We start from the raw sequence: 57,671 nt of genomic DNA, 5'->3' as shown, positions 1-57,671 counted from the left end.
TGACAAGAATATTATGTACAGTTCCAGCAGCAAAGGGAGCGCCATTTTTATTGTTAACAGCTGTTGTTTTCTGAACTTCTGGTTTAAGACCTAATGCTGTTAATTCTTTTAAGATATAGTCACACACCTTTACATGTTCTGGTGAATTAATAGGGTGAGGTTTTTGGGCAATAACTTCAAGGTGTTTCATTGCCCGACCAGCAGAAAACTCTACAAGAGGTGCATTGATGCCCACTGCACGGGGAGGATTTAGCTGATAAATGCCCAAAAATACCAGAGATAAGATAAACAAAAAGGTAATAAATTTAAAATATTTCATCAGCCAGCTAATATTTTTATTTGCTATTTTTAGTTAGATAAACCACGCTGTAAAGACATTAAGTGCAACGCCTTTACAGAGGTTATATCTAAAATGCTTCCTGCATTTTTTGGCGAAGACTAAGGGGTCTCATGTCAGTCCAGACTTGTTTAATGTAGGACAAACATTCCTCTTTAGACCCAGTTTTACCCGCGTACTGCCAACCGGGAGCATTTTCTTGGTTAGCAAGCCATATTGAATACTGTTCTTCGTGATTTACTACGACTTTGTAAATTGTGATGTTTTCTTTTTCAGATATATTCATTGTGATTTCTTGCCTATTTTCAGATAAGTAATTAATCAACTTGATAATTGGTGATTTCAGATTTCTGCTAGTAGATAAGCAGATTAATTTTAGTTAAGTTTGACCGCGCCCTTCCTCTCTACTGATACTATTTACCAAAAATAATGATACAGATCCAAACCCAGGAACCCAAACTAAATCAGACTTTCTTAATTACGAATTACGAATTACGAATTACGAATTGATATGAGCATCAGGTAGTTCTTCTTCTACAAATCGCAAACGTGGATAAAAATAGCCAGCGATCGCTGCAAATACGGTCAGCGTTCCCATAACCACAAATAACAGAGCAATACCATACCCTGGCCCGACACCGATAATCCGGCCGATACTTGCAGCCAATGGCCCGTTCGCAACTAGCAGTGGATTAAACACGCGATCGGCTAACGGCCCGGCTAGCAAATAGGCAAGTGGTAAAGCACCCCAAGCAATCATTCGCCGCACAGCAAACACCCGCCCCTGAATATCAGGTGCAACTTTTTTCTGCCATATTACCTGGCCGGAGGCGTTAATAATTGGCAAACCAAAGAAGTAGAGGAACGCTGTCACAAAAAATACAGGAATAGAGGGGCGCAGTCCAGCAAACATAATGCTCAACCCTCCCAGTAGCGTAAAGCTGAGTACAGCATATATAGGACGCTTGACCCCACCCCAGATGCTCATCAGCAGACTGCCGATGAGCATACCGCTACCGCCAACGGACATGACACTACCAAGCACAGTGACTGGTGCAAAAGCGAGTACTAATGGTGTCACTAATACGTTGACCACTCCTGTGAGAAAATTGACGACAGCAATAAATACTAACAACGCTAATAGCCCCGATCGCCCAGTAATATAAGTCCAGCCAAAGGCAGCCTCCCGCAGCAAAGGCTCTTTCTTTGCTTTACCCTCAGTAATAGTCCTGACTTCGGGAAAGTGGACGCACAACAGAGTGATGACGGAGAAAATAAACGTGGCAAAGTCAATAAAAATGATGCCTTGTATCTTAATAGTTGCAATCAGTACACCAGCGATCGCAGGTGAAAGAATCTCAGCCGCAGCCTCTGCTGCCTCGACCATGCCATTGGCACGCCCCAGAAGTTGCTTGGGAACAAGGAGGGTAGTAGCAGCAGCATAGGCAGGCCATTGGAAAGCACTGAAGGCAGAACTGACCGCACTTGCCAGATAAATATGCCAGATTTCTAGCTTGCCAGTAAATAGTAACAAAGCGATGACGAGGGTACTCAATGCCGCGCCACTGTCACTCAGAATCATACAAAAACGCCTGGGCCAGCGGTCGATGAGTGCGCCTGCTACTGGGGAAAGGAGAATACCTGGCAATGTAGTGAACAGTAAAATCAGCCCAAACTGAGTTACTGAACCAGTGCGTTGATATACCCAAATACCCAAGGCAAAACGAGTCAAACCGGAGCCGATTAAGGAGACAAGTTGTCCAAACCAGATGAGAACAAAAACTGAGAATTTACTGCTGGAAGTTAAGGTTGCCATTTTCTGCCATTCGCTTTGCTTATCAGGACTTACGCACAGGTAACGGAAAATCGAACCACAGAGGACGCAGAGAACACGGAGAAATAGGAGTTTGAGAGATTTCTTGCGTAAGCCCTACTTATGTCCAATGTGGTAGTTCGATAATCTGTTGGTTGGGATTCGCTACCATGCTTGCTAGTAATGTCTGCAAATAGTTGAGTATGCGGGCGATCGCCTCAGTGTCAAAATAGCGGTAATCGTAGGTCATTTCCACGAACATTTCTACACCAGGGGTAACAGCAATGCAGAGTGGGTAAGACCAAAAGTCAGTAGCGCGGAAACCTTCGATTTTCAAACTTGACAAACGCTCTCCCAAGGAATCATCAATTGGGTAATTCTGGAACCGCAAGATACTTTCAAACAAAGGTTGGTTTTTTGGTACTTCGCTCCACTGATGTACCAGCGTCAGGGGACTGTATTCATACTGGCGTAACTCGACTTGTTTGGTTTGGAAATGTTTTAACCAAGGTAGAACAGGCGCATCTGATGAAATTTGTACGCGGGCTGGTAGCAGGTTGGTAAACAGTCCAATCATGGAATCAGCGCCTTTTAAATCCGTGGGACGACCAGAAACGCTAATTCCAAAAGCTACATCGTTGTTGCCGCTAAACTTATTCAAAAATATGCCCCAAGCTCCTTCTATCAGAGTGTTGAGGGTAATCTGAGACTGGCGTGCTAAGGACTGAAGGGCAGTCGTGAGTTCTGCTGACAAACGCAGTGTTTGCAATCCGTACTCTTCTTTAACTTGGAGCCAGTCACTAGCAGGTCGATTTGTACCCAGAAGATTTTGGCTCTTAAAACCCTGTAATGCTTGTCGCCAGAAAGATTCCGCTTTGGACATATCCTGTTGCTGTAACCAAGCAATATAGTTGCGGTAGGGACGAATGCTTTCTAGTTCTAGTTTTTGGTTTTGTCGGAATGCCTCATAAAGAGCAAAGACTTCTTGTAATATCAACGTAAAACACCAGCCATCCATCAATATATGGTGGATGCTCCAAACAAATTGATGCACATCATCAGCCATCTGAATTAACGCCAATCGCATCAAGGGAGCTTGGGTATGGTCAAAACCCCGTTCTCGATCTGCGTTTAAAAAGGCTTCTAGTTGCTGTTGCTGTTGGGTTGGTGACAATTGCCGCCAGTCGTGTCGCTCCCAAGATAAGTTTACATGGGTGCGGACAATTTGTACCTTTTCGGCTAAACCTTCCCATTTAAAGGAGGTACGCAATACTGCATGTCTATCTACTAGCTGCTGCCAAGCTTGTGTAAATGCTTGATAATCGATTTTCCCCCGGAAAGTGCTGTCAAATTGCAGGAAATACAAACCTGCTGTTTGGGCGCGTTGAGACTGGATTAACATCTCCTGTTGCATGGGTGTCAGTGGATACACATCTTCCACATTTGACTCCGTTTCCAGCAAATCCTCTAAACTTTGTCGATCCAATAGAGGTGTGAGCGATACTGGTTCAATTGCTGTTTGTTGAACTAATTCAGCAGAACTGCCAATGACTTCTGCAAGGGAGGCGATCGTTTGATGTTGAAATAGTTGTGGTGGTGAGAGTTGCAATCCTGCTTCGTTAGCTTTGGCGATGATTCTGATAGCTAGAACTGAGTCTCCGCCTAACTCAAAGAAGTTATCGTGAATTCCCATTGGTTCAATGCCAATCACCGCTTGCCAAATTTCTGCTAAGGTTCGTTCTAGCTCACTTCTGGGCGCAACATAGGGAGTTTGTAATTTTGGTCTGGGATGTTTTGTCGTTCCCTGAATTTTTTCGATTTCTTCGCCGATATTTGATTGCATCAACAGAGCAACTTGTTCGATTGAGGCTTGCAAATCGGTTGTAGAAACGAGAATTTGGGGTAGCATATTCCGGCTCAACACCCTTGTAAACACTTCAACTCCCTCATGGGATAAGATGCCTTCTCCCAAAACGTTTTCCTCTGGTAGTTGTTGAGAATCATCGCTGTTAGCTGCAAAATCAAACACGCCTAAATCGGTTACTTTCTTCAATGTAAAACCTTCAATTTGGACGAGTTCAATTCCAGATTCATCCATAATTACGACATCAAAACTTATAGCTTCCTTAGAGGGATCGCGATCGCCTTTGTGCTTGACGTAGCTATAAACCTTGCTAGGTAAGGATGCTTTAATACGAATGCGGTTGTACCAGAAAGGAAAATAATCAGCGCCTCCTTCTTCCTGAGCTAACGTCACGGCAACATCTAATAATGCCGGATGTAAAGCGAACTGTTCTACTTCTGCTGCATACTCTTGTGGCAGTTCGAGCATTGCTACAGCTTCGTTTTTGCCAAAGTGTACCTGTTTTAAACTCTGCCATCGGGGGCCAAATTGCATAGATTGTTGATTGTCAACATCATACTTTTCGGGAGCATTTACAATATCCTGGACATGAGGACATCTGTTAAAAATCTCTTGAATATTATATTGTTTGGGCGGTTCAGGCGCTACACAAACTATTTTGCCTGTGGCGTGTTCTTGCTGTTGCCCATCACCACTGGCAACTGTAAATTCAAAAATGTCTTGGGATTTGTTCAATATTGTATAGACTTCTTGGTTGCCGTTTTCAGGGATAATTAAAGGTTGCAAGAAAGATGTTTCGCGGATTTCCACGATACGGTTATCGGCGTGTTTGGCAAAAGCAGCCCTAGCTATTTCTAAATAAGCTGTACCAGGAAGGATGGCATATCCCACTACCTTATGCTCATTTAAAACCCAATGCTTACTAATGCTAAAGTCAGTTAAAAATACTTCTCGTTCGGGTGATTCTTCCACACATCTATCTAATAGTGGATGAGCCACTTCAAAACCAACAGCACCTTGTCGCAGCTTTTGCATCCACATCGGTATTGCTGTATTGACTTTAATGCCAACATCCTCCCATAAATCCCAGTTAATTGCTGTGGTAAATACGTTATGTTTAGCAGTGTAATATTGAGCAAAAGCGTCCAAAAAGGCATTAGCAGCACAATAATCAACCTGTCCAAACTCACCCATAATTGATTGCAAAGATGAGCAAAGGATCAGGAAATCTAACTGCACATCCTGCAATAATTCACCCAGTATTAAGGTTCCAGTTACTTTTGGTGACAGCACCTTGTTTGCCATCTCTGGAGTTTTCAGTTGAATCATCCCTCCACCAGCAATACCAGCCGCATGGATGACACCGTGCAATTCGCCAAATTGTTCGTAGGTTTGTTGCAGCACTTTCTGCATTTGTTCGTAGTTAACAACGTCAGCGCTAACAACTAAAACCTCTGCTCCCAAGGCTTGCAATGCTTGTATTTTGCGGATTTTGTGACTTGTATCATCATTAAGATCGTGAGTCGCTAGCCAACTTTCCCAATCTTGTGCTTGGGGAAATGCCGAACGTTGAGTTAAAACTAGCCGTGCTTGTACCGTTTTAGCTAGATGTTCTGCCAGTACAAGTCCAATACCGCCCATCCCGCCAGTAATTAGATAAACTCCGCCTTGTCGTAACCGGGAAATAGCTTTGCTTTGATTAGCTAATGGTACTGTTTCAAAGGTTTGTACCCAGCGTTGATTTCCTCGATAAGCAACTACATTCTCAATTGATTCTTGCAGCAATTCTGCTAAGATTTGGTCGCTGAGTTTCTCTTTGTGAGCTTGGGGCAAAGTGATATCAATACTGCGACAATTAATATTGGGAAACTCGCGAGGAATTACCCGACAGGGGCCAAGCACAACCGCTTTTTCTAGAGATGGTACTTCTAAGTCAGTAACATTTTGCAAGTTATTGGACACTACCGCCAGCTGTAACTTATCGCTGAGATTTTGCTGTCCTAGCGCTTGGGCTAAAAATAGCAACTGATAAAAGAATGTGTCGGCTTGCTTTATTACCTGCGTTGTTTGGGCTGGCTCTAAAGGTGCGGTGACACTCCACAAATGTACAATTTGTTGTGGCAGCATTTCTATTGTCTGCAACTCTTTTAACAAGCTGTCATAGTCTGGCCGTTGCGTGGGATTGAGGGTGTAGTGTCCTGTGGCAACTTTGCTAAAGGAGTTACCTGTATGCACGCAAATCACTTGCTGTCCGCCAGCTTGCAGTTGTTGTGCTAGCAATTCGCCAACACCGCATTCGTCAACGAACAATAGCCATCGCTGTGATGTTAACTCCGATAAAGTCGCAGGCAAAGGCGGCATTGTTCGCTTCCAAGAGGGAATGTAGAACCAGTCGGTAATATCCGGCTTTTTGCGTAGGGAAACAACTTCTGGCTGAGTTTGTTGTGAGGTTTGGAGTTGAAAATCTACCCAATACCGTTGGTGTTCAAAAGGATAAGTTGGTAATGGTACGCGATATCGGGTTTCTGCTGCCCTCATCTGCTCCCAGACTACCGACGCGCCGCTTAACCATAGTCTGCCAGCTGTTGTCAGCAAAAATGGCAAATCTGCGATCGCTTCTTTGGGATGGCGCAGTGAGGTCAGTACTATCTGTTCTCCAGCAACGATTTGTTGTCTTGCCAAGGTAGCCAGTGTGTTTCCCGGGCCAATTTCTAACAATATGCGTTTGCTGTCTTGCAGCAATGTTTGCACGCCGTCAGCAAACTGCACCGTTTGACGCAAGTGTTGTACCCAGTAGCGGGGGTTTGTGGCTTCTGCTGCGGTTATCCATTTTCCTGTAACGTTGGATATATAAGGGAGTTGGGGAGCTTTCAGCGCGACTTTTTCAACCTGCGCCTGAAACTCATCTAAAATAGGTTCCATCATTAGCGAATGGAAGGCGTGGGAGGTGTGAAGTTCGCGACACTTTACACCTTGATGTTCGAGCTTTGTTTGCAACTCGACTAAGTGTTCTTTGGCTCCAGCAACTACGCATTGATTGGGAGCGTTAACTACTGCCAAAGATAATTCTTGACCGAGTAATGGCAGTACTTCTGCGGACGGTAGCGCTACTGCCAGCATTGCGCCTGATGGTACACTCTGCATAAGCCGACCGCGAGTTGCCACCAGCTTCAAGGCATCTTCTAAGGAGAAAACTCCTGCCAAGCAAGCCGCTACATATTCGCCAATGCTGTGACCAATCGCGGCTGCTGGGCGAACACCCCAAGACATCCACAGTTTCGCCAAAGCGTACTCAATGACAAATAGTGCTGGTTGAGTAATTGATGTTTGCGTGAGTTGCTGCTGTGCCAGTTGTTCTGCTTCGGGATTGGTAGGATAAATTATCTGACGCAAATCTAATGGCAAATGCGATTTCAGCAAAGTGCAGCATCTATCAACTTCCTTACGGAAAGTAGGCAAGTTTTGGTATAAATCGCGAGCCATCTGTACGTACTGAGCGCCCTGTCCGCTGAACATAAACGCCACTGGGCGATCGCTTGTTTCTGGCACATCATCAAAGACGCGATCGGGCTGTGGGGACTCTAATAAGGAGATAGCTTCTTCAATGTCGCGACAAACTACCATGCGGCGGTATTGCCAAGGGTGGCGACCGACTTGTAGGGTGTAGGCAACATCAGCAAGGTTGAGTGTGGGATTTTGCTTGAGATGCTTTGCCAAATTAGCAGTTGTCGTCTCCAAAGCAGCAGCAGTTTTCGCAGATAACAGCAACACTTGCCAAGGTTGAGTATCGTTGGATGGTTCGAGAACAGGCGCTTCTTCCATCACCACATGCACATTAGTGCTACCAACACCAAAAGAACTCACACCTGCGCGCCGGGGTGTATTTTTCGCCGACCACTCGCTTAACTGGGTATTGACGTAGAAGGGACTGTTGACAAAATCTATTTTGGGATTAGGTTGCTGATAGTGCAGCGTGGGGGGTATTTGTTGATGTTTGAGCGCTAATGCCGTTTTGATTAAGCCAGAAATACCAGCAGCAGCATCAAGATGACCGATATTAGATTTCACCGAACCGATCGCACAGTATTGTTTTACTTGGGTGCTGGTACGAAAAGCTTTGGTTAGCGCTCTAATTTCAATCGGATCGCCTATTTGCGTGCCAGTGCCATGTGCTTCTAAATAGCTAATAGATTCAGGTTCAACCTGAGCGTTCGCCAGCGCCTCTAAAATCACTTTAGTTTGGCCATCGACATTAGGAGCGGTAAAACTGGCTTTTAGAGAACCATCATTATTAATTGCCGAACCTTTAATGACAGCATAGATACTATCGCCATCTGCGATCGCATCCTCTAATCGCTTTAAGACAATAGCACCTAAACCACTGCCAAATACCGTTCCCTGTGCTTGAGCATCAAAAGTCCGCACATATCCATCGGGTGACTCAACGCTTCCAGGTTCGTAAAGGTAACCCGTTCTGTGGGGAACATTAATCGCCACACCGCCAGCTAAAGCCATTTGACACTCATCAAGCAGTAAACTCTGACACGCCAAATGTACTGCTACCAAAGAAGTCGAGCAAGCCGTTTGCACGTTAACACTCGGCCCTTTCAAATTGAATTTGTAAGAAACACGCGTTGAAAGACAGGATAAATCATTTCCCAATCCTACTTGGAAAGGGTCAGTGTACTGAGGATTACCTTGATGAGAAAATAAATTAAACATATAGGTGCTGGTTTTAGCACCTGCAAACACACCGATATTACGCTTATAAGTTTTTGGATCGTATCCAGCGTTTTCAAACGCTTCCCAAGCGCATTCTAGAAATAGGCGTTGTTGTGGATCCATAATTTCGGCTTCAGTCGGAGAGTAGCCGAAAAATCCAGCATCAAATGACTCTACGTCATCTAAAATTGGTTCTGCTTTTACATAATTGGGATTTTTTAATAAATCTGGGTTTACTCCCGCAGTTTGCAAAGTCTCGTCATTTAAAGCAGAAATAGAATGTACGCCATTGCGTAAGTTTTGCCAAAAATCATCAGCATTATTCGCTCCAGGAAAGCGACAAGCGATACCGATAATAGCGATTTCTGAACCAGTCAGATTGTCTAAATTTTCTGAATTATTCACAGTTACCCTTGATTGTTAAGAAATACTTAATTACTAATTGCTAAGTATGTAATTATTGACAAATATTGATAGTTGAAGAGTTAGCGATCGCACTCACCAATATTCCACAAGTCCTTCATCATCAATTCCGCATTTTTCTCACTTTTTGGAACGCTATAACGCGTTAAATCGCACTGTTTAGTAAAGCACAGCGTAAATCAAGCACTAATTCCAAATCCATTATCTCTGTGTACTCTGCGCCTCTGCGGTTTAAAAGTAATTTATTTAACCACAGAGACGCAGAGAAGCCAGTGCGTTGCGGGGGTTCTCCCCGTTGTAGCAACTGGCGCGACACAGAGAGGAAAGTGAAGATTTTTCGAGTCACCTTGAAAGGGCTAGTCCTATTTTCATAGAAGTAAGCAACAAAAATTGATATTACACCTCTACTAGGCTAGTCTCACGTTTTTCTTTGTTGAGTCTTTGGCGTTTTTGATATTGTTGTCGCCGATTTATTCTCTCTTGTTGTTCTTCAATCTTAATAGTTATTTCTTCATCATTTTCGTTTTCATCGCTGTTTAATAATTCAGCAAGCGAGCGGATTGTTAGACCTTCATAAAGACTAACTACTGGGATTTCTTTATTTAGTAACTTTTTCAAGTCAGCAGTAACTTGAACTGCCAACAGAGAATCACCACCCAAATCAAAGAAATTGTCATCAATTCCTATTTTTTCAAAACCAAAAACTTTTTGCCAAACATTGGCTATTTCTTGTTCTAGTTCGTTACTAGGAGCAATATAAGGAGTTGCAAGGTTTGGTCTAGGATAGAATGAATTTGCTTTATCAACCGCTAGAGAATTGATTTGATTTTCTCCAAGTGCAGTTTGCTGTAACTGCTCTAGTCGTAAGTTCAACAGGCTGGAGAAATCCAGCTTTTGTATATTTGCAAACGACTGCATATCTACACTTGGTGTTAGACTCCACAACTGCATAACTGCTTGGGGAATTGTCTCTAATGTTTGCAATTCTTGCAACAAGCTGTCATAGTCTTGACTCTGAGCCGGATTGATAGTGTACGAGCGTTCTCCAACTTTGCTAAATTGTTCGCCAACTCTGACACTAATTACGTCTTGGTTTGCCACCTGCAAAAATTGTATGATTTGATTGCTCAAACTACTTTCATCAACAAATAATAGCCAGTTGAGTTTTTGTTGTGTCAATGCGATATTTACTGCTAAAGCTGTATCTTGCTTGACTGGTGGTAATTTTGATGTTTGCGGTTCAATCCAATACCTTTGGCCTTCAAAAGGATAAGTTGGCAAAGATAGGCGTTGGCGATGTTCGTCAGTGTATAAACCAGACCAATCTATCTGCACGCCTGCTAACCAAAGCTGTCCCAAGGTGTTCTGCAAGCAAGCTACATCTGATTGTTGGTCTTGGGGATGGCGTAAGGAAGCCAGTGTTATTTGCTCGGATTTTTTACTAGGATGACGGAGAATAAAGGTGCTTAATGTGCGACCAGGACCAACTTCTAGGAATAAGCGATCGCTTTCTTGTAATAATTCCTCTATACCTTGAGCAAATTGTACTGTTTGCCTTAAATGTTTGGCCCAGTAATTGGGGTCTGTAGCTTCGGTGTCAGTAATCCAAGTACCACTGACGTTAGAAATGTAGGGAATTTGTGGCGGATTCAAACGACAACCTTTGACTAACTCTGTGAAAGTCAACAGAATTGGTTCCATCATTGCCGAATGAAAAGCATGGGAGGTATGCAGGGGACGACATTCTACACCTTGGCTCGTCAGATGGTTGTGTAAGCTGGTTACAGCGGTTGTTGTCCCTGCAACAACACACATAGATGGTGTGTTGATAGTAGCTAATGAAAGTTCTGAGTTTAAAAAGGGTTGAATTTCTTTTTCTGGTAAGGGTACGGCCAGCATTGACCCTGGTGGTAGTTGCTGCATTAGCCGACCCCGTGCTGCAACCAAAGCTAGGGCATCTTCTAAAGAAAACACTCCCGCCAAGCAAGCGGCTACATACTCACCAATGCTATGACCAATCATCGCTTCTGGCTGAATACCCCAGGACATCCACAGTTTTGCCAAAGCATATTCGATGACGAATATTGCTGGTTGGGTGAGATAAGTTTGATTGAGTTGTTGGGTGGCGACTGCTAAATCTTCAGTTGGGTACAGTACTGTTCGCAAATCCAATCCCAAGTGAGGTTCGAGCAATTCGGCGCATCGGTCTACTTCCTGCTGAAATGTCGGCTCTACTTGGTAAAGTTCTTGCGCCATATTCACATACTGGGAGCCTTGACCGGGGAACAGAAAAGTCACTGGTCGTGTTAGTTCTTGAGAGTGGGTCAGAACTTGTTTTGGTTCCAGGGTTTGCAGTGCAACTACTGCTTCTGCTTGCTCATGACAGACTAACATCCGGCGGTGCTTGTGTGTTCTACGTCCTACTTGCAGGGTATATGCCACATCAGCAAGGTTTAGATTAGGGTGCTGCTGCAAATATTCTGCTAGGTTAGCCGTCATGGTTTCCAAGGCAGAATTAGTCTTGGCTGACAAAAGTAACAATTGCGAAGAACGGCTAGATTCTGAGGTGGCAACATCAGGTGCTTGTTCTAGAATTACGTGGGCGTTAGTACCGCCAATGCCAAAGGAACTAACCCCAGCTCGTCGGAGTGTGCCAGATGTTTTCCACTCAGTTAATTGAGTGTTGACGTAAAAGGGACTGTTATCAAAGTCAATTTTCGGATGCGGCTGCTCAAAGTTTAAGCTGGGCGGCAGCATTTGATGTTTGAGGGCTAAAGCAGTTTTAATTAAACCAGTGACACCGGCGGCTGTATCTAAATGTCCGATGTTGGTTTTGACTGAACCAATAGCGCAGAACTGTTTTTCGTCGGTACTTGTCCGAAAAGCCTGGGTGAGAGCCGCAATTTCAATAGGGTCGCCTAAAGCTGTAGCAGTACCGTGCGCTTCAATATAGGTAATTGTCTCGGCTGCTACCTCAGCCATGACTTGGGCCGCTTGAATTACCTTGGCTTGTCCTTCTACACTAGGAGCAGTGTAGCCAACCTTTAAAGAACCATCATTATTAATTGCCGAACCTTTGATGACAGCATAAATGCGATCGCCATCTGCTAAAGCATTTTCTAGTCGCTTGAGAACAACAATTCCCGCACCAGCACCAACAACCATGCCCTGTGCTTTGGCATCAAAGGCGCGACAATGTCCATCGGGAGATAAAATCCCGCCTTGTTGATAGAGATAACCTGTCTTTTGAGGCAAGGGTATGGAAACACCACCAGCTAAAGCCATCTCGCAATCTCCACTCAGCAAGCTTTGGCAAGCGAGGTGAACGGCAACTAAGGATGAGGAGCAAGTCGTTTGCACGGTAATACTCGGCCCGGTCAAGTTGAGTTTATAAGAAACCAAAGTGCTGAGATGGTCTTTATCATTGGCAGCAATTGCTGATGTTTCTAATAACTCCCGATTGCCATAAAGATTATTTAGCAAGTAATTATTCATGCCCGCACTGGCAAAAACACCAATGGGACTTTCATAAGTTTGGGAGTTATAGCCAGCATTTTCTAACGCTTGCCAAGCACATTCTAAAAAAAGCCGATGTTGGGGGTCTATGATTTCGGCTTCTCTAGGGGTGTAGCCGAAGAAAGCAGCGTCAAACTTCTCTACATCTGTCAACACAGATCCCGCTTTCACATAGTCGGGATTATCCAGTGAAGCTTGGTCTATACCCTCAGATAGTAATTCTTCATCCGAGAACGATGAGATTGACTCGACACCATTAATGAGATTGTGCCAAAACTCATCAGTATCTTTCGCTCCGGGAAAACGCCCAGACAAACCGATAATAGCGACTTCTAAACCAGTGTATTGAGTGGATGTACTGAGATCCATGTTCTACCTTCTTAGTTCTTACTGTTGGGAATTAATTACCGATGAACGCGCTAAACGTTGCTTAAGACGGTTTCTGCCCGCTTTCATGCCTTCTAAGTTGTTTTGTGGCAAAGCAGATGTAGCGTCGCCCTTGTCTAGACTGAGATGTTTTGTTAAAAGGCTGACAGTGGAATATTTAAACATCTCTATTATGGATACATCTTGATTCAGGGTTTTCCGCAAGCGATCGTGAACTTGAATCATTAACAATGAGTGACCGCCAAGGTCAAAGAAGTTATCATGCAAGCCCACCTTTTCAACTTGCAGTACTTCTTGCCAAATATTGGCTATGGTGCGCTCTAATTCTGTTCGTGGAGCGATATATGAGGCGGCTAATTCCGTTTGCAGATGTTCTGGCGCAGGTAAAGAACGACGATTCAGCTTGCCATTTGGTAAAACGGGTAGCGCCTCCAGCAGCACAAATGCCGACGGCAGCATAAAGTTAGGCAAGCGTTCTTGCAGAAAGGCTCGCAGGTCGCTAACACTTGGCTTTTGACCGGGTTGGGGAACTACATAAGCTACCAATCGGCGATCGCCTGGAGCATCTTCCCGCGCCTGTAGCACCACTTCTTTGACAGTGGGATGTTGTAACAGTGCGAGTTCAATCTCGCTTAATTCGATGCGGAAACCGCGAATCTTTACTTGGTCGTCAATCCGACCGAGAAATTCTATTGTTTTGTTGGCACGATAACGCACCAAATCCCCAGTTTTATAGAGGCGTGCGCCTGGTTCAGTACTAAAAGGATTGGGAATAAATTTCTCTGCGGTCAAATCCGGTCGATTGAGATAGCCTCTAGCTAAACCAGCACCACCAATATACAGTTCTCCCCTGACTCCAAGCGGAACGGGTTGTAAAGACTCATCCAAAACATAAGTCTGGACATTGGCAATAGCACATCCAAGCGTAATTTCTGATGTCTCTTTTAATTCGCCCATTGTGGCAACAATAGTTGATTCTGTCGGGCCGTAGGTATTAATTAGAGATACAAGCCCCACAGATTTATGCCATTTCGCCAAACGTTCTGGTATGGCTCGTTCGCCACCGATAATTACTAATCTTACTGAACTGGGAAAACTGGCAGTGCTTGTTTCTAAGTTAGCTGCTAACTCGTGCCAATAAGACGTTGGCAGGTTGAGGATATTAATCTGCCAATTCTGACAAGTTTCTAAGAATGTTGACACAGAAGCCAACATTCTATCAGTTCGCAGTACAAGGGTTGCACCTCTTGTCAGACAAGGATAGATTTCTTCCGCGCTGGTATCGAAACTGATAGAGGCAAATTGCAGAATCCGGTCATTAGCCTCTATTTTGTAAGCCTGACTAGCTGTATTGGTATAACTCACCAAAGACCTGTGTTGTATTGCTACACCTTTAGGACGACCTGTAGAGCCGGAAGTATAAATGATATAAGCAAGATTGTCTGCTGTGACTTTGTTATGGGGGTTTTCTTCGCTATATTCAGCGATCGCCTGCCAATCTGCATCTAAACAAACAACCTTGGTTTGACATTCTGGCAAACTTGTCAGTAGCCGTTCTTGGGTAAGCAACACGGGTACTTGAGCATCTTCTAGCATTAAAGCCAGGCGATCGCTGGGATAAGTCGGGTCTAGAGGCACATACGCCCCACCAGCCTTAAGAATACCTAGCATTCCCACCAACAAATCTAAAGAACGTTCCAGACAAATGCCCACCCGTGTTTCTGGTTGGATACCCCAAGCTAAAAGATAATGAGCTAATTGGTTAACGCGACGATTTAACTCCTGATAACTCAAGGATTCATTTTCTAAACAGACAGCGATCGCATTGGGAGTGACTTCTACCTGCTGCTCAAATAACTGATGGATACATTTATCTTCCCCAACAGCGGTTTTGCTATTGTTCCCATTGAGTAATAACTGCTGACGTTCGCTTACTCTTAATAGCGGTAAATTGATAATCTGCTGGCTACTATTGGCAACGATACTTTCTAGTAAAGTTTGGAAATGCCCTGCCAGGCGATCGATAGTTGTGGCATCAAATAAATCCGTGTTGTATTCCCAAAAGCCAGCGATGCCGTTAGGAGTTTCCTCTAAACTGAGGGTTAAATCAAACATTGACGTTTCACGATCTATCGGCATTGATTGCAATGTCAGCCCCTTCAGTTCCAAAGCGGGTATAGAGACATTCTGAAGCACAAACATGACTTGGAAAAGCGGGTTACGGCTAGTGTCGCGTTCCGATTGCACCACTTCCACCAGTTTTTCAAAGGGCAAATCTTGGTGAGCGTAAGCTCCTAAAGTCACCTCGCGCACTCTTTGCAACAACTCACTAAAGCTGGGATTTCCCCCCAAATCGGTACGCAGCACCAGAGTATTGACAAACATCCCGATTAGTGGTTCGGTTTCCTGGCGGTTGCGGTTAGCGATGGGAGAACCCACAATAATGTCATCTTGTTGACTGTAACGGTATAGCAACACCTTAAATGCTGCCAGTAGTGTCATAAACAGAGTGACACCTTCGCGCCCAGAAAGTACTTTCAATTCGTCAAGTAAAGCTTTAGGAAGTTCTATGGCTTGCTTGTTACCGACGAATGTCTGTACTGCTGGCCGCGGACGGTCTGTGGGTAAATCTAATAAAGAACTACCAGTAAGTTGCTCCTTCCAATAAGTTAGTTGTCGGTCTAGTACTTCTCCCTGCAACCACTGACGTTGCCAAACTGCAAAGTCTGCATACTGAACGGACAACTCAGGTAAAGGTGAGGTTTTGCCTGTGGAATAAGCTTCATAAAGTGCCGCCATTTCCCGAATCATTACACCCATCGACCAGCCGTCAGAGATAATATGGTGCATACTCAACAGTAGTAAATGCTCTGTTTCGCCTAACTGCAAGAGTTTCACCCGTAAAAGCGGCCCTTGAAGCAAGTCAAAGGGTTCTTCAATCTCTTGTTTGACTAACTGTTGAATTTCTTGTTGTTGATTTGTTAACCGACTCAAATCGACTATGGGTAAAGATAAAGTCAAATTGGGGCAAATTACTTGCGATGGTTGTCCTTCTATGGTGGTGAAGGTAGTTCGCAAAGATTCATGACGCTGTACTACTTCATTCAAACTTTGATGCAGTGCCGCCACATTCAGCGAACCAGTCATTTGTACAGCTTCGGTAATGTTATAAGCAGTGGTGAAGATATCCAGTTGGTTTAAGAACCACAACCGCCCTTGGGCAAAGGAAAGGGGTAAATTACGCTCGCGCGAAATCGGCAGGATGGGCAAAGCTTTGACATCGGTTGCTTCGCGGTGAATTTTGGCAATTTCCTCAGCAAGTTCGGCAACAGTAGGCGCTGCAAACAAGCTACGCAAAGGCAATTCCACTTGGAAAGCTTCCCGCAACCGTGAAATTACTTGTGTTGCCAGTAAGGAATGTCCTCCCAAGGTAAAGAAGTTATCTTTGATACCTACTTTCTCCAGCCCCAGAATTTCCGACCAGATAGCCGCTAGTACTTCCTCAACTACAGTTCTAGGGGCTATATACTCGCTTTCTGATTCCCAGATGGTGACTTCTGGGACTGGCAGCGATCGCCGATCTACCTTCCCATTGGGAGTCAGTGGCAAAGTATCAAGGATGACAAAGGCAGCAGGTATCATAAATTCTGGCAGTTTTTCACCCAGGAAAGACCGCAAGGTTTTCACAGGTATCTCTTCTGCTGCCAGATAGGCAACTAAGCGCTTTTCACTCGGTCGGTCTTCTCTAGCAACAACCACAACATCCCGTACACCTGGATATTGGCGTAAAAGTGCCTCAATTTCACCCAATTCGATGCGGAAGCCGCGAATTTTTACTTGATGGTCGAGTCTTCCTAAATATTCCAGATTGCCATCGGGTAGATAACGTACTAAGTCACCAGTTTTATAAAGGCGTTCGGAAGAGGCAGAGGGGCAGAGGGGATGGGGGGCAGAGGGGAAAGACTGCTGCAACTTATCGTCTGTTCCTCTGTTCCCACCCCGATTGGTGTCAGGGATTCCTGCTCCCCTGCTCCCCTGCTCCCCTGCTCCCCTGCTTCTTCGGAATGGATTGTGAATAAATTTTTGTGCGGTTAATTCCGGTCGATTCAGATAGCCACGAGCCAAACCACAACCACCGATATACAATTCGCCAGGAACCCCAATTGGCACAGGTTGGAGGTAAGGGTCTAAAACATAAACTTGGGTGTTGGCAATGGGACGACCGATAGTTACACGGTCTTCCGACTTCACTAGCGTAAATGTAGAATAAGTCGTGTCTTCTGAAGGCCCGTAAAGGTTAAAGACTTGTTGGACGTTTGTTTGCTGATACAGTTGCTTGACAAGCTTTTGCGGTAGGGGTTCGCCTGCGAGGTTGATGGTGCGTATAGAAGCAGGTATGCCGTTAACTCTGAGTAATTCAGCGATTGCAGAGGGAACGGTATTAATCAGAGTTACACCATGAGATGCTGTTAAACTAGGCAATGCCAAGGCATTTTCGACTAAAATTACCTTGCCACCACAACTTAATGGGGCAAACAATTCAAAAACCGACAAATCAAAGCAAACTGAGGTTGCTGCTAATACTCCAGCAAAATCCTCAGCGGTAAATACTTTTGTTGACCAATCTAAAAAGGCAACTGCGCTGCTGTGTTCGATAACAACGGCTTTTGGTTGACCTGTAGAACCGCTGGTGTAGAGAACGTAGGCGTTATTTTCTGGTGAAACTCGAACGTGAAGATTTTCAGTACTTTCTTGGCTAATTGTTTCCCAGTCGGTGTCCAGACAGACTATTTGCGCCTCTGATTGTGTCAATTGGTCGCGCAGTTGGTTTTGGGTGAGTAACACTGGTGCTTGGGCATCTTGCAACATAAAAGCCAAGCGTTCTTGGGGATATTTCGGGTCGAGAGGAATATAAGCGCCACCTGCTTTAAGAATGGCTAAAAGTCCCACCACTAATTCCCAGGAACGTTCTAGACAAATACCTACCCGAACTTCAGGTTTGACACCCAACTTTTGCAAATAATGTGCTAATTGATTGGCACGTTGATTTAATTGTCGGTAGGTAAGTTGTTGGTCTTGAAAAACCAGCGCGATCGCATCGGGAGTTTTTTCTACTTGCGCTTCAAATAATTGATGGATGCATTTATCTTGCGGATAATCAGTCTGGGTATTATTCCACTCCTCCAAAATTTGATGTTTTTCCGGTTCAGTCAGCAAAGGCAAGTCAGCTAACTGCTGCGCTGGGTTAGCAATTATCCCTGCTAACAATGTTTGAAAATGCCCTGCCATTCTTTGAATGGTTTCAGCATCAAACAAATCTGTGTTGTACTCTAACCAACCTTTGATTCCATCTGGTGTTTCTTCTAAATCGAGTGTCAAATCAAACTTCGCCGTGCCATTATCGATCTCTAATGGAGTTAATTGCAAACCGGAAAATTCCAATGCTGGCATCGGAGTGTTTTGCAGAGCAAACATCACCTGAAACAGCGGTGTGTGGCTCATATCACGTTCTGGTTGCAAAGTTTCTACCAATTTTTCAAAAGGCAATTCCTGGTGGTTATACGCTTCTAAAACCACATCCCGCACGGCTGAAAGTAATTCTTTAAAGGTAGGATTTCCTGCTAAATTAGTACGTAGCACTACGGTATTGATGAAAAACCCGATTAAATCTTCAGTTTCTGCGCGATCGCGATTAGCGACGGGAGAACCGACAATTATATCTGCTTGCCCTGTGTAACGGTAGAGTAGGATTTTGAAAGCGGTTAGTAGAGTGATAAACGGGGTAACTCCTGCTTGCTGACTCAAGTTTGCAATTGCCTGCGATAGAGATTTAGACAACTGCAACTTTTGCCTAGCTCCGCAAAAGGTTTGCACAGGAGGGCGCGGTCGGTCGGTGGGTAATTGCAATACAGGTAAGCTACCAGCAAGTTGCTGTTTCCAGTAGTCGAGTTGAGTTTCTAGTAAATCGCCTTGCAGTCTTTGTCGTTGCCAAACAGCGTAGTCTCCATACTGAATCGCCAGCGGGGATAGAGATACTGGTTGATGATTTGAGAAAGCATCGTAAAAATTTGCCAACTCCCGCACCAACACACCAAGAGACCAGCCATCAGAGACAATATGATGCATTGTCAAAAGTAGGATATGCTCCTCGTCTGACAAACGTAGAACCTTAGCGCGTAACAGTGGCAACTGCGACAAATCAAAAGGCTGTTTGGCTTCTTGGGCAGCTAATTGCAGATATTGAGTACGGCGATCGCTTTTTGAATACTCTTCCAGATTTACGATCGGTACTGTCAGAGTTTGGTTCGAGTGAATTATCTGTACTGGCTGGCGATCGACTGTAGTAAATGTAGTTCGCAAAGCTTCATGACGCTGCACAATTTTATTTAAGCTTTGTTGTAACGCAGATATGTTTAAGCGTCCTGTAATGCGTACTACTGCTGGGATGTTGTAGACATCGCTTCCAGGTTGCAACTGGTCGAGGAACCACAGTCTAGCTTGTGGAAAAGAAAGAGGTGCAGTAGCAGGGTTTTCTCTGGGAGAAATCTTTGATGTTTGTTCTAGTTCAATACCTTCTTCAGCTAGCAAGTATGCGAGAAGTTCGCGCTGTTCTGCGGAAAGTCCGGTTTGGTTTGTTAATTGATTTTCTGTCATTTTTACTTTTAAACAAATAGAAATAATTAGATTTGATTCCCAAAAAAATCCTCAAAGCTTTCAACCCCTTTGCATCTATCTTTGTTGACCCAGTTTTCTAAATGTCCTCAGAAAAATTGGGCTTACTCGATTAATTAGTTCTGGAACTAGAGATTTATGCAAAACGAAGAAATTAAGCATCCTAATATGACCAAGCCATCAATGAGAGCTGGTGTCAGAGTATAAGAGGAATGGCACTAAGTACAAAATTTCACAAGTTCGTAACGAATTAACTTCAGAAAGACTTTGCGTTACTCTGCGCTGCCTCCGCGTCCCTCTGCGTTTTTAAACGCTACGAAGCACTCTTTTTGCTTACACCGTTTCTTTGTAAAGCTGCGCCAAATTCTAGCTTTTTTTAACGCAAAGGTACGCGGAGGTTAGCGCAAAGGTACACAGAGGTTTTCTCAGATAATTCACTATGTCCCAAAATAATCAGGCGCATCTTCATAAAGAATTGGTATTACCTTTTTTTTTGCTGAAGTGTTGCTTGCAGTTGTTGAGTTGACATCGCTGCAATCTTTTGGAACACCTGAGCAATCTTTTCTATCTGACCTGGTTTTGTTTCACGAGCAATCAAAAGTTGTGAAAGCTTCGCTATAGTAGTAGCCTCAAACAAGTTATGTACAGGTAGTTCTACATTAAAGATATCTCTGATTCTGGAAATCACTTGGATAGCAAGTAAAGAATGTCCCCCCAACTCAAAGAAATTGTCGTGAATGCCAACGCGCTTAACTTGCAAAATTTCACTCCAGATCCCTGCTAAAACTTCTTCCAACGCGGTGCTGGGGGGAACATAAGTGACATTTTGCTCTAAGCTAGCAGCGTCGAGTGCTGGTAATGCTCGGTAATCTAACTTGCCATTTGGTGTCCGTGGCATTTGCGGAATAGTGACAAAAACACTGGGAATCATGTAGTCGGGTAAATGACGAGATAGATAGGAACGTAAGTTTTTGGCGGATAGTTGCTGATTATCCTCGTGTAGATTATCTTCACCTTGAGAAAAGAGTATTTCGTATAAGGAGTCTTCGCCGACGGAGGAAGAAAATTTCAGTAACTGTTGATGCTCTTTGAGTACAAGGTAAGCGATTAAGCGCTTCTGGGATGCTTCATCATCTGTGTTATTTTGCACCACTACAGCAGCTTCTTCTATTCTTGGATATTGGCGCAAAACCGTTTCAATTTCGCCTAATTCTAAGCGGAAGCCGCGAATTTTCACTTGCTCATCAAGGCGACCGAGGAATTCGATGTTACCATCGGGCTGGTAACGGGCTAAGTCACCAGTTTTATACAGTCGTGCGCCTGGTTCATCGCTAAATGGGTGGGGGATAAATTTTTCGGCGGTAGTGTCGGGGCGGTTTAAGTAACCACGGGATAAACCTGCACCACCAACATACAATTCTCCAGGTACGCCAATGGGTACGGGTTGTAAATAAGTATCGAGGATGTAAATTTGTTGGTTAGCGATAGGACGACCGATGGAAATAACTTCTGAGTGCGGCTGACATACCCAGGATGTTGCATCAATGGATACTTCTGTCGGGCCGTAGCAGTTGTGAAGTTCCACCCCTCTAAGACGGCTAAAGAAGCGATCGCTCAGTTTTTTTGGTAAAGCTTCGCCACCACAGGTAATATAGCGTAGGGACTGACAAGCTTCTAAACCTGGTTGTTCCAAAATCAATTGCAACATCGCAGGCACAAAGTCCGCGATCGTAATTTGCTGCTGTGCCATCACTTGGACAAGATAGCTGGGGTCTTGATGACCGTTTGGTTTAGCCATCACCAGACTTGCCCCTGACAGCAACGGTGCGAAAAATTCCCAAACACAGACATCGAAACTAAAGGAAGTTTTCTGCAATACTCGGTCTTTCGATGTTAATTGGTAACGTTCTATACCCCAAACTAGGCGATTAACAATACCCGCATGGGCGATCGCAACTCCTTTTGGTTGTCCGGTAGAACCGGATGTATAGATGATATAAGCAAGGTTGGCAGGGGTAACTGCAACAGTTGGTTTCTCTGTGCTTTGTTGATTGATGATTTGCCAGTCTGTATCGAGGCAAATCACAGAGGCGAGATGTTCTGGCAAGCTAGTAAGTAGAGAATGTTGGGTTAGCAGTACCCGAACTTCAGCATCTGCTAGCATGAAAGCAATACGTTCTTTTGGATACGTTGTATCGAGAGGTACGTAAGTACCGCCGGCTTTAAGCACGCCTAATACCCCAATTGCCATTTCCAAAGAGCGATCGAGGTAGATACCTACTCTAACTTCTGATTTTATGCAACTAGCTTGTAGATAATGTGCTAGTTGATTGGCTTGTTGGTTCAGTTCCCGATAGGTAAGTTGTTTGTCTTGGAAAATTAGCGCAATGGCATCGGGAGTCTTCTCTACCTGAGCCTCAAATAATTCGTGAAGGCACACATCTTTGGGGTAATCAGTCTGAGTAGCATTCCATACAAGCAGTTGTTGCTTTTCAACTGCTGTTAATAACGGCAAAGTCGAGAGAGGCTGTTGGGAATTAGCAACGATATTTTCTAGTAAAGTTTGGAAATGACCCGCCATGCGAGTAATTGTATCTGGATTAAACAAGTCGGCATTGTACTCAAATGATGCTGCTAGAGAGCCATTGACTTCCGCCATTGTAAGAGTTAAATCAAATTGAGCGACTTTTTGTTCCAGTGCTAGAGATTCCATCTGCAATTCACCCAGATGTATCTCTACCCCTGTTTCATTTAAAGTGAAGGCTGTTAAATCTTGGTGCAACAGATGCGCTTTTTGCAAAACGAACATTGTTTGGAATAAAGGCGAACGACTTGAGTCGCGTACCGTTTGCAAACGCTCGACTAAAAGTGCAAAGGGATAATCTTGATGTGTAAAAGCATCTAGTACTGTTTGACGTACTTGGGCTAAAAATTTCTCAAAGCTCAGATTTCCCGAAACATTCGACCGTATGACCACAGGGTTAACAAAGTAACCCAGGACTCCAGCTAACTCAGCTTCACTTCTACCAGCTGTTGGAGAACCGACTAGGATATCTTCTTGACCTGTGTAGCGATGGAGCAGCAGTTGATAAGCTGCAAGTAAAGTCATGTAGAGAGTAGTGCCAAAAGTACGGCTTTTAGTCTTGAGTTTTTCGGTCAGTTCTGCGCTTAACTTGAAAGGAACAGAAGCACCTCGATAAGTTTGCACAGGAGGTCGCGGGCGATCAGTAGGTAAATTTAATACTGGTAACTCCCCAGCTAATTGCTGCTGCCAATATGTCCAAAGCTGTTCTGCTTTTGGACTTGCTAGCATTTGAGCTTGTTTGTAGGAATAGTCAATGTACTGTAGTGCCAAGGGAAGCAGAGATAGCTCAGAACCTTTCTTTTCTGCCTGGTATAGTGTTCCCAACTCCTGCGCCATGACTGCTAAAGACCAAAAGTCGGTGATGATGTGATGGACAACCAGAAGCAGAACCTGTTCCCCCGCCGAGTTAGTAAAGAGATTCACCCGCATCAGGGATTGCTCTAAATTGAAAGGACGGTAAGCTTCTTGAGTCAGACGTTCCTTCAGCAATTCACTCAAGTTAGAAACATCTTCCTGTTGAAAGCAAACATCCATCTGTTGATGAATTAGTTGCAGTGGTTCGCCTTGCCTAACAGTGAAGGTAGTTCGTAAAGCAGGATGGCGATCGACCAATTTCTGAAAAGCACGTTGCAGCGCCGGAATATCCACATCTCCCTTCAGTAGCACTGCACTAGCAATGTTGTAAGCTGGACTAGCTGGCGCTAGTTGATGCATAAACCAAAGCGATCGCTGTCCATAGGACAGAATTTGCTCGCCATCACTATGCTGGACTGGTGCGATCGCAATCTCTTGGCTGGAGGCATTTGCTATCAACTGATTTTGCACTTGGTTGGCAATCTGGGCAATACTATCACCTTGCAAAAAACTGGTCATAGACAAGACAACGCCTAAGTCAGTTTCAACACTATTTTTTAGTTCAACAGCCATCAAAGAGTCCAAACCTAACGTGCTTAAGGGCTGTTGGATATCTAATTGGGAAATTCCTAGCCGCATCGTCTGAGCAACAAGTTGCTGAAGATAAATTTCTAACTGTCGCTTTTGGTCTAGCGATGTCATTTCCAGAAGATTTTCTCGTTTGGGACTATCAAACTGAGCTACTACAGAGGATTCTTCTGAGATGCTGCTACCTACTACATCTAGATTGCGATCGAGAAAGCCCATGCGACAGGCATGACGTTGAATTTTACCACTAGAAGTCTTAGGAATATTTCCCGGTTTGAGCAATTGGATAGCATAAACTTGCAGTTCGTGTTGTTCTGCTACCGCCTGACGAATAGCTTTCACTATTTCTTCGACATCAAAATTCCGCAAGTGGCTTCGCTTGACTTCCACAACAACTGCTAGCCGTTCTTCACCTGCAACATTAATGGCAAATGCCCCACTACAGCTTGCTTGTAGTGCTGGATGGCTCTGTTCTACTGTCAATTCTATGTCTTGGGGATAATGGTTACGACCTCGGATGATAATCATATCCTTGAGGCGGCCAGTAACATACAATTCGCCTGAGTGTAAAAATCCTAAGTCGCCGGTACGCAGAAATGGCCCGTCGCCAGTATCTTTGAGATAAGCTCGAAAAGTGCTTTGAGTCTGTTCGGTTCTTTGCCAATAACCCTGAGTCACACTTGTACCAGCAACCCAAATTTCACCAACTTCACCAGCTAAACAGCTAGTTAATGTTTCAGGATGGGCAATAACTACCCGCAAATCCTCCAAAGGTTTACCTGAACTTACCAAGGTCTGAGCGGTATCATCTTTTACGGTGGTTGAAATAATTTGATTTTTTTCTAGCGCTGCTTTCTCGACGGTTTGGAATACTGGCGGTATTTCCTTGCGATCCCCAGAAATAATCAGCGTTGTTTCTGCCATACCGTAACATGGATAAAAAGCTTCCCGACGAAAGCCACAAGATGCAAATGTTTGTGCAAAGCGTTCAATAGTTTCGGCGCGGACGGGTTCTGCACCATTGAAAGCAACTTCCCAGCTACTTAAATCAAGAGTCGCTCGTTGTTCGGGAGTAATCTTGCGAATGCATAAATCGTAAGCAAAATTAGGCCCGCCACTGGTGGTAGCTTTGTATCGAGAAATTGCTTGCAACCAGCGGTAAGGATTTTGCAGAAAAGCGATCGGCGGCATCAATATACATTGTGTTCCTAAATACAGAGGCTGAAGCACATTTCCAATCAAACCCATGTCATGGAACAAAGGCAACCAACCGACAACAATACTTTGCTCGCTATGCCCAAAACCTGATTCAATCAATCTTTGGTTGTGTAAAATATTTCCATGACTGACCATCACACCTTTCGGTGTAGAGGTGGAACCTGAAGTATATTGCAGAAAAGTCAATGTATCTTCAGTAATACTAATTTCCTGCCAATTGTTTTGCAGATTGCCTACAAAACTATCAGTAGCAAACCATTGTAGAGGCTTCAGTTCTGGATTGTTGTCTAATAAACGAGAACTGTTAGATAATATCTGCGCGGTAGTAAGTACGATCTTTGCTTGGGCATCTGCCACAATAGCTTGTAACCGAGGTGTAGGTTTATTTAAATGCGGTGGATAGGCGGGAACAGCAACAACCCCTGCATACAGACAGCCAAAAAACGCCGGAATAAATTCCAAACCAGATGGATACAGAAGTAAGGCGCGTTCTCCCTTGGTGATACCTGTAGACTGCAATTGAGAAGCAATCACCTGAGCCTGTAAATTCAATTCTTGATAAGTCAATTTAGCTGTTTCTGTTTCACCATCCTGCAAAAATCGAAAAGCTATTTTGTTTGGTTGGTGTAATGCTTTGTAACGTAGTAAGTCTACTAATGTGGAAAATTTCAAATTATTTAATAATAAATCGCCCATTTTACTTAAGCCTATTGAATAAATCCTTAAAAGTAATGAAACCTGACAAAGCCCGTGATTAATTGGCTAACAATGATAACTTGAAAAAATAATATTTATGCATGGTAAAAGTATATTTATAAAACTGAATATATCAAGCATCAGTAATTTAGTTTTTTTGCTATATCTAATTTTGAGGAAAAATCACAATATATTCAAAATCAATTAAACTTTTTTGTAAATTGCTTATAAAGCATGCATTTTCAATAACCAACTTTCCAAGCTTTGACGACGCTTTTGTGATTCTTTAGCTAATTTTTCTGGATTTATTTCTTGACTCTGCAAAAATAAATCTACTGTTTTCGTTGTTAAAAAGAACACTCCGTCACGCTGAGAGACAATAGGAATTACCGAACTATGAATCTGCCATATACTGTGAGGTATTCGATAATTTAATTTGAGATTTTCCTTGTTACTAAAGTTTGGAGGCTGCTGAATTGCCCAGTAAGCCTTATTAGTTTTAACAGCAATTTGCTTAAACTTAAACATTTCAGTTTCTAGTTGAGCACTTAAAGTATTGATACGCTCAACTAGCCAACTTAATTCTTGAATTCCTTGCTCATATTCACACTGAAGATTGTACCTAATTCGCTGTTTTTGGAGTTTAGTTAACATTCCCTCATATTCAGCTAAAGCTGCTATATCATATTGTAAATTTGTCAAATCAACTACTTGATGATTATCTGAAGATTCAGGAATTGCGATTGATGTTATGTTAGATTTTTGACTCATTGGCTAAACAGTTGCTGCTATAGAAAAATCAGCCCTTTTAGTAGTGCTGTCCCACAGATGATATTAATATTCATCAATCGTAGTTATACTTTTTTCTGACAGCAAATGTTATTTGTTACATTTATTTATAAAATCACAATCAACAAGTCATATCAATTAAGTAAAACGAGGTAAAAAACCAAACTGTCAACTGTGTAAAGATAAGTAAATACGCATAATGTATCTACCACGGTAACAGGGCTATGGGTAGCCGTTTAAGTGTATTTCTGACTCCTGAGCAAGATAGGACTCTTTTCAATCTAAGAACGGCAGATGTACCTCAAAAAGTGAAAGACAGAGCAGAAGTCATTAGATTAAGCGTACATGGTTGGTACATAAACAAATGCATTACCCCTGCCAGTTAAGTGGTCGCTACCATCTGTCGATGCTTGATTACTGCTGACTCCAGATATTCATATTGACCTACCTACCCTACCTTTTTTGAACTTCGACCACAGCAAACACACGAGTCCCATCACTATTAGCGGCACTGAGAAAGTAGGTTCTGGGACAGACTGAGGATTCTGCACGGGTGGGTAAGGGATCCCATTCCCTGGAGTTTCAGTAACTGATGCCAAAAGCTGCTTAATATCACCAAATGCATCACTGGCGTTAGCACTATTACCTTTAGAAAGGATGAGTTGGTTAAATGTTTGGATGTCTGATACTTCCAAATCTCCTGTTAACTCAGTAAAATCTTTACCTATTCCGCTCATCAGCGAGTTAATGACGGTGTCAACATCAGCTTTAATCACTTGACTGGTATTGTTACCAACATTAATGGTTGTGTTGCTCTTATTTTCTAGCCAATTGCCGTTACCAACGACTGTGTTACCGCTGGTAAATACCCAATTGCCATTACCAATAATTGTATTGTTACTACCAAAATCCCAGTTGCCGTTTCCAATAGTTGCGTTGTCACTACCAAAGTGCCAATTACCATTACCAAGGGTTGCGTTGTTACTTCCGTCGTCCCAATACCAGTTGCCGTTGCCAATAGTTGCGTTGTCACCGCCGAACTGCCAATTGCCATTGCCAATGGTTGCGTTGTTGTTATTGAAATTCCAATTGCCATTGCCAATAGTAGCACTGTCATTCCCAGAGTTGGAATTGAAATTACCAAGAGTTGCGTTATTACTACCAGAGTCCCTGTTGCCATTACCAATGGGTGCATTATCCTTGTTAAAGGGCAGACCACCAGCAGGGTTATTACCGCTATAGGGTGTGTTGTTACCACGGATTATGTTCAACGGATCGAAAGGCGATTGCTGATGTGAACTTCCACCATTTGTAAACGGGTTTTTACCGCCAGCAAATGGATTTTTAGCATCATTTGGAAAGTCGTCACCCAGCACTAACTTCAAGCGATCGAAGATTAATTGCTGAAGTTTACTGCCACCTTCGCCAGCAAACGGGTTAATACCGCCACCTGGAATAGTACTGCTAGCGCTACCTGCAATGGGATTACCATTAATATTGCCAGCCAAGGAATCACCAGCACCGGAGGTGTTTCCCCCACTAAAAATGGGGTTGACAGCAGACGCTTCCATCAGCACTAATCTCCTATTTTTAGTTCAAATTGGCAGAAAAAAAAGGGTATCAAAAAGACAAGCTTAAGTCAGCTTAATAAATTTATCTGTAGAATTTTATAGTTAAAACTAATTCTTTAGTAATAGCACTTAAAGTAATCAAAACAACAGTTTTTATGAAAATAATAAAACTGTTATTAAACTGAATTTTGCATATATATTATGATAATTTTATTGCCCTTACAATGACTAATCTTTGGATTAACATGTAAATTTTTTTGCTATTTCAATGAGTTGAAGTAAAAAATTTTATACTATTGGACACTTAGGAAAACAGCAGTGTAATTTAAAAAACAATAAGGCTAGACTTTTGGCAATAGTCGATAATTAATTCTTGAAATTAAACCGCAGATGAACACAGATATTTTAGTGGCAACCTGCGGAAAGTAGTTATTTTACGAGCAAGCTTGCGATCGCCTCTACAATCTGTGCCATCTACAGATTTTTGCAGAAATTCTAAGAACTATTGCTCTTAGGCAAATGGGTTACCGCTACCGCCAAATGGATTGCCGCCACCTGCGAATGGGTTATCGCCACCTGCAAATGGGTTATCGCCACTTTCAAATGGATTACCGCTACCGCCAAATGGATTACTGCCACCGCCAAATGGAGCAAATGGATTACTGCCACCTGCAAATGGGTTATCGCCACCTTCAAATGGGTTACCGCCACCACCGCCAGTCAAGGGATCGCCAGGGCCTTTAGTTGGATCTTTACCACCAGCGAAGATATCCCAGAAGTTTTCACCAGCGAAAGGATTTCCATTATAAGGAAGGCCATCTGTGCCACCCGAACCAGTTGGAAATGGATTTTTGCCACCTCCATCACTAAAGGCTTTACCAAAAGCTTCAAGTACTTCTTCTTTATCTACATTTGGAATATTGAACAATTCAGCAAAGGGCGATCGCTCAAGCTGTTTGATAAGTACTTCCTTTGAGGGGACGTTGCTGTTACCACCTTTAGTTGAATCTGCCATCAGAAATAATCCTCCTATTCGGATAATAATTTTGTCAAGTTTGGAACGTGAAATAGGCACAAAGTAGCCAAGTTTCCGGCTGATTATTGTGTTTTACATTGCTAGAGTTAGCTATTGAGCTATTGAGTTTATCGGGTTGTGCTGTTGGCTGTTTTTCTAATTCTTGATAGCCAAACTTCAACTACAATTTTGACGTTTTCTACATATGTTAAACAACCTTGATTAATATTGCAATGATAAATACTTTGATTGTTTACCAATCTTTTAGATAGTTGCAAGTTAGTAAATAAAACCCGAAATATTAGAGATTTAAAAATAAAAGTAAAGCTCTAATTTTCTAGTATTATTATTTTTTAGCGCATGAGATAAATCAAATATTCATGCGCCAATTCTTGATGAATACTGAATTGCATTCAAATAGAAAATATCAAGCAGGTAACAGGAGTAGGCGGCAAAAATACTTTTGAATGCAAGTGAGTATAACTGAATGTCACGCTCGAAACCGTGAAACTCTTGCTATGGCTGGGTGTAGGGGTATAGGGGTGTGGGGTGTAGGGCAAGAGTGTTGCTTTGCGAGTCTGATTAGTTGGTTTTAATTCTTTTCCTTACACCCCTACACCCCTACACCCTTACACCCAAAAGCCAACCAAATTAAGGATTTGCGCTTTACAAGCGTGCCATTCGAGTATAACTAAACTGAAGTTACTAATTCAGGTATAGACCAGCGATTAACTACTTTGCCGAGAACTGACATTTCTTGAACCAAGCGGTCGAATTTCTCAGGAGTTAAGGACTGAGGACCATCAGATAAAGCCTTAGCTGGATTGGGGTGAACCTCAATCATCAAAGCATCTGTACCAGCGGCGATCGCAGCTAAAGCCATAGGTGCAACATACTCAGATTTACCAGTTCCGTGGCTGGGATCGATGGCGATTGGGAGATGGGTGAGCGATCGCAATACTGGAATTACAGACAAATCTAAAGTGTTACGTGCATACTTCGAGTCAAACGTTCTAATTCCCCGCTCACAAAGAATTACATTTGGATTGCCTGCTGCTAGGAGATATTCTGCTGCCATCAGCCACTCGTCAATTGTGGCTGACATCCCTCGCTTCAGCAGCACAGGTTTATCTTGCGCGCCTACTTTTTTGAGCAACGCGAAGTTTTGCATATTCCGCGCTCCTATCTGGATAATGTCAGCCACTCTTGCTACTGCTGGTAAATCGGCAGCATCCATAAGTTCTGTGATAATGCCCAAACCTGTAGCTTCACGAGCTGCTGCTAATAAATCTAAGGCACTCTCACCATATCCTTGAAAGGCATAGGGCGAAGTGCGAGGTTTATAGGCTCCCCCACGCAGAAACTTTGCTCCTGCTGCCTTAACTCGCTTTGCGGTCTCCACAATCATCGCTTCATTTTCAACCGAACAAGGCCCGGCTATTACCACTATGGGATGATGTTCTCCAAAATAGACGCGATCGTTAGGTGTGGGTACAACAACCTCACTAGCTTCTCCATATCGGAATTCTCGACTAACCCGCTTGAAAGGTTTCTCCACGCGCAATACTTGCTCAATCCAAGGACTAAACTCCTGGATTAGCATCCGATCGATAGTAGAAGTATCGCCAATCATGCCCAAGATAACTTTATGCTCGCCGATACTTTTTTCTACTGTGACTCCCCAAGTGTCTCTCAAACCTTCACAGATCCGAGTAATTTCGTCAGCAGGTGTACCGCTCTTAAGTACTATAATCATTTTCTTTTCCTTTCGTACAAACAAACAGAAATCAGAAATTAGCGCAAAAATTCAGCAAGTTGTTCTAATTTTGTCCAAGCAGCCCCACTTCGCAGAACTTCCCGAGCAAGAACAAGACCTTTAGCACAACCTTCTAAAATATCTGTTTCGCCATCAATGGCTTCGCCAACTTGGAGTGCTAGCGCTGTATTCAAAGCGACTACATCTTGTTGCGCTTGAGTGCCTTTACCTTGTAGAACAGCTTTCAAAATTTCCGCATTTTCTTGAATATCTCCACCTTGTAATGCCGCAGTCGGTGCAGGACTCAAACCAAGTTCCTGGGGATTAAGTGTTAAAGAACGTACTTTTCCCGCTTGGAGTACAGCTAAGTCGGTGACATCTGCTAAACCAGCCTCATCTAAACGTTCTCGTCCGTGGAGTGCGATCGCTTGCCGACATCCCAATTGTGATAAAGCTTCAGCGATTACCTCTAGTAAAAGCGGGTCATTCACACCAATAATCTGCCCCGTCGGTCGCATCGGATTTACTAAAGGCCCCAACAGATTAAAAACAGTACGCACCTTTAAAGTTTTTCGCAAAACAGCGACTGCCTTTAATGCTGGATGCCAACCTGGGGCAAACAAAAAGGTAATACCAACTTCACCAACTGCGGCTTGCACTTTCTCAGGACTGGCATTGAGATTTATACCCAAAGCTTCCAAAACATCAGCGGAACCAGCTTTACTAGATGCAGAACGATTGCCATGTTTGGCAACTTTTATTCCTGCGCTGGCGGCAACAAAGGCAACAGCAGTGGAAATGTTAAAAGTGGAAGCCCCATCTCCGCCAGTGCCGCAGGTGTCAATGAGAGTACAGACGCGATTAATCGCGTCTGTACAAGAGTTATGAGTGGGGAATGGGGAGGATTGGGATTGCAAGACGGTAGCCATACCAACCAATTCTTCTGCGGATACGCCTTTGGTTTGAATTGCCGCTAAAATCGCTCCTGAGAGTACGGAGGGAATAGCATCTGTAAGCCAACCCTGCATTAAATCCCCAGCTTGGGAAGTTGTAAGCGATCGCCGCTCGAGCAGCTGTTTCAATAGAATAGACCAGTCGTAGGAGTCGGAAGCGACCGAAATGTTGTCAGAGAAAGCTGGTGTTATGGTTATCATTTCAGGATTTTGGCTACGGTTTGCACATCCTTGTCACCTCTACCAGAACAATTGATGACGATGCGGGGACTGCCATCTAATTGCGGACAGAGGGTTTCTAAATAGGCGATCGCATGAGCAGTTTCTAAGGCGGGAATGATTCCTTCTAGTTGCGAAAGCCTTTGAAATGCCTCTAGTGCCTGCCGATCGGTCACGCTGTAATACTCGGCGCGACCAAGATCCTTTAAATAACTATGTTCAGGCCCGACACCGGGATAATCTAGTCCTGCACTAATCGAATGTGCTTCAACTACTTGACCATCACCATCTTGTAGTAAATAGCTCATCGCACCATGCAAAACTCCTACTTTTCCTCGCGTCAGAGTCGCTGCATGTTTTTCTGTATCTACACCTTCACCCGCTGCTTCTATTCCAACTAGTCGCACAGATGGTTCATCTACAAATTCATGGAACAATCCAATCGCATTAGAACCTCCACCCACACAAGCTAAGAGAATATCTGGAAGCCCGCCCCATTTATCTTGACACTGCACGCGAGTTTCTTTGCCAATTACCACGTGGAAGTCACGCACCAACATTGGATAGGGATGAGGACCAGCCACAGAACCCAAGATGTAATGAGTTGTTTCTACGTTTGTCACCCAATCTCGAATTGCCTCGGAAGTTGCATCCTTGAGGGTGCCGGTGCCTGCCTCCACTGGGCGAACTTCAGCCCCCATCAACTTCATCCGAAACACGTTCAGGGCTTGTCGTTCCATGTCGTGGATGCCCATATAGATCGCACATTCCAACCCAAACCGCGCGCACACGGTAGCAGTCGCCACCCCATGCTGGCCTGCACCAGTCTCCGCAATAATTCGCTGTTTGCCCATGCGTTTGGCTAGCAGCACTTGAGCTAAAGCATTATTAATTTTATGAGCGCCTGTATGATTTAAATCTTCTCTTTTTAAGTAAATTTGCGGCCCCGTGCCATCTGGTCTAGCGTAGTGTGCCGTGAGGCGTTCAGCAAAATATAACGGGCTAGGTCGTCCTACGTAATCCCGTAGTAGATTTTGTAGTTCCCCTTGGAAATTCACCTCATTGCGATATTGATGAAACGCCGTTTCCAACTCACTTAATGCAGGCATTAAGGTTTCTGGCACATACTTTCCGCCGAATTTACCAAACCTGCCCAAAGAGTCGGGTTGCACAGTTCCAGGCGAAATCGTATTTTTAATGTTTGGAATACTTAGCACAGTTTAAAACCTCTCACGTTCACAATACCTTCGCCAAGCCAAAATTTTCTTTGCATTTCCTTCTTCGCATCCTTTGCGCCCTTTGCGGTTCGTTACTCTTGATCGATCCACACGGCGCAAAGAACATACAGAAAAGAAATCGATAAGTTTTTTACTTAGCAGCACTCACTTGTTGTAGTAAGGAGACAGGGGTGATTGCTGCTTTGAGTTCTCGACAAAGTTGTTCTACAGCTTGCAGTCCTTCTGTTGCGCTACCTTCTGCTAACCGCTTCACAAATGCACTACCAACAATCACCGCATCTGCGCCCCATTCTCTTACTTGATGTGCGTGTTCTGGCGCTGAGATACCAAAGCCAACGCCAATAGGTTTATCGGTAACGCTTCGCAAATCTGTCAGTAAATACTTCACTCGGTCTTGGAGTTGAGAGCGGATTCCTGTCACACCTGTTACACTCACAAGGTAGATAAATCCCTGAGATTTATGAGCGATCGCTTCAATCCTATCTTGAGAACTGGTAGGAGCTACAAGCAAAATTACCTCAATTCCAAAAGTAGTAGCAGTATGTATTAATTGTTCTGCTTCTTCTAAAGGTAAATCTGGTACTACCAACCCACGCACCCCAACAGCAGCAACTTCTGCTAAAAACGGCTTGATACCACGGTGCAAAATGGGATTGTAGTAAGTAAATAAAATTATCGGTGCTTTCAAGCTAGGACTGACAGTTTGCAACATCTCCAGCACTTGCTCTAATGTTGTTCCTTTTTGCAAAGCGCGGGTAGCTGCCGCTTGAATTACGGGCCCGTCTGCTAGAGGGTCAGAGTAAGGAACGCCTAACTCAATGAAGTCAGCGCCATTACGATCTAAGATGCGTAAAGCCTCGGCGGTAGTTTCTAAGTTAGGATCGCCAGCCGTGATAAAGGGAATCAAGGCACACTGTTGGCGATCGCGCAAAGATTGAAATTTTTCAGAGATAGAAGCCATCCTAATAATTCACCGAGAAATTGGTAATAACTATTGCCTTAAATGTAGGGAAAGGGTAGAGAAGAAAATTATTTACTTTAGTCTTGAATCTTTCCCTTTGGTCCAACTTCTGCAAGACGTTTATTTTTAATTAGCATTTTCATAGCAGATCGTGTCTTAGCAAACTACGCACAGCTTGCTCTACATCACTTTGTTTTACTAAAGACTCTCCTACCAAGACCGCACGGACACCAGCTTCGGCTACAAGAGATAAATCGGCAGGTGTATACAGTCCAGATTCACTGACGACAGTGATACCCAAGCTTTGTAATTGTTGCTGACGCTGTGCTAAAAGTTGCTGTGTTGTCTCTAAATCAACTGTAAAATTCTCTAGATTGCGGTTGTTGATTCCTACTAAACGTAGATTGTCAAGCTTTAGCACTCGATCTAGTTCAGCTAAGGTATGGACTTCTACTAGTGCATTCATACCCAAGTCGTGAATCACTTGCAAAAAGTCTTGGAGTTCCTCGTCTGATAAAATTGCAGCAATTAATAGTACAGCATCTGCACCCGCCACTCGTGCCACATAAATTTGGTAGGGGTCAATGATGAACTCCTTGCATAGTAGGGGTAATGCTACATGCGATCGCACAGCACGCAGATTCGCAAAACTACCTTGAAAGAACTTTTGGTCAGTCAGGACTGATAAACAAGCTGCACCACCTCGTTCGTAAGCTTGAGCGATCGCCACTGGGTCAAAATCCTCTCGAATAATCCCACGACTCGGTGATGCTTTTTTAACTTCGGCAATTAAGCTAGGTTGGCTAGGGTTTTCCTGCAAAGCCGTTAAGAAATTTCGCACAGTTGGGGCAGTAGTTAACTGGTTGTGCAAAAAAGCTAAAGGCAATTCTTTTTGCATTTGTGCGACTTCTTGCTTTTTATGCCACACAATTTCGTCGAGAATATGCCGAATAGAGGAAGCTGGATTAGGCATAATACTAATTCGTAATTAGGACGCAAAGATGCGAAGAACAATTATTGACTAATGACTTTTGTACAGACGCGATTAATCGCGTTTAATGACTCTCTGCTAGCCGTATATGCACGCACCACGTTTTTAATTATTGTTAGACCGACTTCTCCGGTTAGGGTCATGATTGATTCTGGATGAAACTGAACAGCAGCAATGGAAAGTGTTTGATGTTCAATGGCCATGATTACGTCGTCATCGGAAATCGCTGTGATTTTAAGTTCACTTGGTAAGCTTTGCGGTAGGGCAAATAATGAGTGATATCTACCTACTGCAAAGGATTCTGGCAAGTTTTTGAATAAAACAGAATCTGAATCGGTGACGAAAATCCGCGAAGATTTACCATGTTGGGGATAGTTAAGAACTCCCAATTCTCCGCCAAATGCTTCAACTATGCCTTGCAGTCCTAAACAAACTCCAAAAATGGGAATTTGGCGACGAATACAGGCGGCTACAGTCTCTGGAACCCGAAACTCGCTTGGTCTACCAGGACCAGGAGACAAAACAACAAGGTCGGGCCGTTCTGTATCGAATAGCGATTCCGCAAAGCCGTGACGTAGTGTGATGACGTTTGCACCGGTTTGGCGAATGTAATTGGCTAATGTATGAACAAATGAGTCTTCGTGGTCTATCAATAAAATGCGTTTGGTTTGTTCTACATCTGGGACGCATTTGCTGAATTTTTCGGAACTACACTCCTCAGTTTTCACGCCTGTTTGTTTAGCACGACGAATCGTCTCAAATGCAGCTGCTGCTTTGGTAATTGTTTCTTGTTCTTCTGCTTGTGGTATCGAGTCATAGAGGACAGTCGCACCAACTCGCACTTCAGCAATAGAGTCTTTTAACCGAATTGTTCGCAGGATTAATCCAGTATTTAAGTTGCCATTGAAGTTTAAATAGCCAACTGCTCCACCATACCAACGTCGAGCGCTTCGTTCGTGCTGTTCGAGAAACTGGATTGCTGCTCGTTTGGGTGCGCCAGTAACTGTAACTGCCCAAGTATGGGAGAGAAAAGCATCTAAAGCATCAAATTGCGATCGCAGTGTCCCCTCGACATGATCTACTGTATGAATTAAGTGGCTGTACAATTCAATTTGACGACGACCAATCACTCGTACCGAACCTGGTTCGCAAATCCGGGATTTGTCGTTGCGGTCTACATCAGTACACATCGTTAACTCAGCCTCGTCTTTGTGGGAGTTGAGTAACAGACGAATTTGCACGGCATCATCAAGAGCATTTTGTCCCCGCGTAATAGTCCCACTAATCGGACAGGTTTCTACACGCCTACCTTCAACCCGCACAAACATTTCTGGAGATGCACCAATCAAATATTCTCCACCTAGATTAAAAATAAATCCATAAGGGCTAGGATTAATGTACTTTAATATTTCAAATAATTGGCTAGGTTTCTGTTCACAAGCTTCAAAGAAGTTTTGACTCGGAACTACTTCAAATAAATCGCCTCGCCGGAAGTAATCAAGTGCAATCTCAACTTGCTTAGCATATTCGCCTATTTTATGGTCAGCAATTTGAGTCGGTGTCAAACACTGACCTCGATAATCAATAGATTCACCTGTACGAGGTAGATTATTCGTACTACCGTGCAGAGTTTGAAACTCATATTGCAGACGAAATGCTCTTTGCTGATAGTAATCTACAACTATTAATTCATCAGGTAGATAAAGCACTAAATCTCGCTGATCTGGGGCACGTTCTATGCGTTGGAAAGTTGGCTCAAATTGGAAAACCAAGTCGTATCCAAATGCACCATATAAACCTAGATGCTCGTCTTCTTGACTAGAAAAAAGATGTAGAATTTCACGGATAACTGTAAATGTCGAAGGTTGTTTACTGCGATCTTCTTCGGCAAAGAATTTTTGTGGAGGTTTAACAAATCCGGCGATATAGTTGTTATTTTGTTTGACTTCTTGAAGTTGTTCGGATTGGGATAGACGCTCTAACAGCAATGGTAAAAATATCTTACCGCGATCGTTCAGGGCTGTTAGGGTAAAAGCGTTATCTCGTGTTGTTAATTCTAGTGGCGGATTCACAAATCCAATTGCCCATCTTTTATATCTTCCTGGATACTCGTAGCTGCTAGTGAGTAAACCTCCACGTTGAGAATTTAGGTAGAACAAAATCTCTTCGAGGGCAGTGTCCATCTTAACTTCTGCGATGGAGCGAGAGATATGCACAGCGCCAAGAGTTGTGTAGGAAGAATCAAGAATCATGGGTAATTTCTCTAGAATAGTTACTATTTATTGGTCAAGAGATACTCATTATTTTGTATGCACTTCAGATAAAAGGCAATTTTTCAGTGTTTTTCAGTTATTTTAACTAGATTACTCACAAGATGAAATTAAAAGTTAAAAAGCATTTATCCAAAAGAGGCTTTATGGAGTATTTATATATATTTATTCATTTTTCACTTTTTGATTTTCGTCTCAAACTCTATCCTAACTTTGGTTTATGAGCCTGAAAAATGCTGTGAATAATCCGATTGACTGAAACTGTGGCGATTGTAGTATTATTGCCGAAGTTTATACAATTAGAAACTTTGGAGATTCTTAATTAAGCCTACTCAAATTTAAGAAATAGTTAAATGAATAATCTTTCGATTAGACTGGCAAATTATTTGTTTTTTATACTAACAAACTCACGTAATTATTGAACATATTTTTTATGATTATTTACCTCTTTCTCAGGTTATAAATTTAGATGTATCATTCAATAGATATTCTCTAATACATGTATTAGAAGGAAAATATTAATTTCATTGTTGAAGAAGAAGTCAGAATTCAGAATCAAGAGCGTCGGGGATTCAGACCCGCGACTGATTGAAGACCACCAAATCTACGATTTGGATGGGGTCTTAAACCCGTTTATTCATCCACTAGTCGCACAGAATTCATGCTGAATTCTGGCTCCTGACTCCTCACTTCCTATAAGCTATCCAAAGCAAACACTTAACTTGCTGTTAGTAATGTCTGTCTATTTTCTACATCCTGCAATAGAGATATTGCTTTTTTGTACAAAGACAGTTCCACTTCGTGAACCTCAATTCCCTGTCCAATATTTTGCAGTAGTGTTAGAGTCAATTCTCCACCCAAGTGTTCGCGGAACTCTGTCAAACCTCGGAATAGACAGCGAGAATCTTCGAGTGGTGACGATCGCTCAGCTAGTTCTGGCACGTACAACGTGAAACCCAGTGCCGATAGTGTATTTAATATCCGTTGGCAGTTTGACCAATCAAGCAGTCCTAGGAGGTAGGAATAAGTACTATCCAAAGCGATGCCGATCGCAACTGCTTCGCCATGACGTAAGCTGTAGTTTGTCAAATGTTCCAGTCTATGAGCCGCCCAATGACCAAAATCTAAGGGACGAGATGAACCCATTTCAAAAGGATCGCCACTGTTGGCAATATGTTCTAAGTGTAACTGGGCGCAACGATAAATTAGCTGTTGCATTGCATCCATGTCTCGACTTACAAGTGCTGCGGTGTGGCTGTGGATAAAATCAAAAAAGCGAGCATCCTTGATGAGTGCTACTTTTACGGCTTCTGCAATGCCAGAAAGCCAATCGCGATCGCTCAAGGTTGTCAAGAAGGCAGAGTCATTTATAACTGCATAAGGCGGGGCGAATGTACCCAGAAAGTTCTTTTTACCAAAGGCATTGATACCGTTTTTTACTCCTATACCGGAATCATTTTGTGCTAACACCGTTGTCGGAATGCGGATGAGGCGAATTCCTCGGTGAGCAGTTGCGGCTGCATATCCTACTAAATCCAACACAGCCCCACCTCCAACTGCCAATAAGTAGGAGTGGCGACACAGTCCGGCTGCTTCAATCAATTTGTGAATTTGCTCTAGCAAAGTGCGATCGTTCTTTGCAGCTTCTCCACCTGGAACTATCATTGGTTCAACAGCAAGCGTTAGGATTTCTGCATAAAACTTGGTATAAGCTGCTAATTGCTTGGGTAACTCAGGCCAGTATTGTAATAATCCTGCATCTATTACAGCTACTACTTTCTTCGGCTTTTTCTCACCATCAGTTGTAATCACTTGCGCTAAGGTGAAATTTTTCAAGTTAAACAGATTATTGGTGAATAAAATCTCATAGTTGAAGCGAACTGAGACACTTTGATGAATCGATTGCAGATTAAATATACTATTTGGTTTGATGTCTAATACCATATTTTTGCTGATTCCATTTTTACTGATTTTTAAACCATAGTTAAGTTATTTATTGAAGTGCATCTGTGGTTCAAAATCTCTTTGGTTATCTTTTTTAGGAATTGTAGGTAAGGTGGGTGAATAATGCTTTTCTTCTTTAAAAAAACCTTGAGTATTTTCAAATTCTTGGATTAATGCAGTTCGGTCTTTTCTTGCCACCAGTCTTGCCAAGCGGCTGTAAGTATTTGCTAAGGAGCTAATTGCCTGACATCTTTCTTCTGTGGCCAGCATAATATCAACGCATAAGTTAGGATTTTGGGAAAACAAACTTTTCAGAATATCAATTTCTTTGCGGTAGTTGGGAGTTGACATTGATAAGCTGCGGTCTAGCTCGATTCTTGTTTGTGCCAAGAAAACACCAAGACTAAATCTTAAGAAATGCTGCGTTGCTTGTACAAAGACCATCATTTGATCGTGTTCTTCAGGTGTGCAAGCAATTACCTCTACACCCTGACTTTTAATAAAGTCTAATAACCATTGGAATGAGTTTTCATTTCGTCCTGGACATACCACCACTTTTTGTCCTAAGAAGGATTTAATATTTGGTCCAAACATAGGATGCAAGCCCATGACGGGGCCTGGATGGTATTCGAGCATGGCTTGAGTCGGCTGAGTCTTGATACTTGTGATGTCACATAAAGCTGTAGTTGAGGCTAGATATTTGGCTGCACGCTGAATGACATCAACTGTATATTTAATTGGAACCGATATTAAAACTAATTCTGCCTGATTCAACAGTTGGTCTGCATACTCCCAATCATCTTGTTCGAGAACGCGAACGTTATGACCTACAGCAGAAAATTGCTCTTTGAAGAATTTCCCCATCCGACCGCGCCCACCGATGATGGTAATTTGTCGGGGTTTGACATGATTTGTCACAGACTCAGGAATCAACGTTGTATGACAGCTATGCACCACACCAGCCCAAACAGACTCAGGAATGCCAGCTTCAGCAAGCAGGGGAGCCACATTAGCGATTTGTGCTTCTAAAGAAGGGAGTTCTAATGCTCTTAGTAATGATAGGCGATCGCTCAACAAAGCGATCAAGCTCTGGTCATTTTGTCTGAGCCGATCTAAAGTCATATGCTTCATATATTAGTCATCACTCACCAGTAGAACTCAATTCAGGCAACATATCCAAAGTTGCAGCTCTCTTGGCGATCGCATCAAAGAATAGCTGTTCATATCGCTCCAGCGCTTGCTCAAAGGAATAGTTTTCGACTGCAAATTTTCTTCCTTGCTTACCTAGCTGCGCTGTCAAAGCAGGATTGGTATATAGTTGCAGTACCGCAGTTGCTAAAGCTTCTGCTGACTCTGGCTCAACAACTATGCCGCCGCCACTTTGTCGGATGGCTTTCGCAGCAGTTCCAGTAGCGGGAACTGAACCCACAATCGGATGCCCGCTAGCCAATAACAGTGGTATTTTAGAAGGCATATTGAAAGAAATCACATTGTGCTTTTGCACAATTAGCCCGACATCAGCTGCTGCTAGCATTTTGGGTAGTTGTTCTCGCGGCTGCAATGGCAGCAATAAAACATTATCTGCCCCACAAGCAAGACAATATTTTTGTAAGTTTTCCAGGGCTTTGGACTCGCCAGCAATGACAAAGGCGATTTCTTTGATGTGATGCAAGCGAGCTGCTGCTTCTACTACTGTTTCTAGTCCTTGCGTAAGCGCAATGTTACCGGAGTACAACACGACAAATTTGTCATCTAGTTGATGGGCAGTTCTCCAAGTGTTATTTTGCTTCGGTAAAGGGCGAATGAAATTGAGGTTTACCCAATTTGGAATGCAGGCAATTTTATTAGCAGGTACACCTTTATTTACTAAATTATCCATAAAACCATCGGCAATCACGCTGATAGTATTAGCAGTTCGATATGCAAATTTCTCTACAGCTTCAAAAACTCGGATTATCAACTTATTTTTGATTAGCCCAACACGCACAGCTGCTTCAGGAAGGATATCTTGCACATTCAACACTACTGGGCAATTGAATAGCCAACTAATTAAGGTTGTAGGTAAAGAAACTAGTAGAGGTGGCACTGTTAAGAGAATCACATCAGGTCGCTTGCCTTTGAACGCTTGTGGCAAACTTGTGATAACAAAACTCAACTCTAGTAATAGTCTATCAAAGAGGTTAGGTTTGGACTTAATTCGCAGGTAACTACGCTGAATCGTAACGCCATTTTTTTCTTCAGTAACGTACCACTTACCCTGGTACTCTTCATATATCTGGCGTTGAGGATAGTTAGGCATTCCTGTAATCACCCGCACTTGATGACCTCGCTTCACCAGTCCTTCTGCTAGTTCAGTCATTAAAGGCGCAATACCAATCGGCTCAGGATGATAATTGTAAGAATAAATTAGAATTTGCATAAGCTATATCTTCCTAAAGTCATCCTGGAAATTGTGCGCTGTAGGTAAAGGCAAAGCGGCCTGCCATCAGACATCGTTAAAGTATATTCAGTCAAAATTGAAGGTTGTAGGTTTTAAGCCAGAGTAAAGTAGAAGTTAAGAGTCAAGAGTTACTTGTCAGGATATAAGAGAGTAAGGGAATTCTTAATAACTCCTGTACGGGTGAACGACCGTACCCTGCGGGAACGCTAAGAGCAAACGCCCCTACTAACTCCTAACTCTTGTACAGACGCGATTAATCGCGTCTCAGCACTTTAAAATGGCTGGTTTTTGCTGTCTATTTTTCCGCAATTTGGCAGCAGCAGCAGCTCCAAGTCCGAATATTCCTAAACCTAGGATTGAGGTAGGCTCAGGCACTTTAGCTCTACCTTCTACGCTTAACACTTGCACGCGACCTTGGAAGAAATCACCCACATAAAGCTTGCCATCTTTGTAGCTTGTACCACCCGTCCAGTTAAATGCGCCTGGTGTGAGGTCGAGGGGGTTGCCAAAGGGTGGTTCACCTAATGCAGGAGCTGGTACAATTTCGCCAGATGCATTACGAGCAGGTTCGCCAAATACAGTTAGGAAGTTACCGTTTTTATCGAATACCTGCACACGGCTATTGATAGAATCGGCTACATAGATATTTTCAAACTCGTCTACTTCAATACCGATGGGCTGATTAAACTCTCCTTCTCCAGTGCCTTGTTTGCCAAATGTTAAGATAGGTTGGCCTTCTGGTGAAAGTACTTGAACGCGGTTGTTAAACTGGTCACTAACATAGAATTTGCCACTAACTGGAGAAATTCTGACACCTGCTGGTCCTTGAAACTTTCCGGGTTCAGTGCCAGAAGTGCCAATGCTACCAACTAGCTCGCCGTCCTTAGTGTATTTATTGATTTTGTCGCCGCTAAAATCACCAATGTACACATAGCCTTCTTTGTCAAATGTTACACCGGATGGCCCAAAGAAAGCTCTACCAGGTATCAGACCGCCAAATGAGCCAAAAGATTTAATAAAGTTACCTTGAGGATCGAAGACATTAACGCGGTTGTTGAAAACATCACCTACATATAGATTTCCAGTATCTGGGTCGATTTCTAGAGCTGATGGCTCGTCGAATTGTCCGGGCCCTTTGCCACCCTCGCCAATTGCTCCAAGATAGTTACCCTGTGGGTCGAATACTTCAACTTTGTTACCGATGTTTGGGTTAAAACTGCCGTCCGGGTTAAGACCGCGACCATTGCTAATGAGGATATTCCCGGAGTCATTCACCGTTATTCCTTGAGGAACAAACAACTGTCCAGGGCCAAAGCCAGGGCTACCAATACTAGTTTCGTACTTTAAATTTAACGATAAGGCTTGAGTCGCTGTTGCCAAAACCATAAATCCAGCACCAGCCATAGTTATTGACAGATTTTTGACTAATCCCATACTTTTAAAGTCCTGCTTGTGTAGGTTAAATGGTTTTGTAGTAAGGGCTTAGAGCCTTACTACAAGCTAAAATCTAAAATGGTTTTAAACTATCTCTGCTTTAGCTAATTCTTTGCTACGTTTGCGCTTCTTGAACATTGAAGCTGCACCTAAAACAGTAACCGTTAGTGTACCTAATGCAGAACTAGGTTCCGGGACTCTTGTAGCATTGGGGTCAATCGCAACGATCTGTCCTGCTCCTCCTGCGAGTCTAGCTCTGTTGGAGATGTATAATTTACCATCAGGGCCATAAGTGATACCAGAAGCAGCCTCTAGTCCATCACCGCTCCAGATAGTTTTGCGAGTACCATCAGGGGCTATTTTGATCAAAGAACCACCAATATCACCTGTGATGATACCGCCCTGTTGAATTTCCTTCCATTCTGAATTATTGATGTGTTGCAAGGCATATAAATTGCCTTCAGGGTCATAGGCTACACCAGTCAGTTGAGTAAAGCCATCAGCGATGGTTTGTATTGACAAATCTTCACCAACTTTGAAGATACGTGCTTCACCTTCTGGATAGGGAAAATATGTGTATTCGCTAACTGTTAAACTGCCGTCAGGAGCGATCGCAATTCCTGTAGGTACTGATTGTTGTGTGACTGGAAGTGTAGATGGATCTACATCTGGCCCTAAATCCGGGTATTCGAGTTTATCTCTAGGTATGGCTTTCTGAGGGAATGCGGCTACGTTCTTAATACCACTGCCATCAAGACCCACAGAATATATGGTGTTTCCACCCCCATCAACTACATAAGCATTATCACCTTTAATTGCAAAAGCATAGGGGTTGGAAATAAAATCAGTGCCGTCAGGATTATATTTGGTTTCGTAGTCTGCAAAATCAGCTAGACTTGTCAGCGAACCAGTGTTTAAGTCTACTTTGTATAGTTTTCCGAGATCGGGCGATTTTAAAACGGTATCGCGGTTGCTCGGATCGCCTGCTAAACCCGTCAACAGATAAGCATTGCCTTTAGAATCAAATTTGAAGTCCGCAGGACCGGCTGCTTGTTCTCCAGAGGGCGATAATGCCAAAGAAGTCAGACCTGATATGATATTTGTTTTTGTACCGTCCTTAGCAATTTTAGTCAGAGAACCATTCTGACCAGCACATAAAGGAATATATCCCGCGCTAGGTGATGGGATGCATCTTCCGTCTTTTCCATCTCCACCGCGACCGCTTTGTGTCAGATAAATACTACCGTCAGGGCCAAATGCTAAATTTCGTGGGTTATCAAAACCTTCAGCAACTACTGAAAAGGTAGCAGCTTCGGCTGCTTTTGATTCCATAACAACGGCAGCGCAAACAGCGAAAAATGTCAGAACAAATGACTTGAGTTTCATACCTATCAAAATTGAGAGTTAGTAATTTGTAGAAATTTTTGTGGTTTGAGACATAATGAATCTCAGGTTTTCAGTTGCCTTGATGAAAGGCAATGTCATTGGGTTGAAACTCTTTACCTGAGCGCTACGACTTCATCTACAAGCGGTTTGGTAGTTCTGCTTTTTTGCAACCAAACAAGACCCAAAGCGCCGAATATTAACATGCCTAAAGCAGAATTAGGTTCAGGAACAGACTTTGTATTTTCAATTCTGATGACTTGTCCAACTCCTGGGCGATCGCCTCGGTTTGTGATATAAATTGCACCATCAGAACTAATAGTCAAAGCGCTAGGCGACTCTAAGCCGTTGCCGCTAAGGATGGTTGTACGAGTGCCATCGGTTGCTATTTTGATTAAGGAACCCTCTAAATTACCTTTCCAAGCTGACTGATTAGCGTACTGCAAAGCATACAAATTGCCAGAAGTATCAAATTCTAAGTCTGTCAGTTGGGTAAAGCCATCTGCATAGACTGTTGCCTTGCCATCAGCAGCGACTCGATAGATTTTTGCTCCACCTTCTGGGAAGGGAAAACCAGTAAATTGGCTGACGTAATAAGCACCATCAGGCCCTTTGACTACGCTTGAGGGTACTGATTGAGTAGCAAACTTTGATGATGGCGGTTCTTGAGATGGTACTTGGTCGGGTTCAGTGGATGGAGTGCCGGAAGGTGGGAAGACTGGATTAGTCAATATATCTTCAGGGAATACAGCAAGTGCTTGCAAATTACTGCCATCAGTCTGGACTTTGAGTAAGTCGTTTGCACCTGCATCTGCTACCACAAGGCGATCGCCATCTATAACAAAACCCAAGGGATTACTACCTAAATTACTGCCATCGGGATTATTGGCGAGTTCATAGTTAGCAAAGTCGGCAATAGTCGTCCATGAATTGGTATCAAAGTCAGGAGAGATGATTTTTCCCAGGTCGGTATCGCCGAGATTGCGATCGCGATCGCCTGGATTAGCTGCATATCCAATCAGAACATAAGGCTTGCCTGCACTATCAAATTGGATATCACGAGGGCCTGAAGCTCCAGTACCATCTGGTAATGCTAAGGAAGGAAGTCCAGTCAGTATGCGTTTGGTCTGACCATTGTCAATTTTAGCGATCGCACCATTTGCGCCATAGCATAAAGAATCGCCTTGACCACTTGCTGGTGGAACACAAGCTCCACTTCCCCCCGTTCCTGCCTCTGTGACATAAAGATTACCGTCAGGACCAAAGCTCAGACCTCTAGCATTATCAAGACCGTCGGCAAGTACTGAAAATAATGCAGCTTCGGCAGCTTTCATTCCAGAAAAAGCGGCAACACAAAAAGTCAGGAAAGTAATAGTAAGTTGGTTTAGTTTCATATTTTGTCCTTTGTCAGTTGTCAGTTGTTCTTTGTTTAGTAACCACTGACCACTGACTACTGACCGCTAACTAGCGACTAGCGACTAGTTCTTGAGTTTTGGGTAAATAGCTCATTCCCCGATCGAAGGATTGTAGATTGCCAGCTTTACCTTCGAGCAGACGTTTGATATTCATACTCTCAGCGCCAAAGTCTTCTATTTGGAGTTTGCCGTGAGCAAAAGCTTCATTTGTTTTCCAAAAGGTAATTCGATGCAGAATGAAACCAGAAGCTTCTGGGTCGCCAAAAGCATAGGAGGTTGGGATCAACAGCGCTACAGAGCGCTGATAAAATTTGTAGTCTGGATAAAAAGATTCCTGTTCGAGTAAGTAATATTTGCTCAAACTGTGCAAACGCACGGAAACTTTAACTTTTTGGTCGTATTCGTCCTTAAATTCACCTGAATCAGCAGTAATTTCGCCAGTTCTTCGCAGTAAATGCGCCCACTCATCTATGTTGTGCAAGTCTTTTAAATATTCAATCCCAAGTTCAACGGGGGCATCAACATAAATAGTATCAGTATCGATAAAATAGCGTCCTTTTGCTGCTGTGGTCAGGCCTAACTTGCGTTCTAAAATAGCTTTGAGAGAACGACATTCAGAAGTATGTACGGTGTGAATTCCCTGCATAATCATCTGAGTCTGTCGTTTCGGATCTACAAAGCTTAACCAGTGGAAGTACACGCCTTTTTCATCTGTTCCTGGCTCGATGTAGTCGGGAGGAAAAAGCAAGACAGGATAAACTTGAAAATATTTCTGATACTCAAAACCGCAGTGCCACTCAATGCCATAGAAAAGCTGGCTCTCTAGTTTTTTAACGTGATAGTAGAGATTTTTGTGATAGCCAGATGCACTTCCCAGCCATGTATCTTCGTCAATTTGCTCTTTCATCCGACTAAAGAGAGTCCAATCGTCCAAGTTTTTTAAACTGCAAAGGTAGTCGAAGGCGCTCTCTGGTGAAGTAGCAATGTAAGCTGATGTTGCAAATGTATTTTTTTCCACTGGTTACTCCTTAAATCAACAGTTAACTGTTGACTGTTAATAATTAAGCAGCAATTTCTTTAGATTTACTGCGTTTAACATTGAGAATTCGGTCTTCTGCTAATCGTTTAGCAGCATCATTGGTAGTAATTCCTTGCTGTTTCGCAATGTTAAAAATTTCTAGCAACGTGTGATAAATGTTATGCACTTGCTTGAAAGCTTTTTCTTCGTCATAACCAATCATTTCGTTATAAACATTGATGAGTCCCCCAGCATTAATTACGTAGTCAGGACAGTAAAGAATTCCTTTTTTTGCAAGCATTTGACTATGTAGTTGCTCATTTCCTAATTGATTATTAGCTGCACCAGCAATAATCGGAGCTTGGAGGAAAGGAATTGTATGACTATTAAGAATTCCTCCTAACGCGCAAGGAGCAAAGATGTCTACATCGAGAGAGAAAATTTCGTCTGGAGTTACAACAGTGGCATCAAAAAGTCTTTTTAATTCCTCTGTCTTTACAGGATTGACATCGCTCACATAAAGTTTAATTCCATGCTCATGTAAGTGACGACAGAGATTTCTACCTACATTACCAACACCTTGAATAGCAACTTTTAGCCCTTCTAGTCTTTGGGTTTGCCAACGAAATTCTACGGCGGCTTTGATTCCTAAAAAGACTCCTAGAGCTGTGATAGGAGCAGGCCCGCCAGACTTTTCTGATACTCCAACTACATAATTAGTTTCTTGACTAATTGTGCGTACATCTTGAGGAGTAATATTTACATCTTGTCCTGTGATAAAACGTCCATTGAGACTATTAACAAAACGTCCATAAGCTCTCAAAATTTCATCTGTTTTATTTTCAGGATTAGCAATGATAACTGCTTTTCCCCCACCAGCTGGAATGTTAGCGCAAGCAGCTTTATAGGTCATACCACGACTAAGACGCAGAGCATCTTTTAAAGCAGCTTCTTCGTTGATATAAGGAAAAAGTCTTGTAGCTCCCATTGCTGGCCCTAAACTGGTATCATGAATAGCAATAATTGCTCTAATATCTGGATTTTTCCCATGACAAAAGAGAATTTGTTCGTGACCCATTTCTCTAACGGTTTCAAATAGCAGCATCTTTGTTTCTCAATCTTAATTTTGGAGTGGTTAGAGCTTTATTTAGTTATTGGAATGAAGAACATGAATGAAGTAATACAATGCAATTTGTAGAATTAGGATGCTTGTTAGAATCGCTAATTTACCAAAGGAAAGCTACAGATTCAACTCCGGAAACCCAGATTAAATCTGGCTTTATTAATTACGAATTTGTAAAGTCAAACTGCGGGGAATGAAACTGGCTTGGCTGTATTTTTCACGCCATTTGATTTGATTCCCTGTGCTGCCAAACTCTTATTACGTGCGCCAGAGGGTGCTGGTTGGTCGGGATCGATGACTACATCGATTACAAAAGGAACAGTTGAAGCGATCGCTTGCTCTAATGCTGCTTCAATATCCGATTCTCTGACAACTCCAACAGCTTCTGCTCCCATAGCACGAGCAATCATGGCAAAATTTGTGGGGGGAATTGTGGCATCTGCACCTTTTAATCCCAATACTTTCATGCCTTGATGACACATGTTGTAACGAGCATCGTTCAGCACAATCCAAATGGCAGGAATCTTGTATTTCACGGCTGTGCTGATTTCGTTATTCATCAACATTGCCCCATCACCGACAACGGCTACAGCTTTACCATTACGCGCTAGTGCTGCACCTAAGACTCCGGTAACAGTGTGACCCATCGCCCCAACTCCGGTGCTGACTCGGTAACGATTAGCTTGGGAAAATCGCAGTAGATGAGTTGACCAAGTAAACGAGTTACCGCACTCTGCCATCACGACTGCATCGCTACCCTCAACAATGATTTTTTGAATTGCTACCATCAATACTTCTGGTCGCACTGGATAGTCGATATCTGAATCTAGTGCAATTTCCTTGCGTTCTGGACAAGGTAACAATAAAGGTGTGGAACGAGAAGGAGCATCTGGCAATTGCTGCAATAGTTCCTGCACATAGGCTTTGATGTCAGACTGAATCGGGAAACTTTCCGCAGATGGATAAGCTACCCCTGGCACGTTTGGGTCAATGTCTACATGCACGAAGCCGCCTTTGGGAACCATTGTTTTACTCCAAAAGGAAGTCGGTTCGCCAAGGCGAGTTCCGAGTACGAGTGTGCGTAGTGGAGGTTGCTCTTCCATATATGTCAAGACGGAAGCATGACCGCCCAAACCTGTAACACCGACGAACTGGGGATGATCTTCGGGAAAGATACCTTTGGCACGGGGTGAACACATGACTGCTGCCCCAGTTTTTTCTGCGAGTTGGCGGATTTCGTCTGCTGCGTCACGGGCACCGAAACCGACCCAGATGGCAAAGGGACCAGCAGATAATAGCTCTACAGATTTAGCGATCGCTTCTTTGGAGGCAGTTAGCCCAAAAGGAGTAATATCTAGTTGAGGTAAGGCTATACCGTCAACTAAACTTGTCTGTACGCTAGTGGGAATGCTTAAATGAGCAACAAATCCTCCTGGTTGTGCTAAACCAAGAGCAAGTCTGCGAAAAATCTGTGGGAGTTGAGCAGCAGATTCGATGGTAACTGCATAGTTGAACAGCATTCCCGGAGTAAAAATTCCGCCGCTGGGTAATGTGTAGGTGCTGGTTTCCTGAATTGCCCAGCGTCCGCGCTGCGGTGCTGAAGTGCAAGCCGACAGTAAGATCACCTTTGCACCTTCACCACGGGCCGCAAATAATCCGGTGAGAGAGTTGGTGATACCGGGGCCTGCTGTGGTAAACACTACGCTAGGACGACCGCTGGCAAAGTATGCTTCGGAGGCCGCAAAGGCTGCTCCCGCTTCATGGCGGAAGTTCAACACCTTAATAGTACTATTGGACAGCGCACCCCAAATGCTAGCCATAGCACCCCCAGCGACACCAAAGGCGTAGTCTATTCCCAAGTTTGCTAGCATCAAAGCGATCGCGTCAGCCACCGAGAGCGTTGAATCTGTTTCATTGGCTAAAAAAGGCTGAATTCCCTTGTTATTCTCCACTGTGTCAAGCTGATGAGAATCGTCGGACACAGATTCCACATAGTTGTTGAGTGGAAATTCCTTATATGGCTCAGTAACGAGCGAAGGATTTGAACTAGTATAATTTTGACTCATTGCTTTCACGTAATACCAAAAACTTGCATAGAAGCTCTTTAGTCAACACCCTAATTTGGGTAATATATGATACCAATTAACCCATGATTACTTACGGTTATGACTGGGCTTAGTCGATAGTAGAGATGGTTGATTGCTGCTGATTGATACTTGTGTGGGCAGTAGTAAACAATCTTTGTCAAGCCTGCAACCGTTAAGGGTGTGCTTCTAAAAATTAGAATATATGATTTAAATATCTACGTGCAATCAAAAATCTTTTGATAGGGGTGTCAAATTTTTCGCTTTTCTGACGATAGCTTCAGTATTTACTGGGATTTTTAGAAGATTTATACCTTGTAACAGCTAAATATAATATGAGGCAAATTCATTTACAATCAAAAATCTTTTGATAAAGGTGTCAAATTTTTCGCTTTTATGATAAAAGCTACAGTATCTACTTAAGCGCTCTAGAAGATTGATACTTTGTAATAGCTGGTAATATCAATTTCAACAAGAGCGCAAGATATTTTCTGCCAAAATGCTTATCCAATAAGACTTTCACATTTTAAAATCGAAAATTAAAAATCCAAAATAGCATAAGCTGTGTCATCGCATTTCTAATGAAAAATCTTTTGATGGGGTGAACAATTTGTTGTTTTTGTTGTCACGGCTACAGTAGCCAGTTAGCTTAGTTGAAAACTCAATTCATACAGAAAACCTGAAGACGAAGCCGTTGATAATCAAATATGTTGCAGTCATTGTAGCTTTCGTTGTGTTGATCGATACATTAAAATTATACCTTTAAAGCTTTTTATATCTTTTGGGGGATGAATAAGTATTATTTACGTATTCTTATACTAGATTGTAGTTTTTTTAACTGCAAAGGTAGTGATATACACAGTAATACTTCATACAAACGTATTTCTTCTGACAGATGTGTGAACATCGGATTCTGTAGTTAAATCCCTGAAAAGGTAGTTAAGAAAAGTTAAGACATTAAGTATATGAGCAAAAATTTGCAATTTTAAGCTATGCATCGTGAAATAAATATGTATCAAAGTTAGCGATCGCTCTTGATACGCATCAGATTGAACTCGCTTAGCACGAATTTGATAAGATGTTTTATCTTTTCAGATATTCAGAGTTTAAAACTTTGAGTTCAATGACTACTGACTAAACTTAAATTTTACTTTTGTGAAGTCTTTGTGTTTATAGCAATCTATTTAAAGGCCAAAAGACAAATTACTTTCTGTTTTTCATGGCAGTAATTTTACTTGCTTTTTACTTTGACAATCTGATATATTTTATATTAATTTATTTAATAAATTATTTTTAAACTTTTATTTACGACTACGCTAACAGCCTATTTTAGGCATTTGTAATTATTAGCTGACTCATAGTGCTAGTGTCGAGATACCAAAAAGGGGTAGTTAAAGATATGAATTCTGGCGATTATAAGTTAGCTAGTTCTAACTCTAAATGGGCACTACAGCCAGAAATAGAGTTGAAGTTTGCTTATTTTCTCATAAATCAAGCTGTAGATGCAGCCTTTTGTTTAGGAGAAAACGGAGAGTTTCTCTACGTCAATAATGCCACTTGCCAAATGACTGAGTATTCCCGTGAGGAATTACTCTCCATGACACTGCCTGACGTGGATGTAGACTTTTATCTACATAATTGGTCAGAACTTAAAGCGCAAGATTTCATTACGTTTAAATCTCGGTATCGCACAAAAGCAGGGCGAATATTTCTAGTAGAAATATCTCTAACTTATGTAGAACATCAAGGTAATAAGTTTGGTTGCGCCTTTGCTTATGACAAGAGCGATGAAGTCGTAGAATTGAGTATGCAAAAGTGGACTGATGACTTAAAACAGAGCAAAGATAATTTGCAAGAGGAAGTTTCTAAACTAAAGACAAAAGAAGCAGAACTAGAAACATCTTTATCTTTGCTTCACTCCACTCTCGAATCTACCGCTATTGGTATTGTCGCAGTTAACTTTGAAGGAGATATTCTCAGCTTGAATCAGAGATTTACGGATATGTGGCAGATTCCGGAATCTCTAATACTATCTAAGAAATGTCCTCAATGCAAAGCCTTTTTTGAGAACCAACTGAAAGACCCAGAAGCCTTTTTTCGACTCATTTGGGAAGTTTCCAGCCAATCGGATTTTGAAAGCTATGACATTCTGGAATTGAAGGATGGGAGAGTTTTTGCACATTACTCTAAACCTCATTGGCTTGGCGACCAAATTATTGGTAGAGTCTGGAGTATTTGGGATATTACTGAATCGAAACAAACCGAGGAAGCACTTCAGCTGAATGTAACTAGATTTCGGACTTTAGCAGAAACAACAGATGCTAACACTTTTTTGATTCAAGGTACGCGGCTTTGCTACATAAATCCAGCAGTAGAGAAACTCACAGGTTACACAAAAGAGGAACTGTTGAGTGGCTTCGATATTCGACGACTGATTAAGAGTCAAAAACGCAGACAGGTACGCAACCAAAACCAAGCAGCTAACTTTGAATACCAAGAGATGAAGATCCTCACAAAAAACGGCATCGAACGCTGGCTAGCTTGTGCGGTGACAAAGCTTGAGGGTGTACTAGATTTTGGTGGAAAACCAGTTGAATTGACTACAGGCATTGATATCACTGATTACAAATATGCAGAATCGGATCTTAACCAAGCTTTAGAACAAGCAAAACAACTCAGCGAACTGAGAGCGCGTTTTCTTTCGATGGTCTGCCATCAATTCCGCACTCCGCTGAATATTGTTTCATTCTCTAGTAGCTTACTTAAGGAAGAAGTAGATAAACGGACAGCGAAGAAAATACAACCATTACTCGATCATATGCAAGCGGCTATCGAACAGATTGGCCAAATGTTGGACGATATTCTGTTCTTTGCTAAGGCAGAATCAGCAAAACTAAATCTTGAGCCAAAACCTCTTGAGTTAGTTCAATTCTGTAAGGATTTAGTGGCACAAATGCAGATGAGTATCAACCAAAACTTAATCAATTTTGTCAGTCAACCTAACTCCCTAACAGCTTGTATGGACAAAAAGTTCCTAGAGCCTATTTTGAAGAATTTGCTCGACAATGCAATTAAGTATTCACCCTCAAAGATTGTAGTGGATTTCAATCTGTCCTGCGAAAAGGAGAAAGTAATTTTTCAGGTCAAGGATCGAGGTATTGGTATTCCAGTAGAAGATCGACAACGGCTATTTGAGCCGTTTTATCGGGGTAGTAATATCGATAGTATACCTGGTACTGGATTAGGGTTATCAATACTGAAAACCCTTGTAGACTTACATGGCGGTCAAGTGGCTGTGGAAAGTGAAGTTGGTGTTGGCACTACGTTTACTGTAATGCTGCCACTAGTTACACAAGAGACTAGCAATTCCGAGTGATGAATGTTGAGTTGTTTTTTAAACTAAACATTCATCACTCTTGGAAAGAGCCAATTCATCTCATAGCAAATTAATGCTCAGTACAAAGTTTGGTAACTATGTTTAGCAACCAAATTCTACCAAAAGTTATGGCAATCAAAAATCATGTCCAAATCGTCAAAAAAAATTCTTGTAATCGAAGATGATAATATTACTCGCAATCTTTACTTAAAAGGTCTTGAGGCTAAAGGTTTCGAGAGCGTCGGGGCTGCAAACGGTCGTGTTGGTATCCAGCAAGTACAAGAGCATGTACCCGACTTAGTGATTTGCGATATTACGATGCCCGATATGGATGGTTACAGCGTTTTAACTACCCTACGCCAAGATCCTCTAACAGCGATTATTCCTTTTATTTTTTTGACTGGCAGTAGCACTAGGGCAGATGTTCGCAAAGCTATGGAGATGGGGGCAGACGATTATATTACCAAACCTTCTACACTAGATGAATTGCTCAGAGCGATCGCTAGTCGGTTGCAAAGGCAAGCTAATCTGCAATATTGGTGCGCTACTAAACTCCAGAAAGTTGCAAAACCAGTATCCGTAGCTAAGACAGCAGTCACCCCTCCTAAATCAATCTTTCCCAACATTCCCCAATTAAAAGAAGTTTTCGACTTCATCGAAGCCCATTATCATCAAGGAATTACTCTATGTGATGTAGCCGAAGCAGTTGGTTACTCATCTGCTTACTTAACGAACCGAGTCGCAAGGCAGACAGGAGAGACTGTAAACTGTTGGATTGTTAAACGCCGGATGGCGGGGGCGCGTTTCTTACTCCAAAATGACGATCGGACAGTCGAGCAAATTGCCAAAGAACTGGGTTATCAAGATGTGTCTCATTTCTCCCGCCAGTTTCGCCAACATCACGGTTTACCTCCCCAAGCTTGGCGCAGAGAAAAAACATGTTGTGTGACAAAAACTGGCGAGACAAATTACTACTCTGTCACATCAAAGTAGACAGATGTAGACTGACGCAGGGAATTATTACTCAAAACCTCAGCAGCCAGGATAAGAAATTACCCCACCAGGAATCAGTTAGATTACCTACACTCAACTGCATTTTTTTGCGAATGTTTTGGATATTCCAGTTGGTTAGCTTGGCTAGAGTTTGTGCTTCTTGTTCAAAACGCTTGGGTAAAGACCGCTTGTATTCTCTACCTGACTGACAGTTTAATTCACCCGTAAAAGGATGTTGCAAAATATAACGCCCTTGGAAAGACTCTTGGTTAGAGGTTTGATGAAACATCGGGTCTTCAGGAAATTTATCGCGGGTGTAGCGGATATGTAGACGAGTAATAAAGACACTACTGGTGGGAGGACGACGACGAAAGCTAGGGGGTATTGGTGCGTCACTAGCAGAATTATCATCCAGCCAAAACACACCTGCTTGTTTCAGTTCTTCTTGGCTCAAGGGGTCGGCAGAACAAGGATCGCAACTACCCATATCCCATGCATATTCTAAAAAAGCAACTTTTCGATCTTCTTTAATGTAAGAAGTTTGGAACATGGACTTGTAGAAGTCGCTAAATTCATCTTTGACAAACACGGGAATGTTAGCATCTGATGGGATTTTCACAGTCCGGTAGTTGGTAATTTCTGCTTGTCCTTCAGGCGATAAGATGTAGACGAGTAAATCCTGCTCTTTTGTAGCGTTTATCATACCCAAACGAATTGGTAGCATGAACTTGGGTGACTGATAGGAAATTTGCAATGGACGCAGAAACTGATAGCCAGATTCTTCAAACTTATCGAGGTTGACTTTGGCAACAAAGAATTTCATTGCCGAGCGAATATATGGCTTAAGTAACTGTTTTGCTCCTCTAGGAATTTTATAGCCATTGCGATTGAGCCAAGTTTCCAGTCCGCCAGATTCTTTAGCACTGAGAATCACAATGTCATATTCGCCAACGTTGAAACGAGCCTCAACCGTAACACCCAAACTTTCATCGCTGCCTCTTGTTCTCCCCCCTGCATTGCTTGCTGCTGGCGCAGGTGCTTCTTGATATAGCCTATCTCTCCTCTCTGGGGCACAAGGGTCGGGGTCAAAATATTCAACTAATCGCGGCGCGCTAAAAGCATCCAAGCGCTCGATAATTTTGGGTTGGGCAACGCGAACTTGCTCTTTTTGGAGTACCGTTGGCACAGGTACTACCATAGCAAAATCTTTGACTTCTCCTTGAAAATCGTTTGCCATTGTTAAAACGGTGCGATCGCCATCTCGTGCAATTACCACCTGAGAAGCTTGGTTATAAAGTTTGGCATCAGCTTTAGCAACATAAAATCCGCAGAATGCCCAAGCGGCTGGCGCAAAGCACAGTACAGCTACCAATGCCAGTAATAATGGAATGATGATTCTAAAACGCTTCATTTTATACCTCCAATTTTGAGTGCTGAATAGAGACGCGATTTATCGCGTCTGTACAAGAGTTAGGAGTTATTAAGAATTCCCCTCATCTCCCCTACCTCCTCTGCCTCCCCTGCTTGCTTATCCTCCCGATCTCCCCAAGAAAATCGCTGGGCTGACCAGAGAACATCTAGCAGTATGGTCAATGGTGCAAGGGCGAACAATGCCCAAAAAACTGCGGTGGAAATAAAGAAGTAATTCCGCAGGATGAAAGTCAAAATGGCAATGCATACCGCCCAAATTACACGCCCAATTCGAGCGTTGGGAATTGACCGAGGATCGGTAACCATAAATAAGGCAAACAGCAGTAAAGAACCGCTCATCAACCGATGCCAGTAAACATCCCAAGTCCAACCCAGCCAGAGATTGCGAATTGCTTCTAGCAAGGAATATGCACCCAAAAAAGCGGCTGTAGTATCCCAGCGACCGATCCGCTGCAAAATCATGCCACCAGTCCCAGCAAATAACAGCCCGTACCACCATTCTTCGCCCCACTGTCCTGGTGAAACCCAAGCATCAGGGGTGAGAAGTAAGGCGGAAATAATACCAAAATTTGCGGGATTGAAGAAATGCTTATCGCCGAGTCGGAAAAGAAATTTGCTAGCGATCGCACTTGTAGCTGCAAAGGCCATTGTCGTCCAGTGGTCAGCCCGCAACAGTAAGCTGAGTCCCAATGAGGTAATCAAGGCACTGCGAAGATTCTTCATGTGCCCTGTGTCATTTGTTTTTTGTTCTTTATTAATCACATATGACAGTAGCCATTGGGTGGCTGAACAAGTGGCGATCGCTACCCCAATTAACTCCGGTCGCAGCGTCCAGTCCCTTGTACCAATTCCCAAGACTAGAAACAAGCTAAGAAAGAGAATTTGATAATCTCGTATATCTTTGAGCAGCATTAACCCTTAACTCAGGGATTCCCCGTAGATTTTTCATCAATCTAAACGAGTGCAAGCTCAAATAACGTTGCTGTTACAGATTTTGTTACAAAGTCCAGCAACAAATCTCAATACTGAAGATAATGTTTGTGTTTAAGTATAAAAATTTAATAATGGTCAAAAAATATTTAGCGATTTCACGATCATAAAATTTTGTAAATCTATCTCTATACAGATATATTACCGAAGATATTAATTTATAAAAATATACATAATTTTTTAATTTGCAGTAAATTGTTGCAAGCAGCTGCTGTGCAACCATAGTTGCATAAGCCGCAAGCAAATCTAGCTAGCTTGAGACTCTACAAGATATATGCAAAATAACTCTGCAAGGGTGACTTATATTTGAATCACAACAGCAGAAACGCTAACCATATCTGCAATGAGTCAAGACACTTATGCAAATATTTGCATTTTAGGTGCGATGGTGAGGATATCACTTGCTACTGTAAGGTGTGCTATCTAAATTCACACCCATACTAGACAGCCCTCTATCTCAAAGCAGGGCTGTTTCATTCCCGCTCAACAGGTAAAATTGCAAGTGTTGAGGGGATAAAAATCATGGGTGCTTCTCTGATTGAACATTTGCGGCAAGTTGAAGATTTCAGAACGACTGATGGTCGAAGACATCCACTTTGGTT

30 protein-coding genes (1 of these 30 running past the window's edge) are annotated in these 57,671 nt (G+C 42.9%); 2 read left to right on the top strand and 28 right to left on the bottom strand.

Features of this window, described 5'->3' with window-relative positions:
• The 26 genes from RMY31_RS22875 to scyA all read right to left on the bottom strand — a co-directional run.
• On the bottom strand, window positions 1–319 hold the beginning of the coding sequence (locus RMY31_RS22875) for a M20/M25/M40 family metallo-hydrolase (protein ID WP_322658037.1). 1,973 nt of this gene lie to the left of the window's left edge; the window shows 319 of its 2,292 coding nt (coding positions 1–319); its start codon is at window positions 317–319; its stop codon lies beyond the left edge, outside the window.
• Window positions 320–407: 88 nt separating this feature from the next.
• Window positions 408–623, bottom strand: a complete 216-nt coding sequence (locus RMY31_RS22870) for an MbtH family protein (protein ID WP_322658035.1) — start codon at window positions 621–623, stop codon at window positions 408–410.
• A gap of 213 nt (window positions 624–836) precedes the next feature.
• Window positions 837–2,153 carry an MFS transporter gene (locus tag RMY31_RS22865; protein ID WP_322658034.1) on the bottom strand — a complete coding sequence of 439 codons (1,317 nt, stop codon included), beginning with the start codon at window positions 2,151–2,153 and terminating at the stop codon, window positions 837–839.
• A gap of 118 nt (window positions 2,154–2,271) precedes the next feature.
• Window positions 2,272–9,141 (bottom strand): SDR family NAD(P)-dependent oxidoreductase, encoded by a 6,870-nt coding sequence (locus RMY31_RS22860; RefSeq protein WP_322658033.1) that lies wholly within the window; start codon window positions 9,139–9,141, stop codon window positions 2,272–2,274.
• 163 nt (window positions 9,142–9,304) lie between these two features.
• Window positions 9,305–9,505, bottom strand: coding sequence for a hypothetical protein (locus RMY31_RS22855; RefSeq protein WP_409878197.1), 201 nt, complete (start codon window positions 9,503–9,505; stop codon window positions 9,305–9,307).
• A 50-nt stretch (window positions 9,506–9,555) separates the two neighbouring features.
• Window positions 9,556–13,044, bottom strand: a complete 3,489-nt coding sequence (locus RMY31_RS22850; RefSeq protein WP_409878195.1) for a beta-ketoacyl synthase N-terminal-like domain-containing protein — start codon at window positions 13,042–13,044, stop codon at window positions 9,556–9,558.
• Between the two features lie 18 nt (window positions 13,045–13,062).
• Window positions 13,063–19,716: a non-ribosomal peptide synthetase gene (locus RMY31_RS22845; RefSeq protein ID WP_322658032.1), complete on the bottom strand. Its 6,654-nt coding sequence runs from the start codon at window positions 19,714–19,716 to the stop codon at window positions 13,063–13,065.
• Between the two features lie 499 nt (window positions 19,717–20,215).
• A complete protein-coding gene (locus RMY31_RS22840; RefSeq protein WP_322658031.1) occupies window positions 20,216–25,675 on the bottom strand; it encodes a non-ribosomal peptide synthetase in 5,460 nt (1,819 codons plus the stop codon).
• 225 nt (window positions 25,676–25,900) lie between these two features.
• Window positions 25,901–26,446, bottom strand: a complete 546-nt coding sequence (locus RMY31_RS22835; RefSeq protein ID WP_322658029.1) for a hypothetical protein — start codon at window positions 26,444–26,446, stop codon at window positions 25,901–25,903.
• A 452-nt stretch (window positions 26,447–26,898) separates the two neighbouring features.
• Window positions 26,899–28,035, bottom strand: a complete 1,137-nt coding sequence (locus RMY31_RS22830; RefSeq protein ID WP_322658028.1) for a hypothetical protein — start codon at window positions 28,033–28,035, stop codon at window positions 26,899–26,901.
• A gap of 511 nt (window positions 28,036–28,546) precedes the next feature.
• Entirely contained in the window at window positions 28,547–29,050 is a 504-nt protein-coding gene (locus tag RMY31_RS22825; protein ID WP_322658027.1) for a hypothetical protein, read from the bottom strand.
• A gap of 691 nt (window positions 29,051–29,741) precedes the next feature.
• On the bottom strand, window positions 29,742–30,806 hold the full coding sequence (gene aroF, locus RMY31_RS22820; RefSeq protein WP_322658026.1) for a 3-deoxy-7-phosphoheptulonate synthase: 1,065 nt from the start codon (window positions 30,804–30,806) through the stop codon (window positions 29,742–29,744).
• A 38-nt stretch (window positions 30,807–30,844) separates the two neighbouring features.
• Window positions 30,845–31,960, bottom strand: a complete 1,116-nt coding sequence (gene trpD, locus RMY31_RS22815) for an anthranilate phosphoribosyltransferase (protein WP_322658025.1) — start codon at window positions 31,958–31,960, stop codon at window positions 30,845–30,847.
• On the bottom strand, window positions 31,957–33,186 hold the full coding sequence (trpB, locus tag RMY31_RS22810; protein WP_322658091.1) for a tryptophan synthase subunit beta: 1,230 nt from the start codon (window positions 33,184–33,186) through the stop codon (window positions 31,957–31,959). Before trpB ends, trpD begins: the two co-directional genes overlap by 4 nt.
• A gap of 160 nt (window positions 33,187–33,346) precedes the next feature.
• Complete coding sequence (trpA, locus tag RMY31_RS22805; RefSeq protein WP_322658024.1) at window positions 33,347–34,177, bottom strand: tryptophan synthase subunit alpha; 831 nt, start codon at window positions 34,175–34,177, stop codon at window positions 33,347–33,349.
• A 139-nt stretch (window positions 34,178–34,316) separates the two neighbouring features.
• Window positions 34,317–35,150: an indole-3-glycerol phosphate synthase TrpC gene (trpC, locus tag RMY31_RS22800; protein ID WP_322658023.1), complete on the bottom strand. Its 834-nt coding sequence runs from the start codon at window positions 35,148–35,150 to the stop codon at window positions 34,317–34,319.
• A 41-nt stretch (window positions 35,151–35,191) separates the two neighbouring features.
• Entirely contained in the window at window positions 35,192–37,420 is a 2,229-nt protein-coding gene (locus tag RMY31_RS22795) for an anthranilate synthase (RefSeq protein ID WP_322658022.1), read from the bottom strand.
• A gap of 735 nt (window positions 37,421–38,155) precedes the next feature.
• On the bottom strand, window positions 38,156–39,382 hold the full coding sequence (locus tag RMY31_RS22790) for a 3-dehydroquinate synthase (RefSeq protein WP_322658020.1): 1,227 nt from the start codon (window positions 39,380–39,382) through the stop codon (window positions 38,156–38,158).
• Window positions 39,383–39,427: 45 nt separating this feature from the next.
• Window positions 39,428–40,504 carry a bifunctional chorismate mutase/prephenate dehydrogenase gene (tyrA, locus tag RMY31_RS22785; RefSeq protein WP_322658090.1) on the bottom strand — a complete coding sequence of 359 codons (1,077 nt, stop codon included), beginning with the start codon at window positions 40,502–40,504 and terminating at the stop codon, window positions 39,428–39,430.
• 19 nt (window positions 40,505–40,523) lie between these two features.
• The gene (locus tag RMY31_RS22780; RefSeq protein WP_322658019.1) at window positions 40,524–41,801 is read right to left on the bottom strand and encodes a glycosyltransferase family 4 protein; all 1,278 of its coding nucleotides are present in this window, start codon (window positions 41,799–41,801) and stop codon (window positions 40,524–40,526) included.
• A gap of 285 nt (window positions 41,802–42,086) precedes the next feature.
• Window positions 42,087–43,256, bottom strand: coding sequence for a scytonemin biosynthesis PEP-CTERM protein ScyF (scyF, locus tag RMY31_RS22775; protein WP_322658018.1), 1,170 nt, complete (start codon window positions 43,254–43,256; stop codon window positions 42,087–42,089).
• Between the two features lie 84 nt (window positions 43,257–43,340).
• Window positions 43,341–44,642 carry a ScyD/ScyE family protein gene (locus RMY31_RS22770; protein WP_322658017.1) on the bottom strand — a complete coding sequence of 434 codons (1,302 nt, stop codon included), beginning with the start codon at window positions 44,640–44,642 and terminating at the stop codon, window positions 43,341–43,343.
• Between the two features lie 113 nt (window positions 44,643–44,755).
• Complete coding sequence (locus RMY31_RS22765; RefSeq protein ID WP_322658016.1) at window positions 44,756–46,033, bottom strand: ScyD/ScyE family protein; 1,278 nt, start codon at window positions 46,031–46,033, stop codon at window positions 44,756–44,758.
• Window positions 46,034–46,103: 70 nt separating this feature from the next.
• Complete coding sequence (scyC, locus tag RMY31_RS22760) at window positions 46,104–47,072, bottom strand: scytonemin biosynthesis cyclase/decarboxylase ScyC (protein ID WP_322658015.1); 969 nt, start codon at window positions 47,070–47,072, stop codon at window positions 46,104–46,106.
• A 43-nt stretch (window positions 47,073–47,115) separates the two neighbouring features.
• Window positions 47,116–48,177 (bottom strand): tryptophan dehydrogenase ScyB, encoded by a 1,062-nt coding sequence (gene scyB, locus RMY31_RS22755; protein WP_322658014.1) that lies wholly within the window; start codon window positions 48,175–48,177, stop codon window positions 47,116–47,118.
• Between the two features lie 197 nt (window positions 48,178–48,374).
• Window positions 48,375–50,261: a scytonemin biosynthesis protein ScyA gene (gene scyA / locus RMY31_RS22750; protein WP_322658013.1), complete on the bottom strand. Its 1,887-nt coding sequence runs from the start codon at window positions 50,259–50,261 to the stop codon at window positions 48,375–48,377.
• Between the two features lie 1,417 nt (window positions 50,262–51,678).
• Between scyA and RMY31_RS22745 the strand changes: the two genes are divergently transcribed.
• Window positions 51,679–53,655, top strand: coding sequence for a scytonemin biosynthesis sensor histidine kinase (locus RMY31_RS22745; RefSeq protein ID WP_322658012.1), 1,977 nt, complete (start codon window positions 51,679–51,681; stop codon window positions 53,653–53,655).
• Window positions 53,656–53,799: 144 nt separating this feature from the next.
• Entirely contained in the window at window positions 53,800–54,648 is an 849-nt protein-coding gene (locus RMY31_RS22740) for a response regulator (protein WP_322658011.1), read from the top strand.
• 31 nt (window positions 54,649–54,679) lie between these two features.
• Here the strand turns inward: RMY31_RS22740 and RMY31_RS22735 are convergent, their stop codons facing one another.
• Window positions 54,680–56,059 carry a DUF2330 domain-containing protein gene (locus RMY31_RS22735; RefSeq protein ID WP_322658010.1) on the bottom strand — a complete coding sequence of 460 codons (1,380 nt, stop codon included), beginning with the start codon at window positions 56,057–56,059 and terminating at the stop codon, window positions 54,680–54,682.
• Window positions 56,060–56,118: 59 nt separating this feature from the next.
• Entirely contained in the window at window positions 56,119–56,991 is an 873-nt protein-coding gene (locus RMY31_RS22730) for an RnfABCDGE type electron transport complex subunit D (RefSeq protein ID WP_322658009.1), read from the bottom strand.
• Window positions 56,992–57,671 lie beyond the last annotated feature (680 nt).

Origin of the sequence: Dendronalium sp. ChiSLP03b (assembly GCF_034531165.2) — a bacterium.
Taxonomy (GTDB): domain Bacteria; phylum Cyanobacteriota; class Cyanobacteriia; order Cyanobacteriales; family Nostocaceae; genus Dendronalium; species Dendronalium minutum.
Note: the sequence above shows the minus strand (reverse complement) of the source record. Positions and strands in the feature narration are given on the sequence as shown.

Excerpts from the sequence above, each read along its gene's own strand:
- RMY31_RS22835 (WP_322658029.1), bottom strand. The coding sequence starts at position 26,446 with ATGAGTCAAAAATCTAACATAACATCAATCGCAATTCCTGAATCTTCA.
- RMY31_RS22825 (WP_322658027.1), bottom strand. The coding sequence starts at position 29,050 with ATGGCAGATTCAACTAAAGGTGGTAACAGCAACGTCCCCTCAAAGGAA.
- trpD (WP_322658025.1), bottom strand. The coding sequence starts at position 31,960 with ATGATAACCATAACACCAGCTTTCTCTGACAACATTTCGGTCGCTTCC.
- RMY31_RS22765 (WP_322658016.1), bottom strand. The coding sequence starts at position 46,033 with ATGAAACTAAACCAACTTACTATTACTTTCCTGACTTTTTGTGTTGCC.
- tyrA (WP_322658090.1), bottom strand. The coding sequence starts at position 40,504 with ATGACTTTAGATCGGCTCAGACAAAATGACCAGAGCTTGATCGCTTTG.
- RMY31_RS22830 (WP_322658028.1), bottom strand. The coding sequence starts at position 28,035 with ATGGAAGCGTCTGCTGTCAACCCCATTTTTAGTGGGGGAAACACCTCC.
- scyF (WP_322658018.1), bottom strand. The coding sequence starts at position 43,256 with ATGGGATTAGTCAAAAATCTGTCAATAACTATGGCTGGTGCTGGATTT.
- RMY31_RS22850 (WP_409878195.1), bottom strand. The coding sequence starts at position 13,044 with ATGGATCTCAGTACATCCACTCAATACACTGGTTTAGAAGTCGCTATT.
- RMY31_RS22790 (WP_322658020.1), bottom strand. The coding sequence starts at position 39,382 with ATGGTATTAGACATCAAACCAAATAGTATATTTAATCTGCAATCGATT.
- trpA (WP_322658024.1), bottom strand. The coding sequence starts at position 34,177 with ATGGCTTCTATCTCTGAAAAATTTCAATCTTTGCGCGATCGCCAACAG.
- scyB (WP_322658014.1), bottom strand. The coding sequence starts at position 48,177 with ATGCTGCTATTTGAAACCGTTAGAGAAATGGGTCACGAACAAATTCTC.
- trpC (WP_322658023.1), bottom strand. The coding sequence starts at position 35,150 with ATGCCTAATCCAGCTTCCTCTATTCGGCATATTCTCGACGAAATTGTG.
- scyA (WP_322658013.1), bottom strand. The coding sequence starts at position 50,261 with ATGAGTCAAAATTATACTAGTTCAAATCCTTCGCTCGTTACTGAGCCA.
- RMY31_RS22795 (WP_322658022.1), bottom strand. The coding sequence starts at position 37,420 with ATGATTCTTGATTCTTCCTACACAACTCTTGGCGCTGTGCATATCTCT.
- RMY31_RS22745 (WP_322658012.1), top strand. The coding sequence starts at position 51,679 with ATGAATTCTGGCGATTATAAGTTAGCTAGTTCTAACTCTAAATGGGCA.
- RMY31_RS22780 (WP_322658019.1), bottom strand. The coding sequence starts at position 41,801 with ATGCAAATTCTAATTTATTCTTACAATTATCATCCTGAGCCGATTGGT.
- RMY31_RS22865 (WP_322658034.1), bottom strand. The coding sequence starts at position 2,153 with ATGGCAACCTTAACTTCCAGCAGTAAATTCTCAGTTTTTGTTCTCATC.
- RMY31_RS22840 (WP_322658031.1), bottom strand. The coding sequence starts at position 25,675 with ATGGGCGATTTATTATTAAATAATTTGAAATTTTCCACATTAGTAGAC.
- RMY31_RS22770 (WP_322658017.1), bottom strand. The coding sequence starts at position 44,642 with ATGAAACTCAAGTCATTTGTTCTGACATTTTTCGCTGTTTGCGCTGCC.
- RMY31_RS22740 (WP_322658011.1), top strand. The coding sequence starts at position 53,800 with ATGTCCAAATCGTCAAAAAAAATTCTTGTAATCGAAGATGATAATATT.
- RMY31_RS22845 (WP_322658032.1), bottom strand. The coding sequence starts at position 19,716 with ATGACAGAAAATCAATTAACAAACCAAACCGGACTTTCCGCAGAACAG.
- RMY31_RS22730 (WP_322658009.1), bottom strand. The coding sequence starts at position 56,991 with ATGCTGCTCAAAGATATACGAGATTATCAAATTCTCTTTCTTAGCTTG.
- RMY31_RS22870 (WP_322658035.1), bottom strand. The coding sequence starts at position 623 with ATGAATATATCTGAAAAAGAAAACATCACAATTTACAAAGTCGTAGTA.
- aroF (WP_322658026.1), bottom strand. The coding sequence starts at position 30,806 with ATGATTATAGTACTTAAGAGCGGTACACCTGCTGACGAAATTACTCGG.
- RMY31_RS22735 (WP_322658010.1), bottom strand. The coding sequence starts at position 56,059 with ATGAAGCGTTTTAGAATCATCATTCCATTATTACTGGCATTGGTAGCT.